This window comes from Aromatoleum tolulyticum, from assembly GCF_900156155.1.
In the GTDB taxonomy this organism is placed as follows: Bacteria; Pseudomonadota; Gammaproteobacteria; order Burkholderiales; family Rhodocyclaceae; genus Aromatoleum; species Aromatoleum tolulyticum.
Map to the genome: position 1 here is coordinate 1 of NZ_FTMD01000023.1, position 56,188 is coordinate 56,188.

56 protein-coding genes and 2 rRNA genes (1 of these 58 cut by a window edge) are annotated in these 56,188 nt (G+C 66.3%); 28 read left to right on the forward strand and 30 right to left on the reverse strand.

Annotated features, from left to right (window positions below):
* The 3 genes from BW991_RS22170 to BW991_RS24285 all read left to right on the forward strand — a co-directional run.
* Positions 1-106 (forward strand): 23S ribosomal RNA (locus BW991_RS22170); the annotation flags it as partial.
* A gap of 89 nt (positions 107-195) precedes the next feature.
* Positions 196-309, forward strand: a 5S ribosomal RNA gene (gene rrf, locus BW991_RS22175).
* Positions 310-503: 194 nt separating this feature from the next.
* The gene (locus BW991_RS24285; protein WP_076604293.1) at positions 504-1,076 is read left to right on the forward strand and encodes a hypothetical protein; all 573 of its coding nucleotides are present in this window, start codon (positions 504-506) and stop codon (positions 1,074-1,076) included.
* Between the two features lie 163 nt (positions 1,077-1,239).
* Here BW991_RS24285 and BW991_RS22185 read toward each other — a convergent pair whose 3' ends face one another.
* From BW991_RS22185 to flgA, 3 genes are all read right to left on the reverse strand, one after another.
* Positions 1,240-1,713 (reverse strand): flagella synthesis protein FlgN, encoded by a 474-nt coding sequence (locus BW991_RS22185; protein ID WP_076604354.1) that lies wholly within the window; start codon positions 1,711-1,713, stop codon positions 1,240-1,242.
* Between the two features lie 5 nt (positions 1,714-1,718).
* A complete protein-coding gene (flgM, locus tag BW991_RS22190) occupies positions 1,719-2,015 on the reverse strand; it encodes a flagellar biosynthesis anti-sigma factor FlgM (protein ID WP_076604294.1) in 297 nt (98 codons plus the stop codon).
* A gap of 87 nt (positions 2,016-2,102) precedes the next feature.
* The gene (flgA, locus tag BW991_RS22195; RefSeq protein WP_076604295.1) at positions 2,103-2,822 is read right to left on the reverse strand and encodes a flagellar basal body P-ring formation chaperone FlgA; all 720 of its coding nucleotides are present in this window, start codon (positions 2,820-2,822) and stop codon (positions 2,103-2,105) included.
* Positions 2,823-3,061: 239 nt separating this feature from the next.
* Here flgA and flgB point away from each other — a divergent pair, with 239 nt between their 5' ends.
* From flgB to BW991_RS22255, 12 genes are all read left to right on the forward strand, one after another.
* A complete protein-coding gene (gene flgB, locus BW991_RS22200; protein ID WP_076604296.1) occupies positions 3,062-3,466 on the forward strand; it encodes a flagellar basal body rod protein FlgB in 405 nt (134 codons plus the stop codon).
* A gap of 17 nt (positions 3,467-3,483) precedes the next feature.
* Positions 3,484-3,888 carry a flagellar basal body rod protein FlgC gene (flgC, locus tag BW991_RS22205; RefSeq protein WP_076604297.1) on the forward strand — a complete coding sequence of 135 codons (405 nt, stop codon included), beginning with the start codon at positions 3,484-3,486 and terminating at the stop codon, positions 3,886-3,888.
* A gap of 18 nt (positions 3,889-3,906) precedes the next feature.
* Positions 3,907-4,584, forward strand: a complete 678-nt coding sequence (locus tag BW991_RS22210) for a flagellar hook assembly protein FlgD (protein WP_076604298.1) — start codon at positions 3,907-3,909, stop codon at positions 4,582-4,584.
* A gap of 36 nt (positions 4,585-4,620) precedes the next feature.
* Positions 4,621-5,880: a flagellar hook protein FlgE gene (gene flgE, locus BW991_RS22215; protein ID WP_076604299.1), complete on the forward strand. Its 1,260-nt coding sequence runs from the start codon at positions 4,621-4,623 to the stop codon at positions 5,878-5,880.
* A gap of 38 nt (positions 5,881-5,918) precedes the next feature.
* Positions 5,919-6,659: a flagellar basal-body rod protein FlgF gene (gene flgF, locus BW991_RS22220; RefSeq protein ID WP_076604300.1), complete on the forward strand. Its 741-nt coding sequence runs from the start codon at positions 5,919-5,921 to the stop codon at positions 6,657-6,659.
* A 135-nt stretch (positions 6,660-6,794) separates the two neighbouring features.
* Positions 6,795-7,577, forward strand: a complete 783-nt coding sequence (flgG, locus tag BW991_RS22225) for a flagellar basal-body rod protein FlgG (RefSeq protein WP_076604301.1) — start codon at positions 6,795-6,797, stop codon at positions 7,575-7,577.
* A gap of 10 nt (positions 7,578-7,587) precedes the next feature.
* Positions 7,588-8,259, forward strand: coding sequence for a flagellar basal body L-ring protein FlgH (locus BW991_RS22230; protein WP_088179655.1), 672 nt, complete (start codon positions 7,588-7,590; stop codon positions 8,257-8,259).
* A 76-nt stretch (positions 8,260-8,335) separates the two neighbouring features.
* Complete coding sequence (locus BW991_RS22235; RefSeq protein WP_088179656.1) at positions 8,336-9,403, forward strand: flagellar basal body P-ring protein FlgI; 1,068 nt, start codon at positions 8,336-8,338, stop codon at positions 9,401-9,403.
* A gap of 1 nt (position 9,404) precedes the next feature.
* Positions 9,405-10,418, forward strand: a complete 1,014-nt coding sequence (gene flgJ, locus BW991_RS22240; protein WP_076604303.1) for a flagellar assembly peptidoglycan hydrolase FlgJ — start codon at positions 9,405-9,407, stop codon at positions 10,416-10,418.
* Between the two features lie 64 nt (positions 10,419-10,482).
* Positions 10,483-11,928, forward strand: a complete 1,446-nt coding sequence (flgK, locus tag BW991_RS22245) for a flagellar hook-associated protein FlgK (RefSeq protein ID WP_076604304.1) — start codon at positions 10,483-10,485, stop codon at positions 11,926-11,928.
* Between the two features lie 13 nt (positions 11,929-11,941).
* Positions 11,942-12,886, forward strand: a complete 945-nt coding sequence (flgL, locus tag BW991_RS22250; RefSeq protein ID WP_076604305.1) for a flagellar hook-associated protein FlgL — start codon at positions 11,942-11,944, stop codon at positions 12,884-12,886.
* 19 nt (positions 12,887-12,905) lie between these two features.
* Complete coding sequence (locus BW991_RS22255; protein ID WP_076604356.1) at positions 12,906-13,355, forward strand: hypothetical protein; 450 nt, start codon at positions 12,906-12,908, stop codon at positions 13,353-13,355.
* A 6-nt stretch (positions 13,356-13,361) separates the two neighbouring features.
* Here the strand turns inward: BW991_RS22255 and fliR are convergent, their stop codons facing one another.
* The 13 genes from fliR to fliF all read right to left on the reverse strand — a co-directional run bounded on the left by fliR (position 13,362) and on the right by fliF (position 24,651).
* Entirely contained in the window at positions 13,362-14,141 is a 780-nt protein-coding gene (gene fliR / locus BW991_RS22260; protein WP_076604306.1) for a flagellar biosynthetic protein FliR, read from the reverse strand.
* An 8-nt stretch (positions 14,142-14,149) separates the two neighbouring features.
* On the reverse strand, positions 14,150-14,419 hold the full coding sequence (fliQ, locus tag BW991_RS22265; protein ID WP_076604307.1) for a flagellar biosynthesis protein FliQ: 270 nt from the start codon (positions 14,417-14,419) through the stop codon (positions 14,150-14,152).
* A 16-nt stretch (positions 14,420-14,435) separates the two neighbouring features.
* Positions 14,436-15,194 (reverse strand): flagellar type III secretion system pore protein FliP, encoded by a 759-nt coding sequence (gene fliP / locus BW991_RS22270; protein ID WP_076604308.1) that lies wholly within the window; start codon positions 15,192-15,194, stop codon positions 14,436-14,438.
* Complete coding sequence (gene fliO / locus BW991_RS22275) at positions 15,184-15,642, reverse strand: flagellar biosynthetic protein FliO (RefSeq protein ID WP_244551787.1); 459 nt, start codon at positions 15,640-15,642, stop codon at positions 15,184-15,186. Before fliO ends, fliP begins: the two co-directional genes overlap by 11 nt.
* 160 nt (positions 15,643-15,802) lie before the next feature.
* Positions 15,803-16,273 (reverse strand): flagellar motor switch protein FliN, encoded by a 471-nt coding sequence (gene fliN / locus BW991_RS22280; RefSeq protein WP_076604309.1) that lies wholly within the window; start codon positions 16,271-16,273, stop codon positions 15,803-15,805.
* Positions 16,266-17,270, reverse strand: a complete 1,005-nt coding sequence (gene fliM, locus BW991_RS22285) for a flagellar motor switch protein FliM (protein ID WP_076604310.1) — start codon at positions 17,268-17,270, stop codon at positions 16,266-16,268. The genes fliN and fliM overlap by 8 nt, the downstream gene beginning before the upstream one ends.
* A gap of 9 nt (positions 17,271-17,279) precedes the next feature.
* Positions 17,280-17,840 carry a flagellar basal body-associated FliL family protein gene (locus BW991_RS22290; protein WP_076604311.1) on the reverse strand — a complete coding sequence of 187 codons (561 nt, stop codon included), beginning with the start codon at positions 17,838-17,840 and terminating at the stop codon, positions 17,280-17,282.
* A 92-nt stretch (positions 17,841-17,932) separates the two neighbouring features.
* Positions 17,933-19,225, reverse strand: coding sequence for a flagellar hook-length control protein FliK (locus BW991_RS22295; protein ID WP_076604312.1), 1,293 nt, complete (start codon positions 19,223-19,225; stop codon positions 17,933-17,935).
* Positions 19,226-19,303: 78 nt separating this feature from the next.
* Complete coding sequence (gene fliJ / locus BW991_RS22300; RefSeq protein WP_076604313.1) at positions 19,304-19,759, reverse strand: flagellar export protein FliJ; 456 nt, start codon at positions 19,757-19,759, stop codon at positions 19,304-19,306.
* A 91-nt stretch (positions 19,760-19,850) separates the two neighbouring features.
* Entirely contained in the window at positions 19,851-21,254 is a 1,404-nt protein-coding gene (gene fliI, locus BW991_RS22305) for a flagellar protein export ATPase FliI (protein ID WP_076604314.1), read from the reverse strand.
* Positions 21,251-21,955, reverse strand: a complete 705-nt coding sequence (locus BW991_RS22310) for a flagellar assembly protein FliH (protein WP_076604315.1) — start codon at positions 21,953-21,955, stop codon at positions 21,251-21,253. The genes fliI and BW991_RS22310 overlap by 4 nt, the downstream gene beginning before the upstream one ends.
* 39 nt (positions 21,956-21,994) lie before the next feature.
* Positions 21,995-22,987: a flagellar motor switch protein FliG gene (fliG, locus tag BW991_RS22315; RefSeq protein WP_425290216.1), complete on the reverse strand. Its 993-nt coding sequence runs from the start codon at positions 22,985-22,987 to the stop codon at positions 21,995-21,997.
* A gap of 5 nt (positions 22,988-22,992) precedes the next feature.
* Positions 22,993-24,651, reverse strand: a complete 1,659-nt coding sequence (gene fliF / locus BW991_RS22320; RefSeq protein ID WP_076604317.1) for a flagellar basal-body MS-ring/collar protein FliF — start codon at positions 24,649-24,651, stop codon at positions 22,993-22,995.
* A gap of 163 nt (positions 24,652-24,814) precedes the next feature.
* Between fliF and BW991_RS22325 the strand changes: the two genes are divergently transcribed.
* The 3 genes from BW991_RS22325 to fliE all read left to right on the forward strand — a co-directional run bounded on the left by BW991_RS22325 (position 24,815) and on the right by fliE (position 27,862).
* The gene (locus BW991_RS22325) at positions 24,815-25,987 is read left to right on the forward strand and encodes a sensor histidine kinase (RefSeq protein WP_076604318.1); all 1,173 of its coding nucleotides are present in this window, start codon (positions 24,815-24,817) and stop codon (positions 25,985-25,987) included.
* Complete coding sequence (locus BW991_RS22330; protein ID WP_076604319.1) at positions 25,984-27,420, forward strand: sigma-54-dependent transcriptional regulator; 1,437 nt, start codon at positions 25,984-25,986, stop codon at positions 27,418-27,420. The genes BW991_RS22325 and BW991_RS22330 overlap by 4 nt, the downstream gene beginning before the upstream one ends.
* 118 nt (positions 27,421-27,538) lie before the next feature.
* On the forward strand, positions 27,539-27,862 hold the full coding sequence (gene fliE / locus BW991_RS22335; RefSeq protein ID WP_076604320.1) for a flagellar hook-basal body complex protein FliE: 324 nt from the start codon (positions 27,539-27,541) through the stop codon (positions 27,860-27,862).
* A 65-nt stretch (positions 27,863-27,927) separates the two neighbouring features.
* Here the strand turns inward: fliE and BW991_RS22340 are convergent, their stop codons facing one another.
* The 14 genes from BW991_RS22340 to BW991_RS22400 all read right to left on the reverse strand — a co-directional run bounded on the left by BW991_RS22340 (position 27,928) and on the right by BW991_RS22400 (position 44,458).
* Positions 27,928-28,698, reverse strand: a complete 771-nt coding sequence (locus BW991_RS22340) for a flagellar brake protein (protein WP_076604321.1) — start codon at positions 28,696-28,698, stop codon at positions 27,928-27,930.
* Positions 28,699-28,838: 140 nt separating this feature from the next.
* Complete coding sequence (locus BW991_RS22345; RefSeq protein WP_076604322.1) at positions 28,839-29,159, reverse strand: EscU/YscU/HrcU family type III secretion system export apparatus switch protein; 321 nt, start codon at positions 29,157-29,159, stop codon at positions 28,839-28,841.
* Positions 29,146-30,309 carry a flagellar hook-length control protein FliK gene (fliK, locus tag BW991_RS22350; protein ID WP_076604323.1) on the reverse strand — a complete coding sequence of 388 codons (1,164 nt, stop codon included), beginning with the start codon at positions 30,307-30,309 and terminating at the stop codon, positions 29,146-29,148. The genes BW991_RS22345 and fliK overlap by 14 nt, the downstream gene beginning before the upstream one ends.
* Before the next feature lie 47 nt (positions 30,310-30,356).
* Complete coding sequence (locus BW991_RS22355; protein WP_076604324.1) at positions 30,357-30,689, reverse strand: flagellar protein FliT; 333 nt, start codon at positions 30,687-30,689, stop codon at positions 30,357-30,359.
* An 11-nt stretch (positions 30,690-30,700) separates the two neighbouring features.
* Positions 30,701-31,111, reverse strand: coding sequence for a flagellar export chaperone FliS (gene fliS, locus BW991_RS22360; protein ID WP_076604325.1), 411 nt, complete (start codon positions 31,109-31,111; stop codon positions 30,701-30,703).
* A gap of 15 nt (positions 31,112-31,126) precedes the next feature.
* Positions 31,127-32,551 (reverse strand): flagellar filament capping protein FliD, encoded by a 1,425-nt coding sequence (gene fliD / locus BW991_RS22365; RefSeq protein ID WP_076604326.1) that lies wholly within the window; start codon positions 32,549-32,551, stop codon positions 31,127-31,129.
* Positions 32,552-32,567: 16 nt separating this feature from the next.
* On the reverse strand, positions 32,568-32,936 hold the full coding sequence (locus tag BW991_RS22370; protein ID WP_076604327.1) for a flagellar protein FlaG: 369 nt from the start codon (positions 32,934-32,936) through the stop codon (positions 32,568-32,570).
* Positions 32,937-33,016: 80 nt separating this feature from the next.
* Positions 33,017-34,219 carry a flagellin gene (locus BW991_RS22375; protein ID WP_076604328.1) on the reverse strand — a complete coding sequence of 401 codons (1,203 nt, stop codon included), beginning with the start codon at positions 34,217-34,219 and terminating at the stop codon, positions 33,017-33,019.
* 220 nt (positions 34,220-34,439) lie between these two features.
* Positions 34,440-36,254: a GGDEF domain-containing protein gene (locus tag BW991_RS22380; RefSeq protein ID WP_076604329.1), complete on the reverse strand. Its 1,815-nt coding sequence runs from the start codon at positions 36,252-36,254 to the stop codon at positions 34,440-34,442.
* A gap of 145 nt (positions 36,255-36,399) precedes the next feature.
* Complete coding sequence (locus BW991_RS23965) at positions 36,400-36,561, reverse strand: hypothetical protein (protein WP_170879159.1); 162 nt, start codon at positions 36,559-36,561, stop codon at positions 36,400-36,402.
* Positions 36,562-36,742: 181 nt separating this feature from the next.
* Positions 36,743-38,545 carry a dihydrolipoyl dehydrogenase gene (lpdA, locus tag BW991_RS22385; protein WP_076604330.1) on the reverse strand — a complete coding sequence of 601 codons (1,803 nt, stop codon included), beginning with the start codon at positions 38,543-38,545 and terminating at the stop codon, positions 36,743-36,745.
* Positions 38,546-38,557: 12 nt separating this feature from the next.
* Positions 38,558-40,231 (reverse strand): dihydrolipoyllysine-residue acetyltransferase, encoded by a 1,674-nt coding sequence (aceF, locus tag BW991_RS22390; protein ID WP_076604331.1) that lies wholly within the window; start codon positions 40,229-40,231, stop codon positions 38,558-38,560.
* Positions 40,232-40,252: 21 nt separating this feature from the next.
* A complete protein-coding gene (gene aceE, locus BW991_RS22395) occupies positions 40,253-42,922 on the reverse strand; it encodes a pyruvate dehydrogenase (acetyl-transferring), homodimeric type (protein WP_076604332.1) in 2,670 nt (889 codons plus the stop codon).
* Between the two features lie 357 nt (positions 42,923-43,279).
* Positions 43,280-44,458, reverse strand: coding sequence for an ABC transporter substrate-binding protein (locus tag BW991_RS22400; protein WP_076604333.1), 1,179 nt, complete (start codon positions 44,456-44,458; stop codon positions 43,280-43,282).
* Positions 44,459-44,675: 217 nt separating this feature from the next.
* Between BW991_RS22400 and BW991_RS22405 the strand changes: the two genes are divergently transcribed.
* The 10 genes from BW991_RS22405 to BW991_RS22455 all read left to right on the forward strand — a co-directional run.
* The gene (locus BW991_RS22405; protein ID WP_076604334.1) at positions 44,676-47,405 is read left to right on the forward strand and encodes a PAS domain S-box protein; all 2,730 of its coding nucleotides are present in this window, start codon (positions 44,676-44,678) and stop codon (positions 47,403-47,405) included.
* Positions 47,380-48,015: a response regulator transcription factor gene (locus tag BW991_RS22410; RefSeq protein WP_076604335.1), complete on the forward strand. Its 636-nt coding sequence runs from the start codon at positions 47,380-47,382 to the stop codon at positions 48,013-48,015. Before BW991_RS22405 ends, BW991_RS22410 begins: the two co-directional genes overlap by 26 nt.
* Positions 48,016-48,045: 30 nt before the next feature.
* Positions 48,046-48,645, forward strand: a complete 600-nt coding sequence (locus tag BW991_RS22415) for a c-type cytochrome (RefSeq protein ID WP_076604336.1) — start codon at positions 48,046-48,048, stop codon at positions 48,643-48,645.
* A 168-nt stretch (positions 48,646-48,813) separates the two neighbouring features.
* Positions 48,814-50,418: a methyl-accepting chemotaxis protein gene (locus tag BW991_RS22420; protein ID WP_244551788.1), complete on the forward strand. Its 1,605-nt coding sequence runs from the start codon at positions 48,814-48,816 to the stop codon at positions 50,416-50,418.
* A 109-nt stretch (positions 50,419-50,527) separates the two neighbouring features.
* Positions 50,528-52,399 carry a thiamine pyrophosphate-dependent enzyme gene (locus tag BW991_RS22425; RefSeq protein ID WP_076604338.1) on the forward strand — a complete coding sequence of 624 codons (1,872 nt, stop codon included), beginning with the start codon at positions 50,528-50,530 and terminating at the stop codon, positions 52,397-52,399.
* Positions 52,400-52,407: 8 nt separating this feature from the next.
* Positions 52,408-53,016 (forward strand): indolepyruvate oxidoreductase subunit beta, encoded by a 609-nt coding sequence (locus BW991_RS22430; RefSeq protein ID WP_076604339.1) that lies wholly within the window; start codon positions 52,408-52,410, stop codon positions 53,014-53,016.
* Between the two features lie 177 nt (positions 53,017-53,193).
* On the forward strand, positions 53,194-54,066 hold the full coding sequence (gene folD, locus BW991_RS22435) for a bifunctional methylenetetrahydrofolate dehydrogenase/methenyltetrahydrofolate cyclohydrolase FolD (protein WP_076604340.1): 873 nt from the start codon (positions 53,194-53,196) through the stop codon (positions 54,064-54,066).
* A 3-nt stretch (positions 54,067-54,069) separates the two neighbouring features.
* The gene (purE, locus tag BW991_RS22440) at positions 54,070-54,573 is read left to right on the forward strand and encodes a 5-(carboxyamino)imidazole ribonucleotide mutase (protein WP_076604341.1); all 504 of its coding nucleotides are present in this window, start codon (positions 54,070-54,072) and stop codon (positions 54,571-54,573) included.
* A gap of 154 nt (positions 54,574-54,727) precedes the next feature.
* Entirely contained in the window at positions 54,728-55,879 is a 1,152-nt protein-coding gene (locus tag BW991_RS22450; protein WP_076604343.1) for a 5-(carboxyamino)imidazole ribonucleotide synthase, read from the forward strand.
* On the forward strand, positions 55,866-56,188 hold the 5' portion of the coding sequence (locus BW991_RS22455) for an L-threonylcarbamoyladenylate synthase (protein WP_076604344.1). Its footprint extends 736 nt past the window's final position; the window shows 323 of its 1,059 coding nt (coding positions 1-323); the start codon lies at positions 55,866-55,868; its stop codon lies beyond the right edge, outside the window. Before BW991_RS22450 ends, BW991_RS22455 begins: the two co-directional genes overlap by 14 nt.

Below are 56,188 nucleotides of genomic sequence, written 5' to 3' on the forward strand. Positions count from 1 at the left end.
GAGCCCCCTGAAGGGTCGTTGAAGACCACAACGTTGATAGGTCGGGTGTGGAAGCGCAGTAATGCGTTAAGCTAACCGATACTAATTGCCCGTGAGGCTTGATCCTATAACCCTGGATCGACAGCGAACTCAACACGCCAAAATACAATCACACCCCCACACACTCTACTTCCCCCACTTTGTGACCCTTTACAGTCTGACGACCATAGCGTCCTGGAACCACTCCTTCCCATCCCGAACAGGACAGTGAAACAGGTCCGCGCCGATGATAGTGCTCTTCGTGAGTGCGAAAGTAGGTCATCGTCAGACTACCTACTCCCAAAAAAGCCGCTCTTCCTAAACAGGATCAGCGGCTTTTTTGCGTCTACGCTCCGGATTTCGTGTTAGGCCGGATTTGTTGTATGTTGCTGTCAATCGCCCGCAAGTCGGCGTGTGCGGCTCGAAACGAGTTGGCCGGCGAAATTGCGGCGTCATCTGCCCTTCCGGTTTCAAGGAGATAGACGATGCAAGCAGTCCGTTTGTGCAAGGTACAGGTGGTGGCCGCGCTTCTTGCCGGTCTTCTGGGGTGCGGCTTTGCAAATGCCGAGAAGCCTGATCATGCAGGAGGGGGCGGCAAGGGCGGGCAACACGAGCGGGCCGAGAAGGGGCACGGCGGAAAGGGCGGCGGGCAGCAAAAGGGCGAGCGGGACGATCGGGGGCCCGCGGACCGTGATGGCCGCGATAGCGCGGCGCGTTCGCGAGACAGTGGTTCACGCCATGTCGTGACACGTTTCGAGACGCGGGAGCGGACGGTGATCCGGGAGTATTTCGCGCGCGAAGGGGGGGCGGGCAGATGTCCTCCCGGCCTCGCCAAGAAAGGTAATGGCTGCATGCCCCCGGGCCAGGCGAAAAAATGGGCGGTTGGTCGGGCGTTGCCACGCGATGTCGTGTATTACGATCTTCCGCCTGCGCTCGTCGTTGAGATCGGGGTGCCGCCGCCGGGGCACAAGTTCGTGCGAGTTGCCGGGGACATCCTGATGATCGCCATCGGGACAAGCATGGTTGTAGATGCAATTGAGGATCTGGGCGGGTTGTGATCGCGCGCGATTCGGAATTGGCGGTAAATATGGCGCGGTCGGAACGCGGTGCGCGCTGGCTCAATTCCGTGGTACGACTTCGTGATGCCCTGAGGGGCGTGCTACTCGTCGTGGCTTTCCAGGGCCTGCGCGGGGGAGGTTCCCCGTGCAGGCTTAGTTTGCCTTAAGCGCTGCCGAGGTGGCGGCCACCGCCGCCGGGGCGGGCGATTCCGGCGGAATCATAGAGCTGCGGCTGCCGGGCGGCGTCGAGCAGAATCGACATCGCGGCCTGGTTATGCTGGAGGCGCTCGGAGATGAGTTTGCCGTTCAGTTCGTTGCGTGCCTGCGCGTCGCGTGCGAGCGCGTGAATTTCGTCCCAGCGCCTGAGACTGTCCGGCAACGGCTCGCACACCTCGCGGATCGCGGCATCGGTGTTCGGACGACGAAGCCTGCCGAGCAGCAGGGCGCGGTCGTTGTGGATGCGCTGCAGCTGATGGAAGCGTTCGGTCTTTTCGCGTGTCAGGACGAGCAGGCTGTCGGCATCGCCGGCGAGGAGCAGGGCTTCCTCGCGTTCGAGCAGCGCAAGGAAGCCGCGCAGCAGAACCGCCTCGCTGTCGATCAGCTGGACGAGGCGCTGAAGTTCGGGCTGCAGATTCACGGACACTATTTCTGCGCGTCGAGCATCTGGCGCACGCTCTCGATCAGGCCGTCGGCGATGCGGTTGGCGTCGACCTTGAAGCGACCTTCGCTGATCGCCTGACGGATTTCATCGACGCGGTTGCGGTCGATCTCGGGTGCGGCGGCCATCGCTGCTTCGGCCTTGTTGAGGCTGGACGAGAGCGAGGACAGCTCGACCTTTTCATTCGCGGCGCTGGCAATCGTCGTGCTGGCCGGGCGTTTTTCCCGGGCTTCTCCGGCCGGGGCGGACCCCGGCGGCTTCAGTGTTCCCTCGATTTTCATGGCGCTACTCCCATTAAGCGGTCTCTGCTCGTGTTGACGACCGCAGGAGCGAAAACTTTAGGTTTAATTTTTCGCATGGCCGCGGAATCAGAAATCGAGCTCGACGCTGCCGTCGGCGCGCGCCTTGCCCGAGATGACCTGGCCGCTGCCCAGGCGCACGCGCACGGGTTCTCCTGCTGCGGCGGCATTGAGTGCGCGCCCTTCATTGGTAACCGTGAAGCCGCTGCCGGATCCGACGACCTTGACGTTCTGGCCCTGCCGTACGGCCTGAGGCAGGCGGAGCATGTCGGTGCGCAGCGCATTGCCTGCGGCAATCGTGAAGCGGGCGCTGTGGCCGACGGCCTGGGTCATGTCGGTCAGCGTATTGGGTGCTTCGCCCGCGAGGTCGCCGCTGCGCCGTTCGAGATCCGTCGGTGCGATCACCTGGCCGGCACGGATCGGGCGCGCGGCAACCAGATAGTCGCCGACGACCGAGATCTGCGCGGGCACATAGATCGTCCAGCCGATGGGAGATTCGCAGCGGACGCCGACGTTGATCCGGCCCCAGGCCCTCGTCCCCGGGGGGAGGAAGGGAACGAGCTCGGCGCAGGCGGGGAGCTGGTTCTGCGGATCGACGCCTTCGACGGTGATGCCGACCTTGCCCGGCAGGCCCGAAGTCTGCTGACCGAGGAACGTCATCACGGCCTGCCGGACCGGCGGCAGGGGCTGCTGAGCACCGGCGCTTCCGCCGGCGAGCGCGAGGCTCAGGGGCAGCAGGGAGATGACGGCGCGACGGCGGGAAGGAGGGATGAGGCGGTTCGAAAGCATGGGGCGCATTCCACCATGCGGCCGGCCGATCGGCAACCGGCAAAGTTTTCCGCTGCGGCTTGCCGGGTGCTGAGGCGGCACTGCTGAAAGCGGCGGAATTGGCCGGTATTTGCCGGTCTTATCGCGGCTAGGGGCTTGCGGGGTGCGGACTAAGATCGCTGGCATGGAAGGTGCGATGAACCAGGTGCCAGCCGATGAAGAGCTTAACGGCCGTCGGCGACAGAACTTGAGGTGATGCCATGAAGACCCAACTCGACAGCGCGCTGCAGTTTCACCAGACGGCACTGAACCTGCAGGCGCAGCGGCAGCAGATGCTGGCGTCGAACATCGCCAACGCGGACACGCCGAACTACAAGGCGCGTGACATCGATTTCCGCAGCGCGCTGAAAGGGGCGCTGGGCGAACGCATGGGGCCGCTTGCGCTGGCAAGCACGTCTACGCGGCACCTCGACGTGGCCGGGGATATGCCGTTCGGCGCCTTCGTCGGGTATCGCCGCGAGTTCCAGTCCAGCGTGGACGGCAACACCGTGAATATGGACGCGGAGCGTGCCGCCTTCGCCGAGAACTCGGTGCACTACGAGGCGAGTGTGACCTTCATCAACGGCCTGCTGCGCAGCATGCAGACAGCGATCACCGGTCAGTGAGCGGAGGGCAGGCGTCCATGAGCATGTTCAACGTATTTGCGATCGCCGGATCCGCGCTGCATGCGCAATCCGCGCGGCTGAACGCCACGGCGTCGAATCTGGCGAATGCCGACAGCGTTGCGGGGCCCGACGGCCAGCCCTACCGTGCCAAGCAGGTGGTATTCACCGCCGCGCCGGTGGCGGGTCCGAACAGCGTCGGGGTCACGGTTTCGAACGTCGTCGAGAGCGCGGAGCCCGGGCGTCTGACCTATGACCCGAGCAGCCCGGCGGCGAACGCGGAAGGCTACGTCGAGATGTCGAACGTGAATGTGGTCGAGGAGATGACCAACATGATCTCGGCTTCGCGTGCGTACCAGAACAACGCGGAAGTGATGAACACGGCGCGCACGCTGCTGCAGCGCACGCTGCAGATCGGGCAGTAAGGTTTTCGGGAGCGGATCATGGCAACGGTCAATAACACGGTTTCGTCGGCGGCTGATTCGGCACTGGCCTTGCTCGGGCGGAAGGACAGCACTTCGGCGAAATCCGATGTGGATAGCCAGGGGCGCTTCCTGACGCTGCTGACGGCACAGTTGAAGAACCAGGATCCGATGAATCCGCTCGACAACGCGCAGGTGACTTCGCAGTTGGCGCAGATCAGCACGGTCGACGGCATCGAGCGGCTCAACACGATGCTGACGCAGCTGCTTGACGGGCAGCAGTCGTCCGAAGCCTTGCAGGCGGCGTCGCTGGTGGGACGCGGCGTGCTGATTCCGGGCAGCGGGCTGAAGCTCGGCGATGCCGGGTCGATCGGCGGCTTTGCGCTCGACGTCCCCGCCGATGCGGTCACGATGCACATCAAGGATGCGCAGGGGCTGGAGGTCGCGGCGGTCAACCTCGGGTCCTTCGACGCCGGAACGCACAACTTCCAGTGGGACGGCACGACGAGCGACGGCAGCCGTGCAGCCAACGGCAAATACACGGTGAGCATCGAGGCGGTGACCGGCGGCAAGCCGGTTGCGGCGGAAGTCCTCGAATTCGGGGCGGTGACGAGCGTGGTGCGCGGCACCAAGGGTACCGACCTCCAGGTCGGCGACATGGGCATCTTCAAGATGTCCGATGTCCGCCAGATTGTTTGAAGAATTGTTTGAGACCGAGTTTCCAGGGAGACGGCCATGGCTTTCCAGCAAGGTTTGAGCGGACTTAATTCGTCCTCGAAGGCCCTCGATGTCATCAGCAACAACGTCGCGAACGCGAATACGGTCGGCTTCAAGGCCGGGCGCGCGGAGTTCTCCGACGTGTTTGCGGCCGCGCTGAACGGTGCCGGGGGTGGAACACAGGTGGGCATCGGGGCAGCGATCGGTGCCGTGACGCAGTTGTTCTCGCAGGGGAACATTACGACGACTAACAATCCGCTCGACGTTGCGATCAACGGCAACGGATTCTTCCGCATGTCTGCGTCGGACGGGACGATTGCCTACACGCGAAACGGGCAGTTCGACGTGAACAAGGACGGCTTCATCGTCAATTCGCAGGGCTACCAGCTGACGGGTTACGCGGCGACGAATGGCGTGATCCTGACCGGAGGCGAGCCGCAGCGCCTGCAGCTCGATTTCTCCGATGTGCAGCCGAATCAGTCGTCGCAGATGATGCTGACGATGAATTTCGACTCGCGCGAGCCGATTTCGCCGTCCTTCGATCCGACCAACCCGGCGCCGCTCGACCGCACGAACCCGACCGCGGGCGGGTACAACTTCTCGACCTCGGCGACCGCCTACGACACGCTGGGCAATGCGCACACGCTGACCTTCTTCTTCCAGAAGACCGCGGCGGGTACGTGGGACGGGTTCTACCAGGTGGATGGCACGGGCGACGCGATCGCGATTCCGGCTCCGGGTTCGCCGTTGCAGTTCGACACTGCGGGCACGATGACGGCGGGTGGCCAGTTCGACCTCACTTTCCCCGAGTTCGCCGGGACCGGCGCTTCGGCAACCCAGACGATCAGTTTCAATCTGGCGGATTCGTCGCAGTTCGGTAGCGCCTTCGGCGTGAATACGTTGCGTCAGGATGGCTTCGCGTCCGGTCGCCTGACGGGCATCACGATCGGTGACGACGGCGTGATCCTGGGGCGCTATAGCAACGGCCAGAGCCGCGATCTTGGCCAGGTGGTGCTGGCGAACTTCCAGAGCCCCAACGGGCTGCTGTCCCTAGGCGGCAACCTGTGGGCCGAGTCGCCGGATTCGGGCCAGCCGATCGTCGGCGTGCCGGGCAGCGCCAACCTCGGCCTGCTCAATGCGGGCTCCATCGAGGAGGCGAACGTCGACCTGACGGCGGAGCTGGTGCAGTTGATCGTGCAGCAGCGCGCCTACCAGGCCAATGCGCAGTCCGTGCGCGCCCAGGACCAGATCCTGCAGACGTTGGTGAACCTGCGCTGATCGGCATAGTCGGCTGCGCGGGATAGGGAGAAGGGATCATGGATCGGCTGATCTACACGGCGATGACGGGGGCGAAGCACACGATGGGCCAGCAGGCCGCCGTGTCGCACAACCTGGCGAACGCCACCTCGACGGGTTTTCGCGCGGAGCTGCACAAGCTGCGCGCGGTGCCGGTGCAGGGCGAAGGGCTCGCGACGCGGGCCTTCGTCGTGGACGCGAGTGTGGCGTCGAACTTCGAGCCCGGACCCATGCAGCACACCGGGCGGCCGCTGGATGTGGCGGTGGAAGGCAAGGGCTGGATCGCGGTGCAGTTGCCGGACGGGCGCGAGGCCTACACGCGTGACGGCAGCCTGCAGTTGAGCGCGAACGGCGTCGTGCAGACGCGCAGCGGTCTGCCGGTGCTGGGCGATGGCGGCCCCGTGACGATCCCGCCGGACAACGAGTTCCTGGTGGGCAAGGACGGCACCATTTCCGCACTGCAGGCGGGCGGGGCCGAGAACGTCATCAACGTGATCGGCCGATTCAAGCTCGTGAATCCGCCCGAGGCGTCGCTGGTGCGCGGCGACGACGGTCTTTTCCGCCTGCAGGACGGCGCCGCTGCGCCTCAGGACGAGAACGTGCGCGTGGCGGGCGGCTATCTCGAGGGTAGCAACGTGAGCGTGGTCGACCAGATGGTGCAGATGATCTCGCTGGCACGCCAGTTCGAGATGCAGACCAAGATGCTGCAGACCGCCGAGGCGAATGACCGCGCCGGCGCGCAGGTGCTCGCGGCCCGCTGACGGGCGGCGGGCGAGCAGGAAATTAGCGGGGCTTTTCGGCGGGTGTTCCGGCGATCGAGTCGATCCGCCCCGCCGTAAACTGACCCCGAGACTGCAGGCAGACCGTCTGCCTGCGAAGGAAAGGGAGTCAGGATCATGATTCGCTCATTGTGGATTGCACGGACCGGCCTCGAGGCGCAGCAGACTCAGCTGGACGTGATCTCGAACAACCTCGCGAACGTTTCCACCAACGGGTTCAAGCGTGCGCGCGCGGTGTTCGAGGATCTGCTCTACCAGACGATCCGCCAGCCGGGTGCGCAGAACACGCAGCAGAACCAGATCGGCAGCGGCCTGCAGATCGGCACTGGCGTACGTACGGTGGCGACCGAGCGCATCCACACGCAGGGCAACCTGCAGCAGACGGGCAATCCGCTCGACATGGCGGTCCAGGGCAACGGCTATTTCCAGGTGACGCTGCCCGACGGCACGCCGGCCTACACGCGCGACGGCGCGTTCCAGCTCGATTCGCAAGGGCAGATCGTGACGGCCAGCGGCTACCCGCTCGAGCCGGCGATCATCATTCCGAACGATGCGCAGACCGTCACCATCGGCAAGGACGGCACCGTCAGCGTGCTGCAGGCCGGCCAGACGGCGCCGACTGTGGTCGGCAACATCCAGATCGCGACCTTCGTGAATCCGGGCGGTTTGTCGAGCGCGGGCGAAAACCTGTTCCGCGAGACCGCCTCGAGCGGCGTCGCGACGCCCAATGCGCCCGGGACCAACGGCGCCGGGGTGCTCAACCAGCAGTATGTCGAGACCTCGAACGTGAACGTCGCCGAGGAGCTGGTGAACATGATCACGACGCAGCGCGCCTACGAGCTCAATTCGCGGGCCGTGCAGACGTCCGATCAGATGCTGGGGCGGCTGACGCAGCTGTAAGGAGCCGATCATGATGCGTCAGGTGCTGGGGGCGATTGCGGTGCTGCTGCTGTCGGGTTGCGCGTCGATCTATTCGACTCCGCCCACGGTGGTGCATCAGCCGATGACGGTGCGGCCGGAGGCGCGTGCGCAGATGGTGCCCGCGAACGGCTCGATCTACCAGGCCGCGCAACTGCGGCCGCTGTTCGAGGACCGCCGCGCGCGCCTCATCGGCGACACGCTGACGATCAATCTCGTCGAACGCAACACGGCGCAGAAGCGCGCCAACAGCAGCGCGTCGCGTGCCTCGGACGTCACCGGCGGCATCACGGCAGCGTCGAAGGTGCCGCTGTCGGGCCTCGCGGGCATGAATCTGCAGGCCGGCGTCGAGTCGGACTTCGAGGGGGCGGGCGCTTCGGCGGCGAACAACGTGTTCAACGGCACGATCACCGTGACGGTGATCGAGGTGTATCCGAACGGCAACCTGCTCGTGTCGGGCGAGAAGCAGATGGCGATCAATCAGGGCAACGAGTTCATCCGCTTTTCCGGCGTGATCAATCCGAACACGGTGACGGCTGCGAACACGGTGCAGTCGACGCAGGTCGCGGATGCGCGGATCGAATACAAGGGTAGCGGTTACATCGACGAATCGAACACGATGGGCTGGCTGCAGCGCTTCTTCGTGGCGGTGTCGCCGTTCTGAGCGCTTCGATGCGTCGCGGGAGTGGATGATGTTGGGCAAGGGCAGGGGAATTCGCGCGTTCGCGTGCGTGTTGGCGATGCTGGTTGCGGGAACGGCGTTCGCCGCGGAACGGCTGAAGGATCTGGCGACGATCGCCGGCGTGCGCGAGAACCAGCTCGTCGGCTACGGCCTCGTGATCGGTCTCGACGGCAGCGGCGACCAGACGACGCAGACGCCCTTCACGGTGCAGAGCATCATCAACATGCTCGGCAACATGGGGGTGACGCTGCCGCCGGGCACGAACCTGCAGCTCAAGAACGTCGCCGCAGTCATGGCCACCGCGAGCCTGCCGCCGTTTGCGCGGCCCGGGCAGCAGATCGACGTCACTGTGTCGTCGATCGGCAATGCGAAGAGCCTGCGTGGCGGCACGCTGGTGATGACGCCGCTGAAGGGCGCCGACGGCCAGGTGTATGGCGTCGCGCAGGGCAATCTGCTGGTGGGTGGGGCAGGGGCTGCGGGCGGAGGCGCGTCGCAGACGATCAACCACCTGTCGGCCGGGCGGATTCCCGGCGGCGCGACGGTCGAGCGTGCCGTGCCGACTGCGCTCGCACAGGGCGAGTTCGTAACCTTCGAGCTCAAGGACACCGATTTCGGCACCGCCCGCCGCGTCGTCGATGCGATCAACCTGGCGACCTCCACCGGCACCGCGCAGGCGCTCGACGGACGCAGCATCCAGGTGCGCGCGCCGCTCGATCCCTCCGACCGCGTGGCCTTCCTCGGCAAGCTCGAGAATCTCGAAGTCACGCCGGTGCTGCAGGCGGCGAAGGTGATCGTGAATTCGCGCACCGGCTCGGTCGTGATGAATCAGGCCGTGACGCTGCAGAACGTCGCGGTCGCGCACGGCAATCTGACCGTCACGGTGGGGGTCGATACCGCGGTGAGCCAGCCGGCGCCGTTGTCCGGCGGGCGGACGGTGACGACGCAGAGCGGATCGGTCGATATCAAGCAGGGCCAGGGCACGCTGCATAACGTGCGCAGCGGCGCGAACCTCGCCGAGGTCGTGAAGGCGCTGAACACGCTCGGCGCCACACCGATGGATCTCGTGAGCATCCTGCAGGCGATGAAGGCTGCCGGGTCCTTGCGCGCGGAGCTGGAGGTGATCTGACATGGTTGCCGCCACCCAGATCAACGCGATGGATCCGCGGGCGCTCGCGGACATGAAGCGGCTGGCGCGCGACGGCAACTCGCCCGAGGGGCTGCGCGCGGCGGCCAAGCAGTTCGAGGCGCTGTTCATGCAGATGGTGCTGAAGTCGATGCGCGATGCGACGCCGTCGACAGGGATGTTCGACAGCGACCAGACGCGGCTCTTCCAAGCGCTGCAGGACCAGCAGATGGCGATGAACATGGCGCAGGGGCGCGGTGTCGGCCTCGCCGACGCGATCGTCCGCCAGCTTGGCGGCGAAGCCCCGGCACAGGCTGCAGCGGGTGAGGGCAGCTTCGATGTGTCGCGCATTCCGCGGCGGGCGGCAATCGTTGCCGGCGGCGAGTTGCCGGCGGCAAACCCCGCCGTCGATGCCGACGAACTGGCGGAGTTTGCCGCCCGGCTCGGTGCGGTAATCGGCAAGCCGCGCAGCGAGACCGACGGGCTTCGGGGGGCGGGTGATGCAGGGGAAGCAGCGGAGGTGCAATCGTCGCCGCGCCCGGTTCCCGAAGGCGCACGCGAGTTCGTCAATCGCGTGTGGGCGCATGCCGGCGAAGCCAGCCGCAGCACGGGTATCCCGGCGCATTTCATGGTCGGGCAGGCGGCGCTGGAGACCGGCTGGGGGCGCGGCGAGCTGCGCCGCGCGGACGGTTCGCCGAGTTACAACCTCTTCAATATCAAGGCCGGGCCGAACTGGAAGGGCGCGGTGGTCGAGGTGCCGGTGACCGAGTACGCGAACGGCCGTCCGTACACGGAAACCGCGCGTTTCCGCGCCTACGGTTCGTATGCCGAGGCGTTCCGCGATTACGCGAGCCTGCTGCGCGGCAATCCGCGCTATGCGGAAGTGCTGGGTCAGACCGACGCCGCGGGTTTCGCGCGCAGCCTGCAGCAGGCGGGCTACGCGAGCGATCCCATGTACGCCGACAAGCTCACGCGCATCATCGGCGGCGCCACGCTGCGCACGGCCCTGGCGGGCTGAGTTCGTTGCTGGCAAAAGTTTTGCTTAGTAATGCCGTAAGAGCAGCGGTAACGAGGGAAACATCATGGCTGGACTACTGAGCATCGGTCTGACGGGCATCAACAGTTCGCAAGCGAACCTGTTGACGACCAGCCATAACATCACGAACGCCAACACGCCGGGATTCAACCGCCAGACGACGATCCTGACCACGGCGGATCCGTTCTTCTCCGGGGCCGGCTTCTTCGGCCAGGGCGTCGAGGTCGATGGCGTGCGGCGCCAGTACGACCAGTTCCTCAGCCAGCAGGTGCTCAATGCATCCGCGCGCAAGGAGGAATTTGCCGCCTACAACACGCAGATCTCGCAGATCGACAACTTGCTCGCCGACACGAGCTCGGGCCTCTCGCCCGCGCTGGCCGACTTTTTCGCCGGTGTGCAGGACGTGGCGACGAATCCGTCGAGCCTCCCGGCACGCCAGGCGCTCATCTCCAGCGCGGAGTCGCTCGCATCGCGCTTCAATGCCCTCGATACGCGGCTGAGCGAGATCCGCGACATCAACGAGGGACAGATCGTCAGCACGGTCGATTCGATCAACGCCTATGCGCGCCAGATCTCGGACATCAACGAGCGCATCGCGCTGGCGCAGGTGGGCGGGACCTCGATCCCCGCGAACGATCTGCTGGACCAGCGCGATAACCTCGTCGCAGAGCTCAACAAGCTGGTGAAGGTGAGCACGACGACCGAATCGGACGGCTCGCTCAGCGTGTTCATCGGCAGCGGTCAGCCGCTGGTGGTTGGCACTGCGGTATCGCAGCTTGTCGTCGAAGCGGATTCGTCGGTGCCGTCCGATCCCTTCCGCGGCGAGATCCGCCTTGCGACGCTCGGCGGTGGCTCGGTGCTGATGCCCGATTCGGTGCTTACCGGGGGCCAGCTCGGCGGGATGCTGAGATTCCGCAACGAGACGCTCAACGCAGCGCGCGAACAACTGGGCGATCTCGCGATCGCGGTGGCATCCGAGTTCAACACGATCCATGCCGCGGGATACGACCTCGACGGGACGACCACCGGCATCGCCTTCTTCAAGGATCTGAGCAGTTTCGCCGCCACCGACCTCGGGCGCCGGGAGGCAGCCGGGGCTTTTGCCGTCGTGCTCACCGATCCGCGCAAGGTCGCGGCTTCGGGGGCGCCGACGGGCACCGTGGGGGCGGGCGGGAGCAACAACGAGAATGCGCTGAGACTCGCCGCGCTGCAGACGGAAAAGGTCATGAACGGCGACACGGCGACTTTCCAGTCGGCTTACGCGCAATTGGTCAGCTTCGTCGGCAACAAGACCCGCGAGGTGCAGATCGGCGAGCGCAGCCAGGAATCGCAGCTGCAGCAGGCGATCGACGCGCAGCAGGCCCTTTCGGGGGTGAATCTCGACGAAGAGGCGGCCAACCTTATCCGCTTCCAGCAGTCCTACCAGGCAGCGGCGCGGGTCATGTCCGTGGCGGGGACGCTGTTCGACGAAATCCTGTCGATTTCGCGTTGAGCGGGGTGACATCATGAGAATCTCGACCGGAATGATCTTCGACGCGGGCCGCAACTCGATGATGCGGCAGAGCGCGGATCTCCTGCATACACAGCAGCAGCTATCCTCGGGACGTCGCATCCTGAGCCCGTCGGACGACCCGATCGGCGCATCGCGCGCGCTCGAAGTGACGCAATCGAAGAGCGTCAACACGCAGTTCCAGACCAACCAGGGCTATGCGAAGGATGCACTGGCATCGCTCGAGAGCAATCTCGGCAGCATCACGGACATCCTGACCTACGTTCGCACGCGCGCGGTGGAGGCGGGCAACCCGGCATTCAGCTCCAGCGAGCACGCGGCGATCGCGACCGACCTCGAGGCGCAGTTCAATTCGCTGCTCGGCATCGCCAACAGCAAGGATGCGACCGGGGATTTCCAGTTCTCCGGCTATCAGTCGGCGCAGCCGGCCTTTTCCGGTGGTGCGACGGTACCGGCGGCCGGACCCGGCCCGGTGATCTACGACGGCGATGGCGGCGAGCGCAGCATGCAGGTCGGTTCCACTCGCGTCATGCCGGTGGCCGAGCCCGGCAGCAAGGTGTTCATGGCCGATTCCGTGACCGGCGAGTCGCAGGTGTTCGGCGCAATTTCACAGTTCATCACCGAGCTGCGCAAGGATCCGGCCGATCCGACGCGCGATATCGCTGCCGCGGTTTCCCAGGCGATCGGCGACATGGATGCGGCGCTCGAGAACGTCAGTACAATACGGGCCTCGGTCGGTTCGCGCATGGTGGAACTCGACGCGCTGGGCGAACTGGCTGCAGCCCAGGGCCAGCAGTATGCCGAGACGTTGTCGCGGTTGCAGGACCTCGACTACAACGAGGCGATCACGCGCTTCTCCCAGCAGCAGACGATTCTCGAGGCCGCACAGCAGTCCTACGTGCGCGTGACGGGGCTGTCGCTCTTCAATCTGCTCGGCTGAGGTCCCGAACGTGTTCCGCGTGCCTGCCCGCCTCGCCCTGTGCCTGATCGTGCCAGCCTTCGCAGGTTGCGCGCTGCTGCAGGATCACGGTACGAAGGTGGCCGCGGGGGTGGGGGCCGCGATCACGGCTTCGGAACTGGACCTGTTCGAGCCCGAGTTCATCGGCGGGGCGTTGATCGCCTATGCGATCTACGATCCGCTGGCGCCGACCTGGGATATCTCGGTGACCCGGCTCGACGAGGAGCGCGTGCGCTTCGATCTGCGCATGAAGAGGCTGGTCACGGGCGGCGAGGGCGAGGCGCGCCAGGTCTTCATCCGCAATGCGCGGGAAATCGCTGAATCCAAAGGTCTTGCCGGCTTCGACGTGATGCGTTTCGAGGAAGGTATCGACTCCACCCGTCCATTCGCGCGCCGCATCGCGAGCGGCGAAGTGCGCTACCTGCGTTCGCGCACCTTCCCCGGCATCTGAACCCGCCTAGACGAAGGCACGCAGCAGCCGGTCTATGCCGTCGAAGCCGGATTCGAAGATGCGCTGCAGCACCGGCGCAAAGCTTCCCATGCTCAGCAGCAGCACCACGAACCCCACCGAAAGCGTCACCGGAAAGCCCACGGCGAAGAGGTTGAGCTGCGGTGCCGCGCGCGTGAGCACGCCGAGTGCGGTGTTGGTGATGAGCAGCGCCGCGACCATGGGCAGGGCCAGCAGCAGGCCCGACGCGAACATCACGGCGGCGTAGGACGCGACCAGCAGCCACCCTTCGCCCTTGGGTAGCTTGCCGACGGGGAGCCATTCGAAGCTCGCGACGACGACGTTCACGAGCATCAGGTGGCCGTTCATCGCAACGAACACGAGCAGCGTGAGCAGGCCGAGGAACTCGGCGATCACCGACGTCTGGCCGCCGGTCTGCGGACTGAAGAACACCGCGAAGGACAGGCCCATCTGCAGGCCGATCATCTCGCCCGCGACGTCCACCGCGGCGAACATCAGCCGCATCATGAAGCCCATGGCGATGCCGATGAAGGCCTGCTGGGCGAGCAGGGCCAGCGCCAGCATGGAATCGGCTGGCACCTCGGGCATGGGCGGCAGGGCGGGGAGCACGGCCATCGCCATCGCCAGGCCGACGGCCAGGCGGATGCGCACGGGCACCATGCGGTTGCTGAACAGCGGGGCGGCGCTCACCAGCCCGAGCAGGCGCGCGAGCGGGAACATCAGGGCCGCGAGCCAGGCGTCGAGCTGGGCCGAAGTGACGCTCAGCATCGCCGGCGCTATCCGATCATTGTCGGTATCGACTCGAGCAGGCGCCGCGTGAAGTCGGTGATCAGGGCGATCATCCAGTGGCCGGCGACGACCATCGTGACGAACACCGCGATGAGCTTGGGCACGAAGGTCAGCGTCATCTCGTTGATCTGCGTCGCGGCCTGGAAGACGCTGACGATCAGGCCGGTGATCAGCGCGGCGAGGAACATCGGTGCGGCCAGCATCAGGGTCATTTCGACGGCCTGGCGGCCGATATCGACGACGGTACCCGGGGTCATGGCGAAATCTCCTGTCTTATACCGCGAAGCTGCCGACCAGCGACCCGATGAGCAGGGTCCAGCCATCGACCAGCACGAACAGCATGATCTTGAACGGCAGCGAAACGATCACCGGCGACATCATCATCATGCCCATGGACATCAGCACCGACGCGACCACCATGTCGATGATGAGGAAGGGGATGAACACGAGGAAGCCGATCTGGAAGGCGGTCTTCAGCTCCGACGTGACGAAGGCCGGCACGACGACGCGCATCGGCAGGTCCTCGGCCTTTTCGACCGGCGCCGTCTTCGACAGCTTGGCGAACAGCGCGATATCCGGTTCGCGCACCTGCTTGAGCATGAAGGCCTTCACGGGCACCGTGGCGCGCTCGAGGGCCTGGTCGAACTGGATCTCGTTGCGCGACATCGGCAGGTAGGCGTCGTTGTACACCTTGTCGGCGATCGGCGACATGATGAAAAAGGTGAGGAACAGCGCCAGGCCGAGCAGCACCTGGTTGGGCGGCGAAGTCTGCGTGCCCATCGCCGTGCGCAGCAGCGCGAAGACGATGATGATGCGCGTGAAGCTCGTCATCATCAGCACCACCGAGGGCAGGAAGCTCAACGAGGTGAGCAGCAGCAGGGTCTGCACGCTCAGGCTGTAGGTCGTGCCGCCGCCCGGCGCCGGTGCGCCGGTGACGGCCGGCAGACCCTGGGCGCCGGCCGCGATCGGCAGAAGCAGCAGGGCGAACGGAGCGAGTGCGCGGATCAGCGCGGAGCGGGCGTCATTTCGCATCGTTGCGACGCTCCATCGAACGCTTCAGCCAGCCCTGGAAGTCCCCGAACGGCCCGGAGATCGGCGGCGCACCCGGCGATGTGTTCTGCAGCGTGTCCGCGGGCAGCGTGTGCAGCGTGCGGACGTTGGTCGGCGTGACCCCCAGCACCAGCACCTGTCCGCCGACTTCGACGAGCACCACGCGCTCGCGCGGGCCGACGGGCACGGCGCCGAGCACGCGGAGTCCGGCGGCGGCCCCGTGCGGCGCCGAGAGCTTCTTGATCAGCCACAGGCAGCCCAGCAGCAGGCCGAGGACCACCGTGAGGCCCAGCAGCATCTGGCCGAGGCCGTCGGTGATGCCGGGGGCTGCCGGGACTGCCGCGTCCGCGGCGAAGAGCGGCGTGGCCGCGGCGGCCAGGAAGGGCGGCGCGAGGCGGACGGGCGCGGGAAGTTTCGGAAATTGCGTCACGGTGGATCTGCGCATCTTGGGATGGGAGAAGCTTACCCGTGCGCAGGTCTTGCCGAGGGGGCAATAAGACGGGCAAAAAGGGGACAATTCGGTGCTTTGCCGCGCGCTCGATGCGCGGGCGCGCCGCCGCGCAGGCCGCCGTTGCGGCGGCCCCGGGCGTTCAGCCGCGGATCTTCCGCATGCGCTCGGCGGGCGTGATGATGTCGGTCAGGCGGATGCCGAACTTGTCATTGACGACGACGACTTCGCCCTGGGCGATCAGCGTGCCGTTCACGAGCACGTCCATCGGTTCGCCCGCCAGACCGTCGAGCTCGACCACCGAGCCGTGCGCGAGCTGCAGCAGGTTGCGGATCGAGATCTTGGTGCGGCCCAGTTCGACGGTCAGCTGGACGGGGATGTCCAGGATCATGTCGAAGTCGTTGAGCCCGCCCGTGCGGGGGGCGGACGCGCCGAAATCCGGGAAGAGGTGGCTGGCGGGTTTCGCCTGGTAGGGCGACTCCGCTGCGGCGGCAAGGTCTGCGGCAACGCGACGCGCCTCCGCGTCCGGGCTGGTTTCGGCTGCGGCCTGTTCCATCATTGCCGCTGCCCAGTCGTCTTCGGTGACCTGGTTTTCGAGATCGTTGTCAGCCATTTCGGCCTCCGAGTGTTGTGGCGTCGTCGTCGTTGGCGATGAAGCGTTCGACCTTGATCGCGTAGTTCGTGCCCTGCCTGCCGTAGCTCACTTCCAGAACCGGGCTGCCGTCGACTTCGGCTTCGAGCACCTTGGGCACGTCGATCGGGATCACGTCGCCGACGCGCATATTCACGATATCGCGCAGGGTGACTTCTGCGCTGCCCAGATTGCACACCAGTTCGACATCGGCGTTCTGCAACTGGCGCGAGAGCAGGCTGATCCAGCGGTTGTCCTGGCTCAGGTGGTCGCTTTGCATCGTCGAATAGAGCAGGTCGCGGATCGGCTCGACCATCGAGTACGGGAAGCAGATGTGCATGTCCGCCTGCGAGCCACCGAATTCGAGCGAGAAACTTGCCGAGATGACGATTTCCGACGGCGTGGCGATGTTCGCGAACTGCGAGTTCATCTCCGAGCGGACGTACTCCATTTCGATCTTGAATACCGGAGCCCACGCCCGCGTGTATTCGGCGAATACGACGTTGAGCATGCCCTGGATGATGCGCTGCTCGGTGGGCGTGAAGTCGCGCCCCTCGACCCGCGAATGGAAGCGGCCGTCGCCGCCGAACATGTTGTCGACGATGATGAACACGAGGTTCGGGTCGAAGACGATCAGCCCGGTGCCGCGCAGGGGCTTGGCCAGGATGAGGTTAAGGTTCGTCGGTACCACCAGGTTGCGGACGAACTCGCCGTATTTCTGCACCTTCACCGGCCCGACCGACACTTCCGCGTTCCGGTGCATGTAGTTGAACAGCCCGATACGCAGGTAGCGGGCAAAGCGTTCGTTGATGAGCTCCATCGTGGGCATGCGCCCACGGACGATGCGTTCCTGGGTGGCCAGGTTGTACGGACGAACGCCCGTCTGGTCCCCGAGTTCTTCTTCCTGTTCCTCGGGCTCCCCGGCGACGCCCTTCAGCAGTGCGTCGACTTCATCCTGGGAGAGAAAATCGGAAGACATGACGTCCTCTTACTGGATGATGAACGAGTTGAACAGCACCGCCTGGATCGGTCCGGCGGCGGGGACGCTCTTCCCGTCGCCCGCCTTTGCGGGCGGCGTGCCGAGCACGCCATTGGTGCGGCGGAGGATCTCTCCCGCCAGCGCTTCGCGTCCTTCCATCGTAGACAGTTCCGAAGGCAGTTTGCTCGACAACAGCAGATTGATCTGGTGGCGGATCTCGGGCATGAAGGCCTTGAGGTTTTCACCCGTCTTCGCATCGGCGACCCGAAGGGCCATGACGACCTGGAGGTAGCGCTCGCCTTCCGCCGGTGCGAGGTTCACGACGAATGGATCCATCGGCACGAAGGTCGGCGGCTTGTTCAGATCGACGGCCGCGACCGCGGGAGCTTCGTCGCCGGCGGCGTCGGCCGACTGGCTCTTCTTCATCAGCAGCAGGCCCACCACCGCGACCGCGAGCAATGCCACCACGAGGACGGCGGCGATCAGCAGGATCAGGAGCTTCTTGCTCCGTTTCGGCGCCGGTGCGGGGGCTTCAGCTGCTGCGGGAGGGGGGGTAGGGGCCTTGGCCATGTAGTTCTCCTGTTTCCACAATTGAATTATCCGCGATAAATTGCGTCGCCCAATTGCGGAAAAGTGGGGAAGACCGGCCCCAATTCAAATCGTCAGGCAAAGATGTCGACCATGCCCAGTCCGGTGCGCGACCAGGATGCAGGGGAGAGGGGAACGGCCCGGACCTCGCCTGCCTGATCCGCTCCGGTCGCGCCACGCTGCCCGCGGCCGGTGCCGGTCCCCGAATCCTGCTGTGCGCGTTGGTCGCCCTGCGTGCTGACGTTCGTCTGGCCGAGGTTGATGCCCGCCTGCTGCAGGACTTCGCGCAGTCGCGGCAGCGCCTGCTCGAGCGCGTCGCGGGCGGCCGCCGACGCAGCGACGAAATGCGCGGTCGTCTGGTCGCCGTTGACCTGGATCGAAACCTCGAGCTTGCCGAGATGGGCCGGCGTGAGTACGAGCTCCGCCCTGGATTCGTTGCGGCCCACCATCCACATCATGCGGTTGCCGACGTCCTCCGCCCAGGCGCGCTGGCCGGCAGGGGTATGCACCGGCAGCTGCGGCGGCGTCTGTTCCGTGCGCGTGGTGCCGGGAGCGAAGGCCGAGGCGTGCAGGCCGGCAGCCTGCGCATCGGGCTCGAGTGCCTGGAGGCCGGGCGCAGGCGGTGCCGGCTGCTGCGACGCCATTTGCAGGCGCGCGCCGAAGGCCGCGGGGGCGCTTCCGGCCGTAATGTCGGCCTTCACTTTGGCGACCGCGTCCGCAGCGCCTCCGGCGTCCGCCCCGGCTTTCTCCGACGACTCGGTCTGGGCGGTAGCTTCGGCGATCAACTGGCCGAGCGTGAAGGCACCGGACTTGCGCTTCGGCGTATCCAGAAGCACGTCGGACGTCAGCAGGGAGTCGCCTTCCGCGGCGGCATCGTCAGCCGGCAAGGCGGCAACGCCGGGCATCAGGGCGGCAAGGCTTGCCGCCTGGGCAGCGGGATCCGCCGCAGCGGTATCGGGCTGGGCCGCATTGCCGTCCTGCGCTCCGCCTTCCGTCGTGGAGGTGTCCGACGCGGTATTCTCGCCGGTCGTTTCGGCTCCGGTCGTTTCGGTTGCGGTCGCTTCGGCGTCGTTTGTTTCGTTCTTCTGGCTCGTCGCGCTGGATTCGCCGCTGCGCCGTGTTTCGCTCCGTGCCTCGCTGCGCGGGCGTTCCGCCGCCTGCGTCGCACGTTCCTGCGGTCTTTCCCTTTCCGGGCGGGCGGGCGAGCGTTCGGCCGCGTTCATGCGGCGGTCGAGGGCACGGGAAAAACTGTCGTCGCTCAGTTCGCTTCCGCCGGCGCGGTTTTCCTCCGCTGCGCGTTGCGGCGGTTGTGCGGGCGCAGACGGCGCATTCAGGCGCAGCATGCTGGTCAGGATCTGATTCGACATGGTGGATTCCCTTTCACGGCTGTATCTGCCGTGAGTTCAGCAAGGCGCATGCCAGGCTTCGGAACGAAGAAAGGAGGGTCAGGACTCGCCGCCGTCTTCGCGGTTGGCGTAGCGCTTGGCGGAGTGTTCGTCGGACTGTCGCTGTTCGAGGCGGGCTTCCTTGCGCGCCTCGCCAAGGTCGTGGCGTTTTTGCAGCGTGTCGAAGGCCTTCACCTTGTTGCGCTGGGCCATCCACGCATTCTGTCCGGCGACGGTCATCTGGCGGGAGCGTTCGACGTTGGCTTTTTGCACCGCAATGGCTTCGTCGATGCGGCCGATGAAGGCACTGAAGTTGCGCCACTCGTCGGGGCTGATGCCATTTCGCGCAGCTTCATGAAAACGCGATTCGTACTCGTCGCGATAGTTCTGCAGCAATTCCAGCTTGCGTGTGCCCTCCTGCTCGCTGGCGATGAGCTCGCCCAGCCGGCGCGCAGCGTCGTCCATGCGTGTCTGGCTCAGTTCCAGCAGTGGCTTGAGGGGGAAGGATTTGCTCATGGTGTGAAACGATGCGCGACAGGACGTCCGGATCCGATGTTAACTTGTAAGCATTCTAAACGAGCGGCGTCACTTCGGCCTGTGACACCGCTCACCCCGGGGTGAACAGCGCGCCGAGGCCCGCAAGCGCGTTGGGATAATTTTCCTGCTCGTCGATTCTTTGCTGGAGGAACGCTTCCAGTTTGGGGTACATGGCGACCGCCCGGTCGAGCAGCGGGTCCGAACCCGGCTGGTAGGCGCCAACCGCGATCAGGTCGCGCGAACGCTGGTAGCGCGAGAACAGCTGCTTGAAGTGCCGGACGAGTTCGAAATGCTCGGGGCTGACGAGGCCATGCATCGCGCGCGAGATCGATTGCTCGATGTCGATCGCGGGGTAGTGCCCCTGGTCGGCGAGCGCGCGCGACAGCACGAAGTGTCCGTCGAGAATGGCACGCGCCGAGTCGGCAATCGGATCCTGCTGGTCGTCGCCTTCGGCGAGCACGGTGTAGAACGCCGTGATCGAGCCGCCGCCTTCGAGCCCGTTGCCGGCACGCTCGACCAGCGCCGGCAGGCGCGCGAACACGCTCGGCGGATAGCCGCGCGTCACCGGCGGCTCGCCGATCGCGAGGGCGATCTCGCGCTGTGCCATCGCATAGCGCGTAAGCGAGTCCATGATCAGCAAGACCTGCTTGCCGCGGTCGCGGAAGTACTCGGCGATCGTCGTCGCGTAGGCAGCGCCCTGCAGGCGCATCAGCGGGCTGGTGTCGGCCGGCGCGGCGACCACGACCGAGCGTGCGCGGCCCTCGGGGCCGAGGTTCTGTTCGATGAATTCCTTGACCTCGCGGCCCCGCTCGCCGATCAGTCCGACGACGATCACGTCGGCCGAGGTGTAGCGCGCCATCATGCCGATGAGCACGGACTTGCCGACGCCCGAGCCGGCGAAGAGGCCGAGGCGCTGCCCGCGCCCGACGGTGAGGAGCGCATTGATCGCGCGGATGCCGACGTCCAGAGCGGTGTCGATCGGCGCCCGCGTCAGCGGGTTGAAGGGGCGGCTCTGCAGCGAGCGGCTTTCCGTCGCATCGAGCGGGCCGAGGCCGTCGAGCGGGCGGCCCGCGCCGTCCACGACACGCCCCAGCATGTGCTCGCCGACCGGCAGGTGCTTGGCGCGGTCGGAGGTGCGGCGTCGGGGCACGAGCCGGGCGCCGAGGACGATGCGCGGCGGTGACGGTTCCACGGGCATGACCGAGGCGCCCGGCGCGAGGCCGAAGACGTCGTCGGTCGGCATCAGGTAGAGCTTGTCGCCGTTGAAGCCCACGACTTCCGCCTCTACGGTTGCGCCGCCGCTCGCGAGGATGCGGCAGTCCGCACCCAGCGGGAGCCTGAGCCCGGCGGCCTCCATGACGAGGCCGTTGATCCGCGTCAGCCGCCCCGAGATCTCGAACGGATTCACGTTCGCGAGCTGGCGCCGATGGGCGTCGAGGTAGCCGGTCCATGCGGCCGCACGCGTCGCGTTCACTTGCCGTCGTCCCAGGTCGAGCCGCGGTGACCGAGGCCTTCGAGAATCCTGCGCCAGCGGGTCTCCACCGTCGCGTCGATCTCGCTCGCGGGCGCCTGCAGCCGGCAGCCGCCGCGCGTCACCGAATCGTCCTCGATGATCTGGTGGTGCAGGTGAGTGGGCTGCTCCGCCAGGTAGGTGCGGATCAGCACGACGTCGTCCGGATGCACGTGGATGCGCACCTGCGCCTGCGGCAGCTGGTTCAGTGCGGCGCGGATGGTTTCGATAAGGGCATCTTCGGGATTCTCGGCCAGGGTGCGCCGGACCATCTGGCGCGCGACCTCGATCGCCAGCGCGACGATTTCGTCCGCGACTTCCTGATCCAGCTGCTTGAGTGCCGTGTCGAGCCCGTCGGCCAGGCCACCCAGGCGATTTGCCTGCTCGCGGGCGTACTCGGCCCCCTCCGCAAAGCCGACTTCATAGCCCTCGCGGCGCGCATCGTCGAACATCGACTCGATCTCGGCCGCCGTCGGCAGCTGGATTTCCGGCTGAGGTGCGGGCGCGGGTTCGGACGGCGGAGCCGCCTCGACAACCGGCTCCGGCGGAGCAGGGGGGGCGGGCTCGGCTTCCGGAGGCTGCAGCTGCGGCTCTTCCGGTTCGCCGAAGGTCGGCGGCTCCCAGCGACGGTAGGCGCCGACCGCCTGATGGCGCGAGATGCTCATGGCCGGCTCCGGGAAGATTCGCGCTGCCCGGCGGGGCGCTTACACGAAGGCATCTTCGGACCCCTTGCCGCCGAGCACGATCTGGCCTTCCTCGGCGAGGCGACGCACCACCTTGAGGATCTCCTTCTGTTCCGCCTCGACCTCGGACAGGCGCACCGGGCCCTTTGCCTCGAGGTCCTCGCGCAGCATGTCGGCTGCGCGCTGGGACATGTTCTTGAAGATTTTCTCGCGCAGCTCCGGCGCGGCACCCTTGAGAGCGGTGACCAGCGAATCGGACTGCACCTCGCGCAGCAGCGTCTGCACGCCGCGGTCGTCGATGTCCATGATGTTCTCGAACACGAACATCTCGTCGAGGATCTTCTGGGCGAGGTCGGGATCGTACTCGCGCACGTTGTCGAGCACCGCCGTTTCCGCCGCAACGCCGACGAAGTTGAGGATCTCGGCCGCGTGGCGCACGCCGCCCATCGAGGCCTTCTTGACCGTGGAGGCGCCCGCGAGCATGCGCGCGAGGGCCTCGTTGAGTTCCTTGAGCGCGGCGGGCTGCACGCCGTCCAGCGTCGCGATGCGCAGGATCACGTCGTTGCGCAGGCGGTCGGGGAACTGCTTGAGGATCTCGCCCGCCTGGTCGAATTCGAGGTGTACGAGGATGGTTGCGATGATCTGCGGGTGTTCGTTCTTGATCAGGTCGGCAGCGGTCGCGGCATCCATCCACTTCAGACTCTCGATGCCCGCGGTGTCCGAGCCCTGCAGCACGCGCGCAATGATGTGCCCGGCGCGTTCGTCGCCGAGTGCCTTGGTCAGCATCGCGCGGATCTGCTCTTCGTCGGCTTCGACCGGCGCGCCCTTGATGCGGTGGGCCTCGAGCTCGTCGAGCACCGCCTCGACCGTCGAGCGCTGCTGCGAAGGCAGGCCGGCCATCGCCATGCCGAGCTTCTGCACTTCCTTCGGGCCGAGCAGCTTGAGGACTTCCGCCGCCTCGTCCGAACCGAGCGCGAGCAGCAGCATCGCACTCTTCTCGACGCCTTCATCCATTGAGCTCATTTCTTGCCTTCCTCATTGACGCCCATCCATTCCTTGATCAGGTTCGCGATGACGCGCGGGTCGGATGTCGCGAGTTCCTTCGCCCGGGCCAGCTTCGCGTCGAAGGTGTTTGCGGGCTCCATGTGCGAGAGGCTCACCACGGCGCCCTCGTCTTCCTCCTCGGGGGCAGGGGCGGGCGCAGGCGGCGGTGCCACGGTGCGCAGCAGCGGACGCACCACGCCGAAATACACGAAGGCGAGCGCGACGAGAATCACGACATACTTCAGCGCTTCCTTGCCGAGGTCGACCATCTCCGGATCCTTCCACACCGGCACCTGTGCCTGCGACTCGGTGCGGCCGGCGGCGAACGGCGCGCTGGACACGTTCAGGCTGTCGCCGCGCGCCTGGTTGAAGCCCATCGCTTCGCGGACCAGACTGGTGATGCGCGCGATTTCGTCGTCCGACAGTGCTTCCGCGCGCGCCTCACCATTTGGCAGCGTTTCGTTGCGGTGGTTCACGACGACCGCGACCGACAGGCGCTTCACCTGGCCGAGTGCCTGTTTCGTGTGCTGGATCGTGCGGTCCAGTTCATAGTTGATCGTCGCCGCACGATTGCCCGTGAAGGGCGTGGCGGGGCCGCCGGGCGCGCCGCCGGCTGCGACCGACGGCGAGGTGATCGGCGCGGTGGCGGGAACGGGCGGCTGGTTGCTCAGCGCGCCGGGCACCCCTTGTGCGGCCGGTTCGCGCATCCCCTGTTCGTTGATCTGCTGGCTGCGGATTGCCTGATCGGGCGAGGGATTCGGCTTGAAGGTCTCCGCGGTGGCCTCGACCTGGTCGAAATCGACGTCCGCCGTGACCTGGGCCTTGAAATTATCCTGGCCGACGATCGGCGTGAGGATTGTCTCGATGCGGCGGATATAGCCCGATTCGACCTCACGCACGTAGCTGAGCTGTGTTGCGTCCAGGCCCGCATTGCGCAGCGGGTCGGGGCGGTTCGTGAGCAGGGTGCCGTTCTGGTCGATCACGCTGACGTGGTCGTTTGCCAGCTGCGGCACGCTCGAAGCGACCAGATGAACGATGCCGGCGACCTGGGCGGAATCCATCGTTCGTCCGGGGTACAGGTTCACCATCACCGAGGCGGTCGGCTTCTGCTCGTCGCGCAGGAAACCGGACTGCTTGGGAATCGCCAGATGCACGCGCGCAGACGAGACCGATGAGATCGCCTGGATGGTGCGCGCCAGTTCGCCTTCGAGCGCGCGCTGGAAGTTGACCTGCTCGTGGAACTGCGACACGCCGAGCTTCTGGTTTTCCATCAGCTCGAAGCCGACCAGCCCGCCCTTGGGCAGGCCTTGCGCGGCAAGGCGCAGGCGCACGTCGTGCACCATCCCCGACGGAATCAGGATTGCGTTGCCGGCCGGCGAAAACTTGTAGGGAACGTTCTGCTGCTGCAGCGCGGTGACGATCGCGCCGCCGTCGCGCTCGTCGAAGTTCGAGAAGAGTACCGCGTAGTCCGGCGTCCGCGACCACAGCCAGACCCCCACCAGCATTGCGATGGCGATTGCCACGGCGGCGCCGGCGGCGAGCTTCTGGCGCTGGCTCAGCTCATTCAAGCGCTGCAGCGCCAGCTGGGCCGGCGGCAGGGTTCCCCGATCAACGGCGGTGTCGGCGGTGGCCATGGTGGAGTCCTTCGATCACGTCACTTTTACGGATGACGGCATTGTCCGTCCGCGTGTGCAAATCGCGCGAGCGGAAAAGCGGCATTTTTTGCCGCCTATTTGCCGGTTAACATGGACGGGTCAAGGCTTAATCTGCCAGCCGTGAAAACAGGTCCTGCACGCCATGTCCGCTGAAACGCCTCCTGCCGCCTCGAATGCCGCGCCCGGCGCGGGGCAGCGCCTCGACGCGGCGCAGCTCGCCGAGGCGTTCGAGATGTTCGCGCGCGCGTCCGAAGAGCTGTCGACCGCCTACAACGCGCTGCAGGGGCAGGTCGCGCAGCTCACCGAACGCCTCGCGGTGCTGCTCGGTGCGCTGCCGGCAGGCGTCGTGATGCTCGATCGCGCCGGCCGTGTCGGGCAGTGCAACAGTGCGGCCGAGAGCCTGCTGGGCGGCGATCTCGCGGGCCGTCCGTGGGACGAACTTGCCGCCACCCTGAATGCCACCGAAACGCCCGGCGAAGCGACCGTCGGCGCGGACGCGGGCGCCCGCCGGGTTTCGTTGTCCGAGGCAGCACTGGAGTCCGGCGAAGGGCGCATCATCCTGCTGCACGACGTCACCGACACGCACCGCATGCGCCTGCAGGCCGAACGCAACGAAAGGCTGGCGGCGATGGGCGAGATGGTCGCCGGACTTGCCCACCAGCTGCGCACGCCGCTCGCCGCCGCGCTGCTATACACCGGCAACCTCAAGCAACCCGAGCTGGCCCCCGCCGATCGCGCGCGCGTCGCCGACCGCGCGATCGAGCGCCTGCGCTACCTCGAGCGCCTCATCCGCGACATGCTGCTCTTCGCGCGCGGCGACAGTCTCGGCCGTCAGCGTTTCGGCATCTGCGAACTCGCGGGGGAACTCGTGCATACCCTCGAACCGCTCGCGCGGGCGCGCCAAGTCGGGTTTTCGTCCGCCTGCGACTGCGGCGATGCGACCCTGCTCGGCGACCGCAAGGCCTTGGGCGGTGCGATCACGAACCTGCTCGAAAACGCCATCCAGGCCACCGAGGCCGGCGGCGCGGTGGACCTTTCCGCCACGCGCGAAGGCGACACCGTGCTCTTCCGCATCCGCGACAACGGCCGCGGCATCGAGCCGGCCCACCAGGCGCGCCTGTTCGACCCCTTCTTCACCACCCGCGCGGACGGCACCGGCCTGGGGCTCGCGATCGCACGCGGCGTCGCGCGCGCCCACGGTGGGGACATCGCCGTCGAATCCAGCCCCGGCAAGGGCGCCTTGTTCATCCTCAGCCTGCCGCTGCCGTGTCCCGACGAGGGGGGCGCCGCGCTCGCACCGAAGGAATCTGCATGATCGAACAGATCAACATTCTCGTCGTCGAGGACGACGCCGCATTGCGCGATGCCGTGTGTCTCACGCTGGAAATGGGCGGGCATCGCGTCACCGGCGTCGACGGCGGACCGGCCGCTCTCGCCGAGATCGGCCGGCAGGCATTCAACCTCGTCGTCAGCGATTTGCGCATGCAGCCGATGGACGGCCTGCAACTCCTCGGCGAAATCCGCTCGCGCCTGCCTCAGCTTCCCGTCCTGCTGATGACCGCCTACGGCGACGTCGACAAGGCCGTCGCCGCGATGCGCGGCGGCGCGTGCGACTTCCTCATGAAGCCGTTCGAACCCGACGTCCTGCTCGAAAACGTGCGGCGCTACGCCTCGCAGCCGCCGGGTGCCGACGACACCATCGCCGAGGATCCGCACACGCGCAACCTGCTCGCGCTCGCCGCGCGTGTCGCCGACACCGACGCCACGGTATTGCTCACGGGCGAATCGGGCACCGGCAAGGAAGTCTTCGCGCGCTACATCCACGATCACTCGTCGCGCAAGGCGGGGCCCTTCGTCGCGATCAACTGCGCGGCCATCCCCGAGAACCTGCTCGAGGCGACGCTGTTCGGTTACGAAAAGGGAGCGTTCACCGGCGCCCAGACGGCGCAGCCGGGCAAGTTCGAGCAGGCGCAGGACGGCACCATCCTGCTCGACGAGATCTCGGAAATGCCGCTCGCGCTGCAGGCCAAGCTCCTGCGCGTGCTGCAGGAACGGGAGGTGGAGCGTGTCGGCGGGAAAAAACCGGTCGAGCTCGACATCCGCGTGCTGGCGACGAGCAACCGCGACATGGCGCGGGAAGTCGCCGCCGGCCGCTTCCGCGAAGACCTGTACTACCGGCTCAATGTATTTCCGCTGGCGATCCCGGGGTTGCGCGAACGCCCCCGCGACATCCTGCCGCTCGCGCGCCATTTCCTCGCCCGCCACGGCGAACGCCTCAAGCGCAGTGCCCGGCTGAGCCCGGAAGCCGAGCAGCTGCTCGTGCGCCATGCCTGGCCGGGCAACGTGCGCGAACTCGAAAACGCGATGCAGCGCGCGCTGATTCTTGCGGCCGGCGACACGATCACGGTGGAGACGGTGCATCTGTGCCTGCCGAACTGGGTCGCGACGGAACCATCGGCCCCGAGTGCCGAAGTGCCAAAGCGGGGCGACACGGCGCCGGTGTCGGTATCGGTTTCGGCAAATTTTGCCGTGTCGCCGGAAAATGTTGCCGCTTCGTCCCCTTCCCGGCCCGATCCGGCTGCCGGCGGGCGGCCGGCAAACATGAAGGATCTCGAACGCGAACATATTCTCTCGACGCTGCGCGAAGTCGGCGGATCGCGCAAACGCGCCGTCGAAAAGCTCGGAATCTCGGAACGGACCTTGCGTTACAAGCTGCAGCAGTACCGCGACGAGGGCTACGAGGTGTAGGCATGGAGTTGCGGTAGCGGCCGCCCGTGCATTGGCCGACACCCGGCAACATCCTTTTGGCACGACGATTGCTCTGCTAGACTGAGGACAACGGATACTCCGTGTTGGAGTCGAGCGTATGGATACGCGTGGAATCAACCAGATGATCGGCGAATTGCGCGCCACCGCCCAGGCGGCGGGTGCGAAGTCGTCCGCCCCCGCCAACCAGGCTGCAGGCGGCGTCGATTTCGCCGAAGTGCTGCAGGGTGCGCTCAAGGACGTGAGCGCCGCGCAGCAGGAAGCGCGCGGCATGGCGCAGGACTTTTCCGCCGGTGATCCGAACGTCAATCTCCAGGACGTCATGGTCAACCTGCAGAAGGCCAACCTGTCGTTCCAGCAGATGGTTCAGGTGCGCAACCGTCTCGTCACGGCGTATCAGGACATCATGAACATGCCTGTGTGACGTGTTCCGTGCGCACGGACGATGAAGCCGCCGCAGGGCGGCTTCGTCGTTTCCGAGCACAGGATTCAGTGTTCGTCGTGCATTCGCCGCTCACGTTCGAGCTTGAACATGTAGCGCTGGATGCGTGCGGTCGCCTGGTTCGACAAGCCGATGAACTCGCAGCCGGCGCGCAGCACCTTCACGCCGTTTGCCTTCTCGATCTCGAAAAGGTTCCTGACCTTCAGGCGCACGGGCAGGGGATTGCCGTCGGGTAGGCGGAGCGAGCACTGGCTGTATTCCGTTCCGGGTTCGAAGCGAAGTTCCTTCGGCGGGACGAGAACCGCCAGTCCGCCGCCGCTGATGTCCACGATCCGTACCTGCACCTCCTGCCGGCGGCCGTCCTCGGGCACGTGAGTGATCACGCAGACGAGCGGCTCGGCTTGCGATGTGGGCAGGCGATAGAACTCGCGCCGTTGCAGGCGGATGATGCTGTCGGGAAGCGTCGCGCGCAGGGCGGGTTTGCCCGCATGCACGATGCGGGCGGGAGCCTCGAGCGCGAACTGCAGCTTCACGTTGTCGAGGCGCGTCACGCAGACGAGCCGGGCGGCGCTCCCTGCGCGAGCGTTACGTACCTCGTCGGGGCAGGCATCGACGATCACGGCGCCGTCGTCGGTCAGCGCGAGCGCCAGTGTGACGAAGGATTCCCCGCCGTCGATGAAGGCAGTCAGGAGCGGACGTTTATCGACCAGCATCCGGAGCAACTGAATGATTTCGAGCGGGTCGCGCACCGCATAGCGGGCGAGGGCGTCGGCATCCAACGGTCGCTGCGGCGTCGTGGTTTCGGACGGTTCGGGCATCGGCAACGAGTCCGGGCAAAGCCGGATTTATAGCACGACTGCGAAACCGCAACGAATACCGTTCGGACTGAGCTTGTCGAAGCCCTGCGATTGCCCTGCGAAAGGCTCAGGGCGAACGGAGGTATTCGATTGCTGCCTCATCAGGGGCGAGCCGGTCCGCCCGGTGCTTGCGCCTGCGCGCCCGCGCTGCCCTGCTCGACACGATAGATCCACGCCAGCAACTCCGCCACCGCGACGTACAGCTCGGGCGGGATACGCGCGTCGAGGTCGACCTGCATCAGAAGACCGACCAGTTCGGGGGATTCGTGCACGAACACCCCGGCTTCGCGCGCGCGCTCGATGATCTCGCGCGCGATCAGTCCGCGCCCCTTCGCAACCACGCGCGGTGCGGCGTCGCCCTTGCTGTAGGCGAGCGCGACGGCCTCGCCGCGCGGTGCCGGATCGTGCTCAGTGTTCGCCATCACGGCGCTCCGCGACGAAGCCCGTGAGCGGGACGTTGGCCGCTTCGAGGGCGCTGTCGAGCTCGGCCCGGGCGTTGGCGAGCGCCGCGACCGTAGCGTCGTCGTCGGCCATCAGGCGCAATGCGACGCCTGCGGGCGTCAGGATCAGAAGCGCCTCGACACCGCCGAGCCGCGGCAGGCTGAGCCGTAAGGTGGTCTTCCACTCCGTCGGCGGCTCGTCCGAACCCGGTTCGCGGTCGCGCTGCGGATCCTCGATTTCCCATTCCATCGTCTGTCCCGGCCAGACCTGTCCCTGCCAGACGTAGTTCTGTGTCGCCATCGCGTCGAGTTGCTGATAGACGACCGGGACGAGCCGCTCGGGAATGGCAGCTGTGCGCATGCCCTGAGCCTGTGCCGGATTCGTGCCGCCTGCGGCGTCGGATTCGTTCGCCGCCACCGCCGTCCCGGCCGCCCCTTGTGCCGGCGCGTTCGCCGCCATGTCGGTGCCGGCCCGCAGCAGGCCCGGCGAACGAGCGAGTACGGCTGCATCGGCCGGGCCGGCAGACTGGGGCGCGGGCCCACGCAAATGCTCGCCCTGAGGCTCCTGCAACAGCGCCGAGGTCGCGAGCTTGCCCGAGAGCCATTGCAATTGGTGGGATTCGTAGAACAGGCCGCTCTGGGACAGCGCCTGCTGCAGGGCCGGGGCGAGCGTCGCGGCGGCATTGTTGGTCGGTGGCGCCGCAACGATGGGTTTTCCGGCCGCGAGCGACGCAGGCTGCGGAGCGGGCTGCCCCGTGAGCAGGAATCCGATCAGCCGCCCGGCGGCGCTGAGCGTCGGGCGAGCGCCTTCATTGCCCGTGAGCATCGGCTCGGCGAGCTGGGCGAACACCGCCTTGGGTGTGCTTTGAGTGACGACCAGTTCCAGCGTGTCGCCGGTATTCGCCGACTGATTGAGCGCCAGCGTGTAATCGCGTCCGCCTACGACGGCCTTGAAGGTGCCATCGGGCAGCCGGCGGTCGATCGTCGCGACGAAGCGTTCGCCGGGCAGGAGCTCGGGAAGGCGAGCCTGAATCTCGCGCACACGCGACGTGCCGTTGATCGGCGGTTCGCTGTCGAAGAGGCTCGCCTCGGTGATCAGACGCAGGCGGGCGGCGAGATCGGAGGGGATCATCGTATGCGCTCCTGTGTCGTCAGACCGTCCGGAGGCCGGTCAGATCCTCAGGGGCCGAAGGCGCCGTAGGCGGCGCGCACCGCACGGTCGCGTGCGGTTCCCGACAGTAGCTTGCGCACGCTGCCGAGCCAGGGTTCGACGTGTTTGCGGATTTCGACGTCGTCCTCGAGCATGGCGGCGATCAGTTCCGCCTTGCGTACAGCCTCCGCGGCGTCGAGGGGCGCCTGCGCCGCAGCCGCGGCATGCAGGATCTCGTTGCGCAACGCGGCCATCTCGCGCTCCAGCGTGACGAGGCGATCCCAGTCGTTCGCCCGTGCCGCTTCGACCATCGTGGCGGAAACCACACTCATCGACTCGAACAGGGAAAGAGGGGATGCCATCACGGATCTCCTCAGGCTGCCGCGGTTGCCGCATCCGGTGCGATGCCGGCCCAGGCTTCGCGCAAGGTGGCGAGCAGGTTGCGGACCTCGTCGAGAGCCGCGCGGCTGTTGTGCAGGTTCGCGTACAGCAGGCGTTCGCCCATGTAGACGTACAGCGCATCGAGCCGACCGGCGAGTTCCCCTCCGGCGACCGGATCGAGACTGGCCTTCAGGCCGTTGACAATGATCTCGATGGCCTTGGAGATCGACTGGCCCTTGGCCGCGATATCATTCCTTTCCATTGCTGCTGCAGCAGTGGCGATCGAAAGAATCGCGCCGTCGAAAAGCATCAGGATCAGCTTGTGCGGATCGGCCGTGCTCACGCCGGTTTCGACGCCGACCTTGGCGTAGGCCGATGCGCGGTTGGATGATGAGCCGAACATTGCGTTGCTCCGGGGTTATTCGCCAATTTTTGGCAGGTTCGCGAGTTGCTGCGTGAGATAGTTACTCGTTTGCGTCATGCTGGCCACCATCGCGTCGAGAGCCGTGAATTGCGCCATGTAGCGCTTCTGGATACCTTCCAGCCGCGCTTCGAACGCTTCCCGCTGTTTGCCGATCGACTTGATCGAGGCGTTGATGCCGTCGGTGCGCCCGGCCAACAGGCCGTCGCTGGCAAGGAAATTGTCGAGACCTTCCGAGATCGTGGCGGCGAGGCCTTTCACGCTGCCGGCGCCGCCGAAGAATGCCCCGACGTTGAGCTTCGGGTCCTGCAGCGCAGCGTCCAGTTTGGCGCTGTCGACTGACAGCTTGCCATCAGTCTGGAAGGTGATGCCGATGTCGGTGAGGCGGCTGACATTGCCCAGGCCGGCAAGGGTGCCGCCAACCATGCTGCGCACCTGGCTCTGCACGCTGCGTGCCGTGGAGTCGCCGGTCAGTGCAGATGCGGCCTTCTTCTCGGCGTCGTAGTTGGTCAGGTTCTTGAGCGTGGTCTGCGTGTCGTTGTAGGCCTTGACGAAGGCGTCGATGGCGCTGCGCGCGCCGCTCTTGTCGCTCGCCACGGTGAGGCTGGCAGCCGTCGTGGTCGGTTTCGTGAGGGCCAGCGTTACGCCGCTGATGACATCGCTGACGGTATTGCTGCTGCGCGTGATGGCGATGCCATCAACCGTAAATGCCGCATCCTGCGAAGACTGTATCCGGGTGGTGGTCGGAGAGCCCGCCGGTGTCGCCGGATCGTAGCTCAGGCCCACGCTGCCGCCGATGCTGAATGCCTGGTCGGCGCCGGTGTTCTTGCTGGTGATCACCAGCTGTTTAGCGGTGCCGTTATTGACCAGGTTGGCAGAGATGCCGAGATCGGCTGTGTTGATCGCGTCGCGCAGCTCCTCGATCGTCTTGCCTGTGAAGCTCAGCGTCTTCGTCGTGCCCGCCCCGGCGGTGAATGTGCCGCTGATGGTTTCGCCGGCCACGAATGCGCCGTCGATCATCTTGCCGAAACGGATGTCCAGGGTTTGCGGCGTGACGCTGCCGTCGGCGGGTACGAACTGCGTGGTCGCGTTGCTGGCCACGCGCTGCGCCGCCGCCAGGCTGCCGACCAGCACCGAGTAGTTGCCGGTCGTTGCGCCAGCGGCGGTAGTGGCGGTGAAGCCCGCGTCGGCACCGACGGTGGCCTTGGTGGCGGAAAATTTTGCCGCGTCGTTCAGCGCTTTTGCCGCGGTCTGCAGTGCGGCCAGGCTGCTCTTGATCTGGCCAAACGCCGACAGCCTGGACTGGAAGCTCGCTTCCTTCTTCGCCAGCGCCGTGAGCGGTTGACGTTCGACGGCCATCAACTGCGACACCATGCCGTTGATGTCGAGTCCGGAGCCGAGTCCTGATGCGGTCAAAGCCATGATGTCCTCCTCGCGGCTAGGCTTTCTGCTGTATCAGCAGGCCCTGAAGTCGGTCGAGAGCCTTGGAAATCGCCAGCACCTCTTCGGACGGAATCTGGCGGATCACCTCGTCGGTGGTCGAGTCGACGACTTTTACCAGTGTACGCCCGGTTTCTTCGTCAATCGAGAACAGCAGGTTCCGTGCCACGGGTTCCAGCACTTTTTGCACTTCGGCTACCGCCTGGATCAGTGCTTCGTGCGTGGGGGCGACTGCGGTGGGTGGGGAGGTGGCTGGCGTCGCTTGCTGTACGGCCGGACTGGAAACCGTGCTGCGTTCGCCGGTGACCGCCCGCGTCACACCGGCGTTCATCGCGGCTGCGTTGTTGGTGATGTTCTGAATGGTCATGATTCCACCTCTCCGATGGGCCACAGGCGCGAGACCCTTACGAGCCCCGCGCCTGTGGGTGTTGCCAGTCTAACCGACGCTTAGCCGCGGAGCAGGCTGAGCACGTTGTTCGGCAGCGAGTTCGCCTGCGCGAGCATCGCGGTACCGGCTTGCTGCAGGATCTGGCCGCGCGTCAGATTCGCGGTTTCCTGTGCGAAGTCGGCGTCGAGGATGCGGCTGCGGGAGGCGGACAGGTTTTCCGACGTGGTCTGCAGGTTCGCGATCGTCGAAGAGAAGCGGTTCTGGATCGCGCCGAGATCCGCGCGAGCGCCGTTGACCGCTTTCAGTGCCGCGTCCATTGCGACGATCGCATTGTCAGCCCCGGCGGTGGTCGAGATGTCGAGGCCGGCGAAACCGGTCATCGCCGTGCCCACGGCATCGCCGTTGGTGGCCGTCCCGACCATAGTGCCGGCGAAGCCGCCCGGGGTGTTGAAGGTGTTTGTCAGCGCGATGGTCATGTCGGTACCGTCAGCCTTGCTGATCACCAGATCGCCGCCGGCAACCGTACCGGTCGCTGTGTAAGCGCCGCCGGAGCCGGCAATAAACGCATCCACGCCGGTCTGGACTTCCGCAGCAGTTACCGTCTCGACAGCAGCGGTGGTGGTCTTGGTGAAGGCATTCGTGCCATCAACCGTGAGGGTGAAGGCTTGGCCGATTGCGTTGGACGTTGCGGTGGTAAAAGCACCCGATGCACCGCTGGTCGTAGCGGTGGCCGCCGCCGAGGTCCAGCTACCCAAAACAGCAATGTTCGCGTCGGCAATATTGCTGACCGTGATGATCTGTCCCTGGTCCGCGCCGACCTGGAAGTCCTGATCGGTGAAGCTGCCATCGATGAGTTTCTTGCCGTTAAAGGTCGTGTTGTCGGCGACGCGGTCGATTTCCGCCTTGAGCTGGATGACTTCCTTCTGCAGCGCGACGCGGTCTTCGTCGGAGTTCGTCGCGTTACGCGACTGCACGGCCAGTTCGCGGATGCGCTGGAGGTTGTTGCCGATCTCGCCGAGTGCGCCTTCGGCGGTCTGTGCGAGCGAGATGCCGTCGTTGGCGTTGCGCACCGCCTGGTTCAGGCCGCGGATCTGCGCGCCGAAGCGTTCCGAAATCGCGAGGCCGGCCGCGTCGTCCTTCGCGCTGTTGATGCGCAGGCCCGAGGACAGGCGCTGCAACGAGGTCGCGAGCGCGGCGCCGGAAGTGTTCAGGTTGCGTTGCGCGTTGAGCGACGAGACGTTGGTGTTGATGACTTGTGCCATGATGTTTCTCCTAGCGAAAGGTGACTTCGGTTATCCCGGCTTCATGCCCTGTTTGCATCTGCGCGGGCGTTTTGTCTGCCGTTGAATCCATTAACGGAGGGGCCGGAAAAATCTTTAGGGAATTTGCAAGGAGATTTGTCGAGGGGCTTGTGATGGCCCCCACATGGCCCGCTCGCGCATCACTCATGGGTGCCGGCGTCCTCGCGGGGGCGCGTCCGGTTCAGGCGACGGGATGCGCGACGACCTTGTTCTTGCCCGCCTGCTTCGCTCGGTACATGGCCTCGTCGGCGCGCTGCACGGCGCTTTCCACCGTGTCGTCGGGGTTCCATTCGGTGACGCCGGCGCTGAACGTGATCAGCACTTTCCGGTCGTGCGTGAGGAAGAAGTTGCGCGTGAGTTCGCGTTGCAGGCGGACGAGGGCCGCTTGGGCTTGATCGATGGAGGTGTCCGGGTAGAGCAGGATGAATTCCTCGCCGCCGTGGCGGGAGATGGTGTCCTGCGGGCGCAGGCTCTGCCGGATGATGGTGGCGAGGTGGATGAGGGCGTTGTCGCCGGTGCGGTGTCCGAAGGTGTCGTTGAGCTGCTTGAAGTTGTCGAGGTCGAGCAGGGCGAGGCTCAGGGGGCTGCCGTGGCGGCGGGCGCGGGCGGCTTCCTTGTCGAAGGTTTCTTCCAGGCCGCGACGATTGAGCACGCCGGTGAGCTGGTCGTGGCGCATGAGGCGGCTCGTTTCGTCGAGCTGCCGCTGCAGTTCGTTCATCCGTTGTTCGGCTTCGCGGGCGCGTTCGCGCGTGGCGTCAAGTTCGTCGCGGGAGCGTCGGGCGGTGTCGCGCATCGTGAGCGTTTCGCGCATCACTTCGCCAAGGACTCCGCTGATCTCGGTGATGTCGCGTGCGGTGGAAATGCGGTCGGCACAGTTGCCGATGCGGTCGTGGTAGGCGCCGGTGGTTTCGGCGAAGCTGGCGAGGTGGTCGACGAAACCGGCGAGCAGTTCCTTGAGCGAGCGCTGGGCTTCGGAGTGGTTGTGCTTGAGCTGGCTCTGCTTGTAGATGATCTCGCGCAGGCGGCGCTCTGCGTCGTCGATGAGGCGCACGTTCGCCGGTTTGCCGAGGACGTCGCGCAGGACCTCGATCTGGCCACTGAGCCAGCTGTCGTCGACGACGATCTGGTCGATGTTGTCGAGCAGCAGGCGCAGCAGGTTGCGCAGTCCGGCGTCGATTTCGGCCCGGTCACCCGCGACCATTTCGAGCCGGTAGGCGAACTTGCGCATGCGCGTGGCGATGTTATGCAGTTCGTCCGCGCTGCTCGCGGTCTTGACCGATCCGGCGAGTCTGTCGGCTTCCTGCGCAAGTTCGGGTTGTTCGGCGAGCAGCGGGGGGAGCACCGTATCGAGCGCGAGTTGCAGCAGCTCCTGTTGGGTGGCCAGCAGTTCGCCCGCTTCTCCGGACGCGGTCTGGCGCACTTCGGGGGCGACGCCAGCGGGGGGCGTGCCCGCGGACGGCCCGTTCGCAGGCGCGTTTGCTGTGTCGGACAGGCTGTGGAGTGTCGGCGACTCGGGGTCTGCCGGGGCCTGCATCCACGAGCGGACCAGTGCCTGCAGACGTGCGTGCAGGGTTGCGGGATCGTTGGCCGCGAGCACGCGTTCAAGCGATTCGCGCTTGCGTGCGGTGGTCCAGCCGAGCTGGCGCGCTTCCCACTGCCTGAGCAAGTTGGCGATCAGTTCGTTCCAGGCGGGCGGCTGTTCGGTCTTCAGGCTGGCAAGGTAATCGGCCAGCGCCTGGCGGCTGGTGTCCTGATTGTCTTCCGTCAGAGCCTGGTCCAGCTGGCGGGCGATCCGCGCGCGTTCTGCGGTGTCGCGCGGCAATTGCCGCGCGAGGACGCGCACGAACTTGTCGGGGAAGGTGCCTTCGGTGTCTGCCGTCCCGGCGACCTCGTAGTAGAGGGCGCGAAAGTTGTCCGGTGTCGGCGAGATGCGCCGTGCCGCAAACAGGCGCAGGACTTCGCGGGCAATTTCCGATGGCTGGGTTGGGGCGGGCATCGACAGCAGCTTTCACGCGGGCAGGTTGAGCGCCGATTATAGGGAGATCGGCGCAATACCGGACATGCGGGCATGGACTAGCGTGAAATTTCTGCCGGCCGATGCATGACCAAGCCGGCGGGCTTTGACAGGCCAAGCCCGGAATTCAGCGCTCTTCGGCGGCGCTGCGAGCCTGCATGCGCATGAACCATACTGCGGAGATCGTTGCGGCCGCGAGGGTCGTCGCCTCGACGACGTGGCCGGTGCCGAGCATCAGGCCGGAGGCGCCACCGCAGCCCATCAGCAGTCGATTGATCCACTGTTCCATATTGGTCTCCGTCGGGAAGAGAGCCCTCTGCGGGGCCGTGTTGATCGAGCGCTGTAAGTATATACAGTATTCGAATCCGGCTGCAAGCGATGGGTGCGGCGTTCGCGCGCCGGACGCGGGCGGCGCGTGCACAAAGAAAAAGGGGCGCCGAAGCGCCCCTTGAACCCACTCTGTGCGTTGCTTATTTCTTCCGCGGTGCCGGCACGTCGGTGCAGCTGCCGTGCGCGACCTCGGCCGCCATGCCGACGGTTTCGCCCAGCGTCGGGTGCGGGTGGATGGTCTTGCCGATATCCACCGCGTCCGCGCCCATCTCGATGGCGAGGCACACTTCGCCGATCATGTCGCCGGCCGAAGGGCCGACGATCGCTCCACCGATCACGCGGTGCGTTTCGGCGTCGAAGATCAGTTTGGTGAAGCCGTAATCGGCACCGTTGGCGATCGCGCGCCCGGAAGCGGCCCACGGGAACTTGGCAGTCTCGACCTTGCGGCCTTCCTTCTTCGCCTGGTCCTCGGTGTAGCCGACCCACGCCACTTCCGGATGCGTGTAGGCGACACCGGGGATCACGGTCGCGTCGAACGCCGACTTCTCGCCGGCCGCGACTTCGGCGGCGACGTGGGCTTCATGCACCGCCTTGTGCGCGAGCATCGGGTTGCCGACGATGTCGCCGATGGCGAAGATGTGCGGCACGTTGGTACGCATCTGCGCATCGACCGGGATGAAGCCGCGATCGGTGACGACGACGCCCGCCTTGTCGGCGGCGATCTTCTTGCCGTTGGGGCTGCGACCGGCGGCCTGCAGGATCATGTCGTAGCGCTGCGGACCTTGCGGTGCCTTCTCGCCTTCGAAGGTGACCCACAGGCCGTCGTCCTTCGCCTCGACGGCGACGGTCTTGGTCTTCAGCATGATGCTGTCGAAGCGGTGGGCGTTCTGCTTCTCCCACACCTTGACGGCGTCACGGTCCGGGCCCTGCATGAGGGCGTCGAGCATCTCGACGACATCGACACGGGTGCCGAGCGTCGAATACACCGTCGCCATCTCCAGGCCGATGATGCCGCCGCCGATGACGAGCATCTTGGCCGGCACCTGACGGAGTTCCAGCGCGCCGGTCGAATCGACGATGCGCGGGTCGCGCGGGATGAAGGGCAGGTGCACCGCGGCAGAACCGGCGGCGATGATGCACTGCTTGAACTTGATGATCTTCTTCTCGCCGGTCTTGTCCTGCGCGTCGCCGCTGGTGATTTCGACTTCGACGTGGTTCGGGTCGAGGAAGCTGCCGTAGCCGCGCACGACGTCGACCTTGCGGCCCTTGGCCATGCCCGCGAGGCCGCCGGTGAGTTTGCCGACGACCTTGTCCTTGTGGGCGCGCAGCGCGTCGATGTCGACGGTGGGCTTGGCGAAGGTGATGCCGGCGGCGGACATGTGCTCGGCCTCGTCCATGACCGCGGCGACGTGCAGCAGCGCCTTCGACGGGATGCAGCCGACGTTCAGGCACACGCCGCCGAGGGTGGCGTAGCGCTCGACGATCACGGTCTTGAGGCCGAGGTCGGCGGAGCGGAACGCGGCCGAGTAGCCGCCGGGGCCGGCGCCGAGCACGAGCATGTCGCACTCGATGTCGGCGCCGCCGGCGTGGCTCGACGCTGTCGGAGCCGCGACGGGGGCAGCAGCCGGTGCCGCGGGGGCGGCGGCCGGAGTCGGAGCGGCGGCCGGAGTCGGAGCGGCGGCGGGTGCAGCCGCGGCGGCAGCGCCCGCCGCTTCAACCTTCAGCAGCACCGCGCCTTCGCCGACCTTGTCGCCGACCTTCACCAGCACTTCGGTGACGACACCCGCGGCGGACGACGGCACGTCCATCGTCGCCTTGTCCGATTCGAGCGTGCAGATCGCGTCGTCGACCTTGATGGTGTCGCCGGCCTTCACGAACAGCTCGATGATGGGGACGGACTCGAAATCGCCGATGTCCGGAACCTTGACTTCAACTTGGCTCATGGTGCGGCCTCCTTACAGCATGACCCGACGGAAGTCGGCCAGCAGTTGAGCGAGATAGACGTTGAAGCGGGTCGCCAGCGCGCCGTCGATGACGCGGTGGTCGGCGGTCAGCGACATCGGCAGGGTCAGGCGGGGCACGAACTGCTTGCCGTCCCACACCGGCTTCATCACCGACTTGTTGACGCCGAGGATCGCGACTTCCGGTGCATTGACGATCGGCGCGAAGTACGTGCCGCCGATGCCGCCAAGCGAGGAGATCGTGAAGCAGGCGCCGGACATGTCGGCCGGGCCGAGCTTGCCGTCGCGCGCCTTCTTCGCCAGTTCGCCGGTTTCGGCGGCGATCTCGAACACGCTCTTCTTGTCGGCGTTCTTCACCACCGGCACGACCAGGCCGTTCGGGGTGTCCGCGGCGAAGGCGATGTTGAAGTACTTCTTGTAGACCAAATTGTCGCCGTCGAGCGAGGTGTTGAACTCGGGGAATTCCTGCAGCGCGCGCACCGAGGCCTTGATGATGAAGGCGAGCATCGTGAGCTTCTTGCCCGACTTCTCGTTCTCCTTGTTCATCAGGACGCGGAAGGCTTCGAGGTCGGTGATGTCGGCGTCCTCGTGGTAGGTCACCGCCGGGATCATCGCCCAGTTGCGGGCGAGGTTCTGGCCGGAGATCTTCTTGATGCGCGACAGCGGCTTCGACTCGACTTCGCCGAACTTGGAGAAATCGACCTTCGGCCAGGGCAGCAGATCCAGTCCGCCACCGAGGCTGCCGACCGAGGTGGCGGCCACCGCCTTGCCCGGGACGACGCCGGTCTGCATCGCGCCCTTGACGAAGGCGGTGACGTCTTCCTTCAGGATGCGACCCTTCGGGCCGGTCGCTCTGACCTGGGCGAGATCGACACCCAGTTCGCGGGAGTAGGCGCGCACCGACGGGCTGGCGTGTACCTTGCCGCCGAGGGTGACGGCAGACGGCGCGGCAGGGGCGGCGACGGCGGGGGCCGACAGCGCGGACTGTCCGAATGCAGCGGTCGACGCGGCGGGGACGGCACCCGACGGGGTCGAGGCGGGGGCCGGAGCTGCGGCCGGTGCGGGGGCGGCGGCAGGCGCGGCGCCAGCGCCTTCGACCACGATCAGGACGGAGCCCATCGACACCTTGTCGCCGAGCTTGACCTTCACTTCCTTGACCACGCCGGCGGCCGACGACGGCACGTCCATCGTCGCCTTGTCCGATTCGAGCGTCGCGATCGCGTCATCGACCTTGATCGTGTCGCCGACCTTTACGAACAGTTCGATCACCGGCACGTCGGAGAAGTCGCCGATGTCCGGCACAGCGACTTCGATCGGGCCGGCCGCGGCCGGTGCCGCTGCGGGCGCTGGGGCCGGAGCGGCAGCCGCCGGTGCCGGAGCAGCAGCAGGGGCGGGCGCCGGGGCGGGGGCTGCTGCGGCAGCAGCGCCGGCAGCCTCGACCTTAATCAGCACGCTGCCTTCGGCGACCTTGTCGCCGACGCCGACCAGCACTTCCTTGACCACGCCGGCGGCGGACGACGGCACGTCCATCGTCGCCTTGTCCGATTCGAGCGTCGCGATCGCGTCATCGACCTTGATGGTGTCGCCGACCTTCACGAACAGCTCGATGACCGGCACGTCGGAGAAATCGCCGATGTCCGGAACCTTCACTTCAATGATTTGGCTCATGTTCTTGTCTCCCTCGCTCTCTTAGACGCTCATCGGGTTGGGCTTGGCGGGATCGAGGTTGTACTTCAGCAACGCGGCGGCGACCTTGTCGCGCTCGATCAGGCCGTCGTCGGCGAGTGCCTTCAGTGCGGCAACGGTGACCCAGTGGCGGTCCACCTCGAAGAAGTGGCGCAGCTTCTCGCGCGTGTCCGAACGGCCGAAACCGTCGGTGCCCAGCGTCGAGTAGGTGCGCTTGACGAAGGGACGGATCTGCTCGGAGAACATGCGGATGTAGTCGGTCGCGGCGATCACCGGGCCGGTGGTGTCCTTCAGGCACTTCTCGACGTGCGACAGGCGCGGCGCTTCCATCGGGTGCAGCATGTTCCAGCGTTCCGCGTCCTGGCCGTCACGGGCGAGCTCGTTGAAGCTCGGGCAGCCCCAGATGTCGGCTTCGACGCCCCAGTCGTTCTTCAGCAGGTCGGCCGCGGCGATGACTTCGCGGAAGATGGTGCCGGAGCCAAGCAGCTGCACGCGCAGCTTGCCTTCGCTGCCCTTACGGAACGCGTACATGCCCTTGATGATGTCGGCTTCGGCGCCGGCAGGCATCTCGGGATGCTCGTAGTTCTCGTTCATCACCGTGATGTAGTAGTACACGTCCTGCTGCTCGGCGAACATGCGGCGCATGCCGTCCTGCACGATGACCGCGACTTCGTACTGGAAGGTGGGGTCGTAGCTGATGCAGTTCGGGATCATGTTCGCGAGCAGCAGGCTGTGGCCGTCTTCGTGCTGCAGGCCTTCGCCGTTGAGCGTCGTGCGTCCGGCGGTGCCGCCGATCATGAAGCCGCGGGTGCGCTGGTCCGCGGCCGCCCAGCACAGGTCCATCGTGCGCTGCAGGCCGAACATCGAATAGAAGATGTAGAACGGCACCATCTGTACGCCGTGCACCGAGTACGCGGTGCCGGCAGCGATCCAGTCGGCCATCGCGCCGGCTTCGTTGATACCTTCCTGCAGTACCTGGCCGGTCTTCGATTCCTTGTAGAACATCAGCTGGTCATGGTCTTCCGGCACGTAGTTCTGGCCTTGCTGGTTCCAGATGCCGTACTGGCGGAACATGCCTTCCATGCCGAAGGTGCGCGATTCGTCCGGGACGATCGGCACGACGTGACGGCCGATCTGCTTGTCCTTGAGCAGCGTGTTCATGATGCGCACGATTGCCATCGTCGTCGACAGCTCGCGGCCTTCGCCCGAGGCCTTCAGCAGCGCGGCGAAGTTTTCGAGCGCCGGCACGGCGAGCGGCTCGGCCTTGCGGCGGCGCTGCGGCAGGAAGCCGCCGAGCGACACGCGGCGCTCCATCATGTACTTGTATTCGGGCGAGTCTTCGGCGAACTTCAGGTAGGGCAGTTCTGCGATCTTGTCGTCCGGCACGGGGATGCCGAAGCGGTCGCGGAAGCGGCGGATTGCCTCTTCGTCGAGCTTCTTCTGCTGGTGCGAGATGTTCATCGCCTCGCCGGCCTGGCCCATGCCGAAGCCCTTGACGGTCTTGGCGAGGATCAGCGTCGGCTGGCCCTTGTGCTCGACTGCCGCCTTGTAGGCCGAGAAGATCTTGAACAGGTCGTGGCCGCCGCGGTTGAGTTGCCAGATTTCCTCGTCGGTCCAGTCGGCGACCATCGCCTTCAGTTCCGGCGTGTTGAAGAAGTGCTCGCGCACGTAGGCGCCGTCCTTGGCCTTGAAGGTCTGGTACTCGCCATCGACGCAATCCATCATGCGCTTCTTCAGCAGGCCCTTGGTGTCGCGGGCGAGCAGGGCGTCCCAGTGCGTGCCCCACACGAGCTTGATGACGTTCCAGCCGGCGCCGCGGAATTCGGCTTCCAGTTCCTGGATGATCTTGCCGTTGCCGCGCACCGGGCCGTCCAGGCGCTGCAGGTTGCAGTTGATGACGAAGACCAGGTTGTCGAGCTTTTCACGCCCGGCCATGCCGATCGCGCCCAGCGATTCGACTTCGTCGGTCTCGCCGTCGCCGAGGAAGGCCCAGACCTTGCGGTCCTGCGCCTTGGCCATGTCGCGCGAATCCATGTACTTCATGAAGCGTGCGGCGTAGATCGCGCACAGGGGGCCGAGGCCCATCGACACCGTCGGGAACTGCCAGAAGTCCGGCATCAGCCAGGGGTGCGGGTAGGACGAGATGCCCTTGCCGTCGACTTCCTGGCGGAAGCTGTCCATCTGCTCTTCGGTGAGGCGGCCGAGCATGTAGGCGCGCGCATAGACGCCGGGGACCGAGTGGCCCTGGAAGAAGATCAGGTCGCCGCCGTGTTCGGCGCTGGGGGCGCGCCAGAAATGCGAGAAACCCACGTCGTAGAGCGCTGCCGCGGACGCGAAGGAGGCGATGTGGCCGCCGACGTTGGTGTGCTTGTTCGCGCGCACGACCATCGCCATCGCGTTCCAGCGGATGTAGGAGTGCAGCTTGATCTCCATGTCCGGATTGCCGGGGTACTTCGGCTGCTGGCTGGCGGGGATGGTGTTGATGTACTGCGTCGTCGCCGAGTAGGGGATGTCGATGCCTTCCTCGCGGCCGGCTTCGATCAGCTTCTCGATCAGGAAGTGCGCGCGGTCCTGGCCTTCATTGGCAACGACCGCCTGGAGGGCGTCCAGCCATTCCTGGGTCTCCACGGTGTCCGGGTCCGTCTGCAGCGTTACGTTGGGTGTCGCGGCCATGCTCTGTCTCCTTGTGTTGAGCTTCGCGGTTTGGCGAATCCGCCCTTGCGGTGATTCGGGTCGAATCCGTAAGTCGCCGGTCGAGGTCGTCGAGCAGCATTTTTCGCATTCTAAAACGAGATTTCAGGATGTGCAATAACTCCCGGTGCTCATTTCGGGCATGGAAACGGGCATGCGGAAAGCACGGCAAAAGCCGCGCCGCGAACGGCATCGGGCGCGTTCGTGGCGGACGGAAGCGGGACGGGTGCAGAGGGGAAGAAGCGGTTCGCCCGGGTGCGGGCGGGAAAAAAATCGGCCGGGAGAAAGGGAGGGAGAGGAAGATCTCCCGGCCGATTCGGAAAGCGGGATGCGGAGGGGCTAGCGGCCCGATGCCCTGCGACGGTCTTCATCGTAGGCGAACACCACGCGACCGTCGCGTACCTCGCCCATGAAAATATCATGGACGCTGGTAATCGTCTCGTGGCGGTCCTTCGAAAAGGGGGTGCGATACGTCATGACCACGCCCTCGATCTTCTCGTTCAGGTTTTCCAGCGCCTCGCGGACGCGGTCGCCATCGGTGGTGCCGGCCTGGCGGATCGCAGCGGCGAGCAGAAGGAGCGAATCATACCCCTGTGCGGCGGCAGGAGGGACCGGAATGCGTCCGCTGCCGGTCGATGCGCGCCACGCGTCGATGAAGGTCTTGCGACGCGGGCTCGTCGGTTCCGGTATGAATGTCTGTGGCATGCGTGCGCCTTCGGCGTTGGGTCCGGCGTTGTCGATGAAGTTCGACATCGCCAGCGTCCAGCTGCCAATCAGCGGCACGCGCCAGTTGATGCGTGCCATGCCGTTGGCGATCTGCGCGAGTTCCGGGCCGATGCCGTAGGTCAGGATCGCTTCCGCGCCGGCGTCGCGCGCACGGCGCAACTGCATCGTCATGTCGGTCTGCTGGAGATTGAAGCGCTCGACGGCGACCGGCTTCAGGTTGCGCTCGGCGAGCGTGCGTTCGAGGTCCTCGCGTCCGAGCTGGCCGTAGTTCGTGGCGTCGTGGAAGATCGCGACGTGCTTCAGTCCGCGTCGCTCGACGGCTTCGCTGACGATCATCGCCGCCTGTATCGTGTCGCTGGCGGAGACGCGGAAGACGAAGTTGTCCGGATGCTGCGGGGGCAGGAATTGCCGGGTCACGACGGAGCCCGTGGCGACCGAGGTGATCACCGGGATGCGTGCTTCCTGGTAGAAGCGCTGGCTCGCGAGGGCGACGCCGGTGTTGGCGATGCCCAGCCCTGCGACGACGCGCTGCCTGGTGATGAGCTCCTGCACGACCTGTGCGCCGCGCTCGTTGCGCGCCTCGTCGTCGCGTTCCACCAGTTCGATCGGGCGCCCCAGCACGCCGCCCCGCGCATTCAGTTCGGCGGCGGCGATGCGGATGCCCTCGCGCATGGATATCCCCATCGGGCTGGAGCCGCCTGTGAACGGACCGGACACCCCGATGCGTACGGGATCGGCCGCCAGTGCGGGCTGGGCGAGGAGATACAGCAGTGCAAGGATCAGGCGCAGCACGCGGAAATCTCACGTCAGATGGGCAAGGCCACCAATGTACGTTCGGTGCCGGTCCGGCAGAATTGGCGGAAACCCGAAGCGTCGCGAGAGCTTTTAGGGGAAAACCCGACTGACGCCGGCGCGCTGCCGCCATGACAATTGCGGCGGACCGGGCCGCTTGCGCGGATGCGCGCGTTGGCGGTCCGTCGTCCGATCCTGCCGCCTGCTCCGCATTCCGATGCCCGAATCCGCCGAATCCGCCGAATCCGCCGAATCCGGCCGCCTTGCGCGGACCCGACTGTACTGGACCGCCCCTTATGTGGCGGTGGGCATCTTCGCGCTCACGATGCTGGGTCTGGTGTGGCTGCTGCAGTTGCGCGACGCCGAAACGCAGCGCAACGCGGTCGCCCGCGACGTGCAGTGGGCGGAACAGACGATGCGCCTGCACATGCAGGGCACCGAGGAGTTCCTGAGCCAGCTCGCCCGCGATCTGGCCGTGTCGGCGCTCGACCAGAATGGCTTCCAGGTGCGTGCCAACCAGCACATCGCCAACAACGGTGAATTGGTGAACGTCGTCTGGGTCGGCCCGGAAGAGCTGGTGCGCTGGACCGCGCCCTTCGATACCACCGACTGGCTGACGGGCGACGCGCTGTCGCGCGTGCAGGCGGCCACCCTGTACCGGGCGCGGGACACCGGGCATGCCACCTACGGCGAGGCCTACCAGACGCCGGGCAAGCGCCACGTGCTGGACGTGTTCGTGCCGGTGCGGCACGGGCGCGAGTTCCTCGGTGCGATCGTCGGCGTGTATTCGATCGAGCGCGTGCTGCAGTACCTTGTGCCGAGCTGGTTCGGCGAGAAGTACCATCTCGCGCTGATCGGCCCGCAGGGCGAGACGCTGGCGGTGAATTCCAGCGTCGTGGACCTCGACCAGTCGATTTCGTATTCGATTCCGCTCGACCCGCCCGGCACCGGCCTCGTGCTGCGCGCAACGGCCTTCCGCACCCCCAGCCAGCTGCCGCAGGCCCTGCCGACGGCGATGATCATCGGGCTGTCGGTGATCGTGTTGTGGACCCTATGGCTGCTGCGTTCGCACGTACAGCGGCGCGTGCGCGTCGAGAAGGAGCGCGACCGGCTGTTCAACCTGTCGCTCGACCTGCTGTGCATCGTCGGTCTGGACGGCGTGTTCCGGCGCGCGAACCCGGCGTTCGAGCGCATCCTCGGCTATCTGCCGGACGACTTGCCCGGGCGTCCGCTGCTCGATCTCGTCCACGCCGATGACGTCCCCTTCGCCGTCGAGCAGATGCGTCGGCTCGCGGAAGGTCAGCCGGTGAGCTTCGAGATCCGCTGCCGCTGTGCCGACGGCAGCTTTCGCTGGCTCGACTGGAGCATCAATCCGGTGCGCGAGGAAAAGCTGGTGTATGCCGTCGCGCACGACATCACCGGGCGCAAGGCGGGCGAGGAGGCGCTGCGGGCGGAATCGGCCTTCCGCAAGGCGATGGAAGAGTCGGTGATGACCGGCATGCGCGCGATCGACCTCACGGGCCGGATCATCTATGTGAACTCCGCCTTCTGCCGCATGGTCGGCTTCGAGCAGGAGGAGCTCCTCGGTGCGACGCGGCCCTTCCCGTACTGGGCGCCGGAGGAGTTGGAGCTGTGCAGCCAAAACCTCGACCTGACCCTGCTGGGACGTGCGCCGCCGAGCGGTTTCGAGATGCACATCCGGCGCAAGAACGGCGAGCGCATCGACGCGCGCTTCTACCTTTCGCCGCTGATCGACGCCAACGGCGTGCAGACCGGCTGGATGGCCTCGGTCACCGACATTACCGAACCCAAGCGCATCCGCGCCGCGCTCGAAGCCGCGCACGAGCGCTTCGAAGCGGTGCTGGACGGTCTCGAGGCGGCGGTGTTCGTGGCCGATGCACGTACCGACGAGATCCTGTTCGCCAACCGCGCGTTCAAGAGCATCCACGGTTTCGATGCCGTGGGCCGGACGGTGCGCGGTGTCGCCGTGCCGCAGCCGGAACGCGGCGACTACCCGGTCGACCCGCGCGGCCTGACCGCCGCCGACCTGCCGCGCGAGCTGTTCGATGGCGAACTGCAGCATCCGTTGTCCGGACGCTGGTACCACGTGCGCGAGCATGCGACGCGCTGGGTGGACGGGCGCGTTGTGCGCATGGGCATCGCGACCGACATCACCGAGCGCAAGCAGACCGCCGAAGTCTCGCGCCAGCAGGCCGAGCGCCTGCAGCGCACCTCGCGCCTGATCACGATGGGCGAGATGGCGTCCACGCTCGCGCACGAGCTCAACCAGCCGCTGTCGGCCATTGCCAACTACTGCATGGGCTGCGTGACGCGCATCCAGTCGGGTAGCGTGCGCGAGGAGGATTTGCTGGCGGCGATGCAGAAGGCGAGCTTCCAGGCCGAGCGCGCCGGCAAGATCATCCGCCGCATCCGCGAGTTCGTAAAAAAGAGCGAGCCGCGCCGCAGCGCCGTGCAGATTTCCGACGTCCTCGACGACGCGATCGGTTTTGCCGAGATCGACGCCCGGCGCATGAGTTCGCGCATCGTGCCGGAGGTGGCTCCGGACCTGCCGGCAGTGTTCGCGGACCGCATCATGATCGAGCAGGTGGTCCTGAACCTGATCAAAAACGGCATCGATGCGATGGCCGACCTGCCGCCCGAGCAGCGCGTGCTGACGGTGCGCGCACGCGCGCTGGGACCGAGGGCAGTCGAAGTGGCCGTGATCGACCGCGGCCACGGCATCGGCGACGAGGAGCGCGGCCACCTGTTCACGCCCTTCTACACAACCAAGTCGGAAGGCATGGGGATGGGCCTCAACATCTGCCGCTCGATCATCGAATTTCATGACGGACGATTGATTGTGGACTCCAATCCGGAAGGGGGTACCATCTTCTCATTCACCTTGCCCACCGAGATCGCCAGTGACCGCACCGTCCGCCGAAGCTGAACAATGCATCTACATCGTCGATGACGACGAAGCCCTGCGCGATTCGCTCGTGTGGCTGCTCGAAGCGAGCGGGCATCGCGTGCGGGCATGGGAATCCGCCGAAAGCTTCCTGCGCGACTGCCTCCCGGCGATGACGGGCTGTCTCGTGCTCGACGTGCGCATGCCGGGTATGAGCGGGCTGGAACTCTTCGAGGAACTCAAGCGCCGCCACTTCACGCTGCCGGTGATTTTCATCACCGGCCATGGCGACGTGCCGATGGCAGTATCGGCGGTGAAGAAAGGCGCCGTCGATTTCATCGAGAAGCCCTTCAGCGAGCGCGACATGCTGAACCTGATCGCGGAATGCCTCGCTGCGGAGCAGCAGAACCGCGACAAGCGGCAGCTCGAGGCGGAGACCGCACGGCGCCTGACGCACCTTACGCAGCGCGAGCGGGAGGTGCTGGATCTCATCATCGCGGGCAAACTCAACAAGCAGATTGCCGACGTGCTCGGCATCAGCATCAAGACGGTGGAAGTTCACCGGGCGCGTGTGATGGAGAAGATGGAGGCCAACTCGCTGGCCGAACTCGTGCAGAACGTGCTGGCGGCGCCCGGAGGTGGCGGCCGCTGACGGATGTGCCGCCTGTTGCGGAGGGGAAACATGAGCGTCGGGAAGTGTCTGGTCGCAGTCCTCATCCTCGCGTGCGTGGCACCGGCGATCGCCGCCCCCGACCGGCCGGCGGAGCAGCTGGTCCGCGAGCGCTGCCGCAAGTGCCACGGCGTGAGCGGACTCAGCGGCGAGGCCGAGTTTCCCAAGCTCGCGGGCCAGGACGTCGAGTACCTCACCCGGCAGATGGCCAACTTCAAGACCGGCGTGCGCACCAGCAAGCGCATGAAGCAGCGCGTCGAAGACCTCTCGGGTGGCGAAATGCGCGCACTGGCCGAGTATTTCAGCGCAAAGCCGATGGTGCCGGAGCAGGGCGCCGACCCGGCGCAGGTCGACATCGGCCGCCGCATCTACTATTCCGGCATCCCCGCAAAAGGCGTCACCGCCTGTACCACCTGTCACGGGCCGCAGGGCCGCGGCGCGATGTACCTGCCGCGCCTCGCCGGCCAGCACGCGCAATATCTCGCTGCGCAGTTGCGGGCCTTCCGCGAGCATTCCCGCACCTCACCCAACATGGTCATGCATACGGTCGTCGAGAACATCGCCGACCCGGAGATCGAGGCCGTCGCAAGGTTCCTCAGCGTGATGGAGTGAGTGCCGCCGGTCGGCGCCCGTCGACCGCGTTGACGCCGACCTGTCACCGGGGCTCAAGTTTGGGTGCATGCGCCCGTTAATGGTCGTTATTAAATTAATATTTGCGGCCATTAATTTTGTTGGGGGTATATGGTGCCAAACCTGTATGGTCTGAGTGTGGGATTTCGCTTGCGCCTCATCGTGATCGTGGCGTTCGTTCTGTTCGCCGCGGTGATGGCCCAGGCTGTGGTCTCTTTCCGCGGGGCGATGGAGGGCGAGCGCAAGGGAAGCGTCCAGCATGCGGTCGAGTCCGTGCATGGGACGCTCGAGTACTTCCACAAGCGCGAAACGTCGGGCGAGATGAGCCGCGAGGACGCGCAGGCCGCTGCGAAAGCCGCGATCAAGGGACTGCGCCACGGCGAGGGTGAATACTTCTTCATCACCGACATGCACCCGCACACCCTGATGCATCCGATCAAGCCGGAGCTCGACGGGCGGGACATGACCAATGTCGCCGACCCCAAGGGCAAGCGCCTGTTCGTCGAGTTCGTCGAGGTCGTGCGCAAGGACGGCGCCGGCTTTGTCGACTATCTCTGGCCCAAGCCGGGCGAGAGCGAGCCGCAGCCGAAGATTTCCTACGTCAAGACTTTCGCCCCCTGGGGCTGGATCCTCGGGACCGGCGTCTATGTGAACGACATGGATCGGGTCTTCTGGCGTCAGACGATGCAGACTCTGGTCTTTGCCGGCATTGCGGTGCTGTTGCTGGTCCTGGTGTCGTGGCGCATCGGTCGCGGCATCCTGCGCCAGCTCGGTGGCGAGCCGTCGGACCTGCAGCGCATCGCCGCGCGGATCGCAGAGCGCGACCTGACTTCACACGTCAAGGTGAAGGAGGGCGATTCGCGCAGCATCACCTACGCGATGGACCAGATGCAGTCGCGGCTGGCCGAAGTCATCCGGCGCGTGCGCGACAATGCTCACGACGTCACCGACGCCGTGCGCCAGGCGGCCGATGCCGGACAGGCGATCCACGACTCTGCGCTGCACCAGACCGAAGTCGCCGGCAGTACCGCCGCCGCCATCGAGCAGATGGCCGTGAGCATCGCCCATGTGTCCGAGAACACCGACGAGGCGCGCGGCAATTCGCAGCGCACCGCGGAGGTCGCGCAACGCGGCGAAGACCTCGCCCGCGACGCCTCGGAGGGTATTGCCCAGATTTCGGAGACGGTCGCCGGTGCGGCGAAGCAGATCCAGGTGCTGCGCGACCGCTCCGGCGAGATCGGCGAGATCGCCGACGTGATCCGCGAAATTTCCGACCAGACCAACCTGCTCGCGCTCAACGCCGCGATCGAGGCCGCCCGTGCGGGCGAGCAGGGCCGCGGCTTCGCCGTCGTCGCCGACGAAGTGCGCAAGCTCGCCGAGCGCACCGGCGCGGCCACGGCGCAGATCTCGCAGGTGATCCAGGCCGTGAAGGCCGAGACCGAAAGCGCGGTGGCGAGCATCGAGCAGATCGTGCCCAAGGTCGATTCCGGCGCACGCCGCTCCCAGCAGGCGGCCGATGCGCTGCGCGAAATCCGCGAGGGCGCGCGCGACACGCTCGGGCGCCTCGAAGACGTCGTCTCGTCGATGAAGGAACTGACCGCCGCCAGCAACAGCGTCGCCACCAACATGCAGGAAGTGGCGCAGATGGCTGAGCGCAGCAGCAGCGAAATCCGCAGCAGCACCGAATCGACCGAGAAGCTCAGGCACAGCGCCGAAGCGCTCGAAGCCCTCACCGCTGGCTTCCGCGTCGACTGAAGCCCTTTCAACACGGGGCATTTTGCCCCGTTTGATCCTGGTCAAGAGAGCAAAGTTGACCGATCGGTAAACTTTGCTCTCTCCGATTCACCTCATCCAGGGTCATCCCATGCCTGTCACGCAGACCGTTCCCGCGGCCGCCCGCATGTTCCTGTCCGGCAACGACGCGGTCGCGCGTGCCGTCTGGGAAGCGGGCACCCGTGTCGCCGCCGCCTATCCGGGCACCCCGTCGACCGAGATCCTCGAAATCCTGTCGCGCCATTCCGGCCTGCACACCGAATGGTCGGTGAACGAGAAGGTCTCGATGGAAGTGGCCCTTGGTGCCTCGATGGTCGGCGCGCGCGCGTTCTGCGCGATGAAGCACGTGGGCCTCAACGTGGCCTCCGACGCGCTGATGACGATGACCGTCACCGGCACCGAAGGCGGCCTCGTGATTGCCGTCGCGGACGACGTCGGCATGTCCTCGTCGCAGAACGAGCAGGATTCGCGCTACTGGGGGCGCTTCGCGCACGTCCCGGTGCTCGAGCCCGCCGACTCGCAGGAAGCCTACGCGATGACGCTCGCCGCCTTCGAGCTGTCCGAGCGCCTCAAGAGCCCCGTGATCCTGCGCCTGACGACGCGCATCTGCCATGTGAAGGGCGTGGTGCACACCGGCGAGCGCATCGAGATCGAGCCCAAGGGCTTCGTCAAGGACCCGCGCCACTGGGTCATGGTGCCGGGCAACGCCAAGCCGCGCCTGCCCTCGATGTTCGAACGCGAGGCCGCGGCGCGTGCCGAGGCGGAAGTCACCCCGCTCAACTTCCAGGTCGAGAGAAGCGACCGCCGCATCGGTTTCGTCACCTCCGGCCCCACCTTCATGCACGTGCGCGAGGCTTTCCCCGACGCACCGGTGTTCAAGCTGGGCCTCTCCTGTCCGCCGCCGCTCGAAAGCCTGCGGCGCTTTGCCGCCACGGTCGACACTGTTCTGGTCGTCGAGGAAACCGAGCCCCTGCTCGAAACCGAGATGAAGGCCGCCGGCATCGCCTGCCACGGCAAGGACGTGCTGCCGCGCATCGGCGAACTCGCGCCCGACGTGCTGGAACCCGCGGTCCGGCGCCTGCGCGGCGAGGTCGTGCCCGAGCCGGAGCATGTTCCGGCGCAGCAGGTTTTCCCGCGCCCGCCGACGATGTGCGTCGCCTGCCCGCACCTGGGCGTGTATTACACCCTGTCGCAGATGCGCAACGTCATCATCTCCGGCGACATCGGCTGCTACACGCTGGGCGCCGGCCATCCGTGGAACGCGCTCGACACCTGCATCTCCATGGGGGCGTCGATGGGCACCGCGCTGGGCATGGACAAGGGGCGCGGCAAGGTGGACGAGAACAAGAAGGTCGTCGCGGTGATCGGCGACTCGACTTTCATGCACATGGGCATGCAGGGCCTGCTCGACATCACCTGGAACCGCGGCAACGTCACCGTGCTGCTGCTCGACAACCGCGCCGTCGGCATGACCGGCGGCCAGGACAACCCCGGCACCGGGCGCGACATCCACGGCGCGGAAACCACGCGCGTCGATTTCGCCAAGCTGTGCGAGGCGCTGGGCGTGAAGAAGGAGCGCATCCACGTCCTCGATCCCTACGAACTGCCGGTGCTGTTCAAGGCGCTGCGCGAGGAAACGAAGATCGAGGAGCCCTCGGTCATCATCACCAATCGCCCGTGCGTGCTGATCGACCACTACCAGCCGGCCAAGTCCTACACGGTCGAGGAGGACCGCTGCACCGGTTGCGGCAACTGCGTCGAAGTCGGCTGCCCGGCGATCCACGTCACGCGGCGCGACAAGGTGATCAAGGCTTCGGGCAAGGAAGTCGACCTCTCCTTCGTGCGCATCGAAACCTCCGCCTGCACCGGCTGCGGCCTGTGCGTGCAGCCCTGCGCACCCGCGGCCATCGTGCACGCCGATCCCGTGCAAAACGTCCAGTCCGTCCAGTTCGTCAGGAAATGAGCGCCGCCATGTCCAAGATCACCAACATCCTCGTGTGCGGCGTCGGCGGCCAGGGCGTCATGACGGCGACCGAAATCCTCGCCGAAGCGGCCATCTCGCTCGGCTTCGATGTAAAGAAGACCGAAGTCGCCGGCATGAGCCAGCGCGGCGGGGTCGTGACCTCGCACCTGCGTTTCGGCGACGCGGTCCTGTCGCCGCAGATCGCGCCGGGTGAGGCCGATCTGCTGATCGGCTTCGAATCGGCCGAAGCGCTGCGCTGGAGCCATATGCTGCGCCCGGACGGCGTCGCGCTGGTGAACTCCGGCCGCATCGTGCCGCCGGTCGTCAATCTCGGGCTGTTCGACTATCCCGAAGATCCGGTCGCACAGATGCGCGCGCTGGGGCTGACGGTGCATGCGTTCGACGCCAGCTCGCTCGCGATCCAGCTGGGCAACATCCGCCTCGGCAACACCGTGATGCTAGGCGCCTGCGCCGACAGGCTGCCCTTCCCGGCAGAAGTCCTGCGCGACGCCGTGCTGGCCCGTTTCGGCACGCGCAAGCCGCAGCTCGTGGAGGCGAACCGCGGGGCCTTCGAGGCGGGACGCAGGGCGGTCGGTGGCGAGGCGCTGGCGGCATAGGACGCAGGGCGGGAGGAGCGCAGCGCATCCCGCCAATCCAGGAGCCGAAGCTCGCCCAACGATCGCATGGCGGGATACGCCTTCGGCTCCTCCCGCCCTACGCGCACGCCTCGCGCCGTTCGCACAAACCCCTGATCCTGCGATAAAATCGCGGGTTTTTCCATCAGGGCATCTTCCATGACTGCTCGCATCATCGACGGCAACGCCCTCTCGGCGCGCGTGCGCGGCGAAATCGCCGACCGCGCGGCAACGCTCAGTGCGCAGGGGGTGCAACCCTGCCTCGCCGTGATCCTGGTCGGCGACAATCCGGCTTCCGCCGTTTATGTCCGCAACAAGGTGTCCGGCTGCGAAAAGGCCGGCATCCGGTCGCTGCGTTACGATTTCCCGGCCGATGTCGATGCCGCCGAAGTCATGGCGAAGATCTCCGCGCTCAACGCCGACCCTGCCGTGCACGGCATCCTCGTGCAACTGCCGCTGCCCAAGCAGTTCAACGAGGCGGAAGTGCTCGAGGCGATCAGCGTCGACAAGGACGTCGACGGCTTCCACGCCGAGAACGTCGGTCGCCTGTCGCAAGGCCAGGAAGCCTTCCTGCCGTGCACGCCGCATGGCGTCATGAAGATGCTCGAGGCCGAGAACGTGCCGGTGCAGGGCGCCGAGGCCGTCATCATCGGGCGCTCGAATATCGTCGGCAAGCCGATGGCGATGCTGCTGACCAATGCCGGCGCGACCGTTACCGTCACGCACTCGAAGACGCGCGACCTCGCCTTCCACTCCCGTCGCGCCGACATCCTCGTCGCCGCGATCGGCAAGCCGCGCTTCGTCACCGGCGCCATGATCAAACCCGGCGCGGTCGTCATCGACGTCGGCATCAACCGCCTGACCGAAGGGCCGGATGCCGGCAAGCTGTGCGGCGACGTCGATTTCGCATCCGCGAAGGACGTCGCGTCGGCGATCACGCCGGTGCCCGGCGGCGTCGGGCCGATGACCATCACCATGCTGCTCGCGAACACCGTAGAGTCGGCCGAACGCGCGCTGCGCAGGAAAGCTTGATCCATGAGCCCAGCAAACGATAAACCCCTGGTCGGGATCATCATGGGATCGAACTCCGACTGGCCCACCATGCAGGCCGCGGCGAAGATCCTCAAGGAATTCGGCGTCCCCTACGAGGCGCGCGTCGTCTCGGCCCACCGCACGCCGGACCTGATGTTCGCCTATGCGGACACCGCCCGCAGCCGCGGGCTGAAGGCCATCATCGCCGGCGCCGGCGGTGCCGCCCACCTGCCGGGCATGGTCGCCGCGAAGACCACCTTGCCGGTGCTGGGCGTGCCGGTGCAGTCCAAGGCGCTGTCCGGTCAGGATTCGCTGCTGTCCATCGTGCAGATGCCCAAGGGCATCCCGGTGGCGACCTTCGCGATCGGCGAGGCCGGCGCGGCGAACGCGGGCCTCTTCGCCGTCGCGCTGCTCGCCAACGAGGACGCCGCGCTGGCCAAGAAGCTCGAGGAATTCCGCACCCGCCAGACTCAAACGGTGCTCGACATGACATTGGACGAACAATGACGACCCCCACGTTCGCGACTGTCGTATTCGCTCGGAGTGTCGCCTTTGCACAGGCGACCCGTTTCGCGGGCGCGGAGCAGTGCTCCGCGAAATCCCCGCTTCACCCCCCCAAGGGGGCGAACGTCCTCCTTGGGGCGGCCCGGCGGAGGACGCAATGATCCTGCCTCCCGCAACCCTGGGAATGCTCGGTGGCGGCCAACTCGGCCGCTTCTTCGTTTCTGCCGCCCATGAAATGGGCTACAAGGTCTGGGTGCTCGACCCCGATGCGAACAGCCCGGCCGGGCTGATCGCCGACCGCCATATCGTCGCCGCCTACGACGACTACACCGCGCTCGACGAACTGGCGAACGGCTGTGCGGCCGTCACGACCGAGTTCGAGAACGTTCCGGCGACGACGCTCGACTACCTCGCCAAGTTCATTCCCGTGCATCCGTCGGCGAGCGCCGTCGCCGTGTGCCAGAACCGCGTCGCCGAAAAGACCTTCCTCGCCGACAACGGCCTGCCGCACGGCCCCTTCGCGGTGATCCGCTGCGAGGAGAACCTGCGCAGCGCGGACGAGGCGCTCTTCCCGGCGGTGCTCAAGGTCGCCCGCTTCGGCTACGACGGCAAGGGACAGGCGCGCGTCGCCAACCGCGACGAGGCACTGCACGCCTTCCACCAATTCGGCGGCGAATCCTGCGTGCTCGAGAAGATGCTCAAGCTCGACAGCGAAATGTCGGTCGTGCTCGCGCGCGACGAGGACGGCGCGGTGCGCTGTTTCCCGGCCGGCGAAAACAGCCACCGCCACGGCATCCTCGACGTCACCATCATGCCGGCGCGCATCGAACCGGTGCTGGCCGAGCGCGCACGCGAAGTGGCGCAGGCCATCGCCGAGCATCTCGACTACGTCGGCACGCTGGGCGTCGAATTCTTCGTCTGCGGCGGGCAGCTCTTCGTCAACGAGATGGCCCCGCGTCCGCACAACAGCGGCCACCATACCATCGACGCCTGCGTCACCAGCCAGTACGAGCAGCAGGTCAAGGCGCTGTGCGGCCTGCCGCTCGGCGAGCCGCGCGCCCACAGCGCCGCGGTGATGGTGAACCTGCTCGGCGAACTGTGGTACGACGAGGCCGGCGAATACCGCGAACCGGATTGGTCGGTGCTGCAGGCGGTACCCAACCTGCGCGTTCATCTGTATGCCAAGCACCACGCCCGGCCCGGCCGCAAGATGGGCCACTTCACCGTGATCGGCATGGACGCGGAGCAGGTTCTCGCCGCCGCGATGCAGGCTCGCGAGGCGATCGGCATCCGTGATGAAGGGCACTGATCCCGCGCTGCAGCCGGACGCGGACGACATCCGGCGCGCCGCTGACCTGCTGCGCGCCGGCGAACTCGTCGGTATGCCGACCGAGACGGTGTACGGCCTTGCGGCCGACGCACTGAACGTCGACGCCGTCGGCAAGATCTTCAGTGCCAAGGGTCGGCCGGCCGATCACCCGCTGATCGTCCATCTACCCGATGCCGCGCACCTCACGCGCTGGGCACGTGCCATCCCGAAGGAAGCGATCGCCCTTGCGAACGCCTTCTGGCCCGGCCCGATGACGCTGATCCTCAAGCGCGAGGAGGGCGTGCCCGA

Coding starts and splice junctions, on each gene's coding strand:
- BW991_RS24285 (WP_076604293.1), top strand. CDS start 504: ATGCAAGCAGTCCGTTTGTGCAAGGTACAGGTGGTGGCCGCGCTTCTT.
- flgM (WP_076604294.1), bottom strand. CDS start 2,015: ATGAAAATCGAGGGAACACTGAAGCCGCCGGGGTCCGCCCCGGCCGGA.
- flgA (WP_076604295.1), bottom strand. CDS start 2,822: ATGCTTTCGAACCGCCTCATCCCTCCTTCCCGCCGTCGCGCCGTCATC.
- flgB (WP_076604296.1), top strand. CDS start 3,062: ATGAAGACCCAACTCGACAGCGCGCTGCAGTTTCACCAGACGGCACTG.
- flgC (WP_076604297.1), top strand. CDS start 3,484: ATGAGCATGTTCAACGTATTTGCGATCGCCGGATCCGCGCTGCATGCG.
- BW991_RS22210 (WP_076604298.1), top strand. CDS start 3,907: ATGGCAACGGTCAATAACACGGTTTCGTCGGCGGCTGATTCGGCACTG.
- flgE (WP_076604299.1), top strand. CDS start 4,621: ATGGCTTTCCAGCAAGGTTTGAGCGGACTTAATTCGTCCTCGAAGGCC.
- flgF (WP_076604300.1), top strand. CDS start 5,919: ATGGATCGGCTGATCTACACGGCGATGACGGGGGCGAAGCACACGATG.
- flgG (WP_076604301.1), top strand. CDS start 6,795: ATGATTCGCTCATTGTGGATTGCACGGACCGGCCTCGAGGCGCAGCAG.
- BW991_RS22230 (WP_088179655.1), top strand. CDS start 7,588: ATGATGCGTCAGGTGCTGGGGGCGATTGCGGTGCTGCTGCTGTCGGGT.
- BW991_RS22235 (WP_088179656.1), top strand. CDS start 8,336: ATGCTGGTTGCGGGAACGGCGTTCGCCGCGGAACGGCTGAAGGATCTG.
- flgJ (WP_076604303.1), top strand. CDS start 9,405: ATGGTTGCCGCCACCCAGATCAACGCGATGGATCCGCGGGCGCTCGCG.
- flgK (WP_076604304.1), top strand. CDS start 10,483: ATGGCTGGACTACTGAGCATCGGTCTGACGGGCATCAACAGTTCGCAA.
- flgL (WP_076604305.1), top strand. CDS start 11,942: ATGAGAATCTCGACCGGAATGATCTTCGACGCGGGCCGCAACTCGATG.
- fliR (WP_076604306.1), bottom strand. CDS start 14,141: ATGCTGAGCGTCACTTCGGCCCAGCTCGACGCCTGGCTCGCGGCCCTG.
- fliQ (WP_076604307.1), bottom strand. CDS start 14,419: ATGACCCCGGGTACCGTCGTCGATATCGGCCGCCAGGCCGTCGAAATG.
- fliP (WP_076604308.1), bottom strand. CDS start 15,194: ATGCGAAATGACGCCCGCTCCGCGCTGATCCGCGCACTCGCTCCGTTC.
- fliN (WP_076604309.1), bottom strand. CDS start 16,273: ATGGCTGACAACGATCTCGAAAACCAGGTCACCGAAGACGACTGGGCA.
- fliM (WP_076604310.1), bottom strand. CDS start 17,270: ATGTCTTCCGATTTTCTCTCCCAGGATGAAGTCGACGCACTGCTGAAG.
- BW991_RS22290 (WP_076604311.1), bottom strand. CDS start 17,840: ATGGCCAAGGCCCCTACCCCCCCTCCCGCAGCAGCTGAAGCCCCCGCA.
- BW991_RS22295 (WP_076604312.1), bottom strand. CDS start 19,225: ATGTCGAATCAGATCCTGACCAGCATGCTGCGCCTGAATGCGCCGTCT.
- fliJ (WP_076604313.1), bottom strand. CDS start 19,759: ATGAGCAAATCCTTCCCCCTCAAGCCACTGCTGGAACTGAGCCAGACA.
- BW991_RS22310 (WP_076604315.1), bottom strand. CDS start 21,955: ATGAGCATCTCGCGCCATCAGGCGGTCGGCGCCTACCGTCGCTGGGAG.
- fliG (WP_425290216.1), bottom strand. CDS start 22,987: ATGGATGAAGGCGTCGAGAAGAGTGCGATGCTGCTGCTCGCGCTCGGT.
- fliF (WP_076604317.1), bottom strand. CDS start 24,651: ATGGCCACCGCCGACACCGCCGTTGATCGGGGAACCCTGCCGCCGGCC.
- BW991_RS22325 (WP_076604318.1), top strand. CDS start 24,815: ATGTCCGCTGAAACGCCTCCTGCCGCCTCGAATGCCGCGCCCGGCGCG.
- BW991_RS22330 (WP_076604319.1), top strand. CDS start 25,984: ATGATCGAACAGATCAACATTCTCGTCGTCGAGGACGACGCCGCATTG.
- fliE (WP_076604320.1), top strand. CDS start 27,539: ATGGATACGCGTGGAATCAACCAGATGATCGGCGAATTGCGCGCCACC.
- BW991_RS22340 (WP_076604321.1), bottom strand. CDS start 28,698: ATGCCCGAACCGTCCGAAACCACGACGCCGCAGCGACCGTTGGATGCC.
- BW991_RS22345 (WP_076604322.1), bottom strand. CDS start 29,159: ATGGCGAACACTGAGCACGATCCGGCACCGCGCGGCGAGGCCGTCGCG.
- fliK (WP_076604323.1), bottom strand. CDS start 30,309: ATGATCCCCTCCGATCTCGCCGCCCGCCTGCGTCTGATCACCGAGGCG.
- BW991_RS22355 (WP_076604324.1), bottom strand. CDS start 30,689: ATGGCATCCCCTCTTTCCCTGTTCGAGTCGATGAGTGTGGTTTCCGCC.
- fliS (WP_076604325.1), bottom strand. CDS start 31,111: ATGTTCGGCTCATCATCCAACCGCGCATCGGCCTACGCCAAGGTCGGC.
- fliD (WP_076604326.1), bottom strand. CDS start 32,551: ATGGCTTTGACCGCATCAGGACTCGGCTCCGGACTCGACATCAACGGC.
- BW991_RS22370 (WP_076604327.1), bottom strand. CDS start 32,936: ATGACCATTCAGAACATCACCAACAACGCAGCCGCGATGAACGCCGGT.
- BW991_RS22375 (WP_076604328.1), bottom strand. CDS start 34,219: ATGGCACAAGTCATCAACACCAACGTCTCGTCGCTCAACGCGCAACGC.
- BW991_RS22380 (WP_076604329.1), bottom strand. CDS start 36,254: ATGCCCGCCCCAACCCAGCCATCGGAAATTGCCCGCGAAGTCCTGCGC.
- BW991_RS23965 (WP_170879159.1), bottom strand. CDS start 36,561: ATGGAACAGTGGATCAATCGACTGCTGATGGGCTGCGGTGGCGCCTCC.
- lpdA (WP_076604330.1), bottom strand. CDS start 38,545: ATGAGCCAAGTTGAAGTCAAGGTTCCGGACATCGGCGATTTCGAGTCC.
- aceF (WP_076604331.1), bottom strand. CDS start 40,231: ATGAGCCAAATCATTGAAGTGAAGGTTCCGGACATCGGCGATTTCTCC.
- aceE (WP_076604332.1), bottom strand. CDS start 42,922: ATGGCCGCGACACCCAACGTAACGCTGCAGACGGACCCGGACACCGTG.
- BW991_RS22405 (WP_076604334.1), top strand. CDS start 44,676: ATGCCCGAATCCGCCGAATCCGCCGAATCCGCCGAATCCGGCCGCCTT.
- BW991_RS22415 (WP_076604336.1), top strand. CDS start 48,046: ATGAGCGTCGGGAAGTGTCTGGTCGCAGTCCTCATCCTCGCGTGCGTG.
- BW991_RS22425 (WP_076604338.1), top strand. CDS start 50,528: ATGCCTGTCACGCAGACCGTTCCCGCGGCCGCCCGCATGTTCCTGTCC.
- BW991_RS22430 (WP_076604339.1), top strand. CDS start 52,408: ATGTCCAAGATCACCAACATCCTCGTGTGCGGCGTCGGCGGCCAGGGC.
- folD (WP_076604340.1), top strand. CDS start 53,194: ATGACTGCTCGCATCATCGACGGCAACGCCCTCTCGGCGCGCGTGCGC.
- purE (WP_076604341.1), top strand. CDS start 54,070: ATGAGCCCAGCAAACGATAAACCCCTGGTCGGGATCATCATGGGATCG.
- BW991_RS22450 (WP_076604343.1), top strand. CDS start 54,728: ATGATCCTGCCTCCCGCAACCCTGGGAATGCTCGGTGGCGGCCAACTC.